This window comes from Mesorhizobium sp. WSM4841 (assembly GCF_055811515.1).
This window is the reverse complement of the sequence record NZ_JBVVQC010000005.1, coordinates 113,857-156,095: the sequence shown is the minus strand read 5'-3', so window position 1 is coordinate 156,095 and position 42,239 is coordinate 113,857. Positions and strand designations below refer to the sequence as shown.

Below are 42,239 nucleotides of genomic sequence, written 5' to 3'. Positions count from 1 at the left end.
GTCCAAGATGATTTGCCCGGCGAACCCAACCCACTGAACGCGTGTTTCCGGGGGCGGGCGCCGCGGCCCCGCGGGCCCCCCTTCGTGTATCGGAACCCAATGTTTCGGGGCAGCGCCTGCGCGGCGGCAGCCCGAGGCGCGTCGCACGCACGATAATGAGGATCAGATGACGGTGAAGCCCCTCTACCGACGTGTCTTGCTGAAAGCGTCGGGCGAAGCGTTGATGGGCGAGCAGCATTTCGGCATCGACGTGTCGGTAGTCGATCGCATCGCCGCCGACATCGCCGAGGCCCGCGCCCTGGGCATCGAAGTCGGCGTCGTCATCGGCGGCGGCAACATCTTTCGTGGCGTGGCGGTTGCTTCCAAGGGAGGTGACCGGGTCACCGGTGACCACATGGGCATGCTTGCCACCGTCATCAACTCGCTGGCGCTGCGTACTTCGTTGAACAAGATCGGCGTCGACGCGGTGGTGCTGTCGGCAATCGCCATGCCTGAGCTTTGTGAGAGCTTTTCGCAGCGCCAGGCGACCGCCTACATGAACCAGGGTAAGGTCGTCATCTTCGCCGGCGGCACCGGCAATCCGTTCTTCACCACCGATTCGGCGGCGGCGCTGCGCGCGGCGGAAATCGGCGCCGACGCGCTGTTCAAGGGCACTCAGGTCGACGGCGTCTATTCTGCCGATCCCAAGAAGGACCCGAATGCGACACGCTTCGAGCGCATCAGCCATGGCGAAGTCATAAAACGTGGTCTTTCGATCATGGATACGGCCGCGATTGCACTTGCGCGGGAAAACAACATTCCGATAATCGTCTATTCGATCCACGAGAAGGGTGGTTTCGGTGATATTCTGAGGGGCGGCGGCCGTTGCACGGTCGTCACAGACGACTGATCGGGAGCCCGATCCCGAACCGAAGGTTTCCCGTAGGCGAAAAGCGGGAACCGGTTTTCGGATTGAGGCTTGAATACGGGGTTACCCTGAACAGTGAACCCGGGCTAACGGGTCGAGGAGACGATGATGAGTGGCGAATACGATGATCTCAAACGGCGCATGGACGGGGCGATCGCTGCGTTCAAGCACGATCTGGCTTCGCTGCGGACCGGCCGCGCTTCGAGCAACCTGCTCGACGCGATCCAGGTGCAGGCCTATGGCACCACTATGCCGATCAACCAGGTGGCAAACGTGTCGGTGCCTGAGCCGCGCATGATTTCGGTTTCGGTCTGGGACAAGTCGATGGTCGGTGCGGTCGATCGCGCCATCCGTGAATCCAATCTCGGCTTCAATCCGATCGTCGACGGCACCAATCTCAGAATTCCGCTGCCCGAACTTAACGAACAGCGCCGCAAGGAGCTGGTTAAGATCTCGCATGGCTACGCCGAGAATGCGCGCATCGCCGTGCGCCACGTGCGCCGGGACGGCATGGAGTTTCTCAAAAAGGCGGAAAAGGACGGCGATATCAGCGAGGACGATCATCGCAAGCGGTCCGACCAGGTCCAAAAGCTCACAGACGAGATGATCGGCACCATCGACCATCTGCTTTCCGATAAGGAAGCAGAAATCATGCAGGTTTAAGGGTAGGTGACCGACCCGAAAGCGAGACTATGACAAGCCCCGCGCATGTCGCGATCATCATGGACGGAAACGGACGCTGGGCCAAGGCGCGCGGCCTGCCACGGCTTGCCGGCCATCGCGCCGGCGTCGAGGCGCTGCGCAACACGGTGCGCGCCGCTCCTGGCCTCGGCATCTCCTTCCTGACCGTCTACGCCTTCTCGTCGGAAAACTGGTCGCGGCCGAAGTCCGAAGTCAGCGACCTGATGGGCCTCTTGAAAATCTTCATCCGCCGCGATCTCGCCGAGCTTCACCAAAACGGCGTGCGGGTCAGGATCATCGGCGACCGGGCAGGGCTGCAACCTGATATCAGGACCCTGCTTGAAGAGGCCGAAACGCTCACCGCCCGCAACGACGCGCTGACCTTGGTCATCGCTTTCAACTATGGCGGACGCGACGAGATCGTGCGCACGGCGCGCAAGCTTGCCTCGGCGGTGGCGCGCGGCGAGCTCGACAGCGAGGCGATCACGGCCGAATCCTTTGCCGGCTCTCTCGACACCCAGGGTATTCCAGATCCGGAACTGGTCATCCGCACCAGCGGCGAGCTCAGGCTGTCGAATTTCCTTCTGTGGCAAGCGGCCTATAGCGAGCTTGTCTTCCTGCCTTGCTACTGGCCCGATTTCAGCCGCGAGCATCTGGCCGACGCATTGCGCGACTTTGCCAGTCGCGAGCGCCGTTTCGGCGGGCTTGGCGCTCAAGACGTCGCCGTGACGGCCAAGGGATGAGCAACCTCCAGCTTCGCGTCATTTCTGCCGTCGTGCTTGCGGTCGTCACACTCGGCCTGACCTGGCTTGGCGGACTGCCCTTCCGGTTGCTTTGCGCCGCCATGACGATCCTGATCTTCTACGAGTGGACGCAAATGTGCCGCCCGGTCGCCGCCACGGGTCTTGGTTTTCTGCCGGAGGCGCTGCTTCTGGTTTTCGTCGGCGGTTTGGTCGCCGGCCTGCCGGCGTCATGGCTGCTGCTACTTGTGGCAGTGATGGTCGTTGTCACCGCGGTCGTGGGTTCGATGCGCCAGACTTCGATGGGCCAGACTTCGATGCATCAAACGGGACAGTGGGACGCGTCCGGCCTTGCCTATGCCGGCATTTCCGGCCTGTCACTTGCCCTTTTGCGCAACGGCGACCATCCCGGCCTCGTCGCCATTCTGTTCCTGTTCGCGGTGGTTTGGGCGACCGACATATCAGCCTATTTCGTCGGCCGCGCTGTCGGCGGTCCGAAGCTGGCGCCATCGATCTCGCCCGGCAAGACCCAGAGCGGGGCGCTCGGCGGCGCTGTCGGCGGCGTGGTTGCCGGGCTGCTTTTGGCCGCGGCGGCCGGGGCCGGCAATCTTGCAGTGCTCGGCGTCGTTGCACTCGTGCTTTCGCTGGTCTCCCAGGCTGGCGACCTTTTCGAATCATGGGTGAAGCGCCGCCACAACCGCAAGGATTCGGGCACGCTGATACCGGGCCATGGCGGCGTCATGGACCGGGTCGACGGGCTTGTCGCGGCGGCATTCGCCCTGTACGTCATCGGCTGGATTTCGGCGACCGCCGACCATCCGGCACAGGGGCTGTTTCCAGCTTGATCGGCATTGTTTCCTGGCCTGGTATCTTGACCTGCGCAGGATGCGCCATGGATTCGCCTGGATTGATGCCACAGTCGCGGTACGACCGTGCTGCGGACGAATTTTGAGGACATGAGTTGAACGAGATTCTTCACGCGGTTTTCAGCACGGAAGGCTTTGTCCTTGGCACGCTGGTGCCGTTCCTGTTCGTGCTGACCGTAGTCGTGTTCGTCCACGAGATGGGGCATTATCTCGTCGGCCGCTGGTGCGGCATCGGCGTAAAGGTCTTTTCGATTGGCTTCGGCCCGGAACTCTTCGGCTTTAATGACAGCCATGGCACGCGCTGGAAACTCTGCGCCATTCCACTCGGCGGCTACGTCAAATTCGTCGGCGACATGAACGCCACCTCGAGCCAGCCCAGCTCGGAGGAGATCGAATTGCTGACCGATGCCGAGCGCAAGGTTGCGTTTCACACGCAGCCGGTCTGGAAGCGCGCGGCGACTGTGGTTGCCGGCCCGCTGTTCAATTTCCTGCTGACGATCGCCGTCTTCGCGGTGCTGTTTACCGCCTATGGCCGCCCCGTGATGGAGCCGATGGTGGCTGAAGTCACCGCCGACAGCCCAGCGGCGCAGGCCGGCATCCTGCCCGGGGACCGATTCGTCAGCGTCGACGGCAGCAAGGTCCAGACCTTCGCCGACGTCCAGCGCCGGGTCTCGGGCCGCGGCGGCGACGCCATCACCTTCGTCATGCTGCGCGGCGGCAAGGAGATCACCGTTACGGCGACGCCGCGATTGATGGAACAGGAAGACGCGCTGGGCAACAAGGTCAAGGTGGCCGTGATCGGCGTCGTCAACAACCAGGAGTTCGGCCAGCCCCGCCTGATCACCTACAGCCCGGCTGGCGCACTGGCTGCCGCGGTCGAGGAAACCGGCCACATCATCCAGGGTACCGGCCAGTTCCTGCAGCGTTTCGTCGTCGGTCGCGAGGATAAATGCCAGCTGGGCGGCCCAATCAAAATCGCAAAGATGTCGGGGCAGGCGGCAAAACTGGGCTTCGACTGGCTTGTGCAACTTGTTGCGCTGTTGTCGGTCGGGATCGGTATTCTCAACCTTTTGCCGATTCCTCCCCTCGACGGCGGCCATCTCCTGTTCTACGGCGTGGAGGCCGTCATTCGGCGACCGGTGTCGGAACGTATGATGGAGATGGGTTACAGGGCCGGCCTGCTTCTCGTCTTGGGCTTCATGGGGTTCGTTTTCTGGAACGACCTGTTTGGATGCTGAAATCATGAAGAAATTTGGCTTCGACACAGCCAATGTTGAGACGCCGTTTACCATGCATGGGGATATGCGTGACGCGAAAGCCACGCCACAGGGTTAAGTAAATACAAATTAACCAGGAGCCTTGCGTGTAGGGAAAATCCGGTTAATACGGTGGGGGAAATTACCGCACGTCCGGTTTTCTCGCCGTGGGGACTTCGAGAAAAGGTACAAAAGCCCGATGAAGGCAGCATCCAAGTTTCTGAGCGCCGCGTCCGCGGTGGCCCTGTCCGTCGCCCTGGTCGTACCAGGTGCGCTCGCAGTGCAGTTCGTTGCCACATCGGCGGCCGAGGCCGCTGTTGTTTCAAGAGTTGAAGTCAGCGGCAATCAGCGGGTCGATGCCGACACGATCCGCAACTACGTCACGATCAAGCCCGGTAAGCCCTTTTCCAGCTCCGATATCGACGATGCGGTCAAGGCGCTGTTCGGCACCGGGTTGTTCTCGGACGTCCAGATCAACCAGGTCGGTTCGTCGCTGGTCATCAAGGTTTCCGAATATCAGGTCGTGAACCAGGTGCTGTTCCAGGGCAACAAGAAGCTCAAGGACAACGCCCTTGCGGCCGCGGTCCAGTTGAAGCCGCGTGGAACGTTCTCGCAGCAGGCGCTCGATGCCGACATCGAGGCGGTCAAGGCCGCCTACAGGCGTATCGGCCGTGACGACGCCGCCGTGACCACCCAGATCATGGATCTCGGCGACAACCGCGTGAACGTGGTCTTCAATATCAACGAAGGCGGCCGCACGCAGATTGCCGCGATCAATTTCGTCGGCAACAGCGCCTATTCGAGCCGTCGCCTGTCCGACGTCATCTCCACCAAGCGCTCGTCCATCCTTTCGTTCGTGCTGCGCGACGATGTCTATGACGAAGACAAGCTGCGCGCCGACGAAGAGCTGCTGCGCCGTTTCTATTACAACCACGGCTATGCCGACTTCCAGGTGATTTCCGCGGTCGGCGAACTCGACGAGACCACCAACAAATATACGGTGACCATCACCGTGCAGGAGGGCGATCGCTACACCTTCGGCGACGTCAGCGTCGAGAGCACGATTCCCGAGGTCGACGCTGCATCGCTGCAGTCGGTGGTCGAGACCCGCAAGGGCGAGGTCTACAACGCCGAGGATGTCGAAGACACCATCATCGCATTGACCGAGAGGGTCGCCGGTTCCGGCTATCCCTTCGCCCAGGTGACGCCGCGCGGCGACCGCAATTTCGAGAACCGCACCATTTCGGTGGTCTATACGATCGACCAGGGCACGAAGGCCTATGTCGAACGCATCGAGATTCGCGGCAACGACCGGACACGCGACTATGTCATTCGCCGCGAATTCGACGTGAGTGAGGGCGATGCCTTCAACCAGGTTCTCATTCAGCGCGCGAAGAAACGGCTGGAAGCGCTCGATTATTTTGAGAAAGTCGAGGTTTCCACCGTGCCCGGCTCTGAGCCGGACCAGGTGGTGCTGGTGGTCGACGTGGTCGAGAAATCGACCGGCGAGTTCTCGGTCGGCGCCGGCTATTCGACCGGCGGCGACACGTCAGGCCCATCCATCGAAGGAGCGATCACCGAACGCAACTTCCTCGGACGCGGCCAGTTCATCAAGCTATCGGCGGGCGGCGGCAAGAATTCGCGCGACTACAGCTTCTCCTTCACCGAGCCCTATTTCCTCGGGCGGCGCATTGCCGCCGGTTTCGACATCTTCAACCGGACCAGGGAATACGACGACTATAAGAGCGAGACCCTAGGTGCGACAGTGCGCTTTGGCCTGCCGATCACTGACGACATCTCGACGCAGCTGGCGTATAATATCTCGCAGGAGAAGTACAAGCTCGACGATGGTTGCGATCCACTGGCTGGCTGCGACGTCTCTACGGCTATCCTAAACGGCATTGAGGAAAGCCCGTGGCTCAAGTCGTCGGTCAGCCTCGGTCTGGTCTACAACACCATCGACGACATGAAGAACCCGCATGAAGGCATCTTCGCCAATGTCACCACGGAATTCGCCGGCCTCGGCGGCGACGCCAAATTCGTCAAGGTGACGGCGCGTGGCAGCGTCTACCAGACGTTGTCAGAGCAGCTTGATCTGGTTGGTTTGATTTCGGGCGGGGCTGGCCATATCCAGGGCTACGGCAGCGACGAAGACCTTCGCATCTTCGATCATTTCCAGAGCAGCGACCGCATTATCCGCGGCTTCGCCTATGGCGGCATCGGTCCTGTCGACGACCAGGGCTTTGACGACCATCTCGGCGGTACCACCTATTTCAACGCCTCGGCGGAAGCCCAGTTTCCGATGCCGGTCATTCCGGAGAGCTTCGGCCTGCGCGGCGCGGTCTTTGCTGATGCGGCGACACTTTATGGCAATGATGTGGCGGGTGTCGATCCATCGACAACCGACATGGAGTGGCGCGCCTCGGTCGGTCTCGGCATGATGTGGGCGTCGCCCTTTGGCCCGATCCGCATCGACTATGCGATACCGGTCCTCAAGGAGGACACCGACGACGTGCAGGAATTCAACTTCGGCATATCGACCCGCTTCTGATTGGCGGGAGACGATGCTTCCGGGCCGTAGGGGTCCGGAATAGAGTGATCCGACACTACAGCGCCGCGCGTCCTCTTGGACGCGCAAAGGACGCTGTAGAACTTTGATTTTGCGCATGATCCTCCGAAAATCGATTCCGATTTTCGGGGTCATGCGCTAGCTGGATATAGCTTCTGGAATGACCGATCCGGTGTTCTTCGCGCCATCACGCCGGTATACGGCTGGCGAAGTCGCGAATCTGACCGGCTCGGTGCTTGTCGAGTCCGGCCTCTCGGAAATATCGATCGAAGCCTTGGCGCCGGCAAGCGAAGGCGGCGAGCACGCTCTTGTCTTCGTCGATGGCAGACGCAACTTCGCGCTGATGCAATCGCTGCGGGCAGCGGCGGTTCTCTGTCCCGCCGAATTTGCCGGCAAAGCGCCGGCGGGTATCGCGGTTCTGGTCCATCCGCGCCCGCAACAGGCTTTCGCGATGGTCGGACGCCTTCTTTTCCCGGCGGCTGCGACACCGGCGCCGATGACCGGCGAAACCGGTATTTCGCCGCATGCCCATATCGATCCATCGGCGCATGTCGAGGCCGGCGCGATCGTCGAGGCCGGCGCGATCATCGGCCCCCGCGCTTCTATCGGCAGCGGAACCGTCATTGCTCCTCATGCCGTTATCGGTCCCTCCTGCCAGTTCGGCCGCGACGGCTATGTCGGTCCAGGCGCCAGCATCCAGTACGCGCTGATCGGCAATCGTGTCATCATCCATGGCGGCGCCCGCATCGGCCAGGACGGTTTTGGCTTCGTGGCCGGGGCCAAGGGCCCGGAGCGCGTCCCGCAAATCGGCCGGGTCGTTATCCAGGACGACGTCGAGATCGGCTCGAACACAACGGTCGATCGTGGCGCCATGTCAGACACGATCATCGGTCAAGGCACCAAGATCGACAATCTGGTGCAGATCGCTCATAACGTCCGCATAGGCCGCAATTGCATAATCGCCGGCCTTTCGGGTATTTCCGGTTCCGTAACGGTGGGCGACAATGTCACCATGGGTGGCGGTGTCGGTCTTGCGGATCACCTGACCATTGGGTCTGGGGCCAAGCTTGCTGCAAGAAGCGGGTTCATGAGCAACGTCCCCGCGGGCGAGATTTGGGGAGGGTACCCGGCGCAGCCGATGGCGGAGGCGATGCGGGAGATCGCGGCTCTGCGAAGACTGGCCAGGGCGCGGAAATCCGGCGACGGGGGGAAGAGCTGAGATGGTGGCGGCGACGACGCTCGAGGCGGTCGACATATTGGGGCTGATGAAGCTCCTGCCGCATCGTTATCCGTTCCTGATGATCGATCGCATCATCGACATCGATGGCGACGAGTCGGCTATCGGCATCAAGAACGTGACCATAAACGAGCCGCATTTCCAGGGTCATTTCCCGGATCAGCCGGTCATGCCCGGCGTGCTGATCGTCGAGGCGATGGCGCAGACGGCCGGCGCCATCTGCATCCGCAGCCTGGGCACCGAAAAACCGTCGCTGGTCTATTTCCTGACCATCGACAATGCCAAATTCCGTAAACCGGTCGTTCCCGGCGACCAGTTGAAGATCCATGTGAAGAAAATCAAGAAACGCGGCAACCTTCTCAAATTCGCCTGCGAGGCTCTCGTCGACGGCGTCAAGGCCGCGGAAGCCGAGATCTCGGCGATGATGGTCGCGAGCGACTGACGATCGAATGCTTATGAAAATCCAGACAGTCATCCATCCATCGTCGTTCATCGAGGCAGGCGCAAAAATCGGCGAAGGCGTCCGCATCGGGCCATTCTGCCACATCAGCGCCGACGCGGTGCTCGGCGACCGCGTCGAACTGGTCAGCCACATCTCGGTGATGGGCGCGACCACCATCGGTGCGTCGACCAAGGTCTATCCGATGGCGACACTGGGCGCGCCGCCGCAGAATACCAAGCACAAGGGCGGCCGCACCACGCTGGTCGTCGGTGAGAACTGCACGATCCGCGAAGGCGTGACCATGCACCTCGGCACCGATTCCAGCCGCGGCGAGACGACGATCGGTGACAACGGCAACTTCCTTGCCTACGCCCACATCGCCCATGATTGCATTGTCGGCAAGAACGCCACCTTCGCCAATCAGGCGACGTTGGGCGGCCATTGCGAGATCGGCGACAACGTTTATATCGGTGGTCTCAGCGCCGTTCATCAGTTTGTCCGCGTCGGCGACAACGCCTTTCTCGGCGGTTGCTCGGCATTCGTCGGCGATGTCATTCCCTACGCCATCGCCGTCGGCAATCGCGCCAGCCTTCGCGGTCTCAACATCATCGGCCTGAAGCGCGCCGGCCTGCCGCGCTCCGAGATCCACACGCTGCGCAAGGCCTACAGGACGATCTTCGATCGCTCCCGAACCGTCGGCGAAAACATCGAATTCGCCAAGGCGGAATTCGCCTCGTCACCGACCGCCATGAAAATCATCGATTTCATCGCCAGTCGCGGCAAGCGGCACTATGCCGTCCCGTCGCTCAAGGCTGGCGACGGCGACGATGCAGATGACGAAGATTGAGGCCACTCGGACGGGCCTTGATCTCGCGCCAGACGCCAAGGTCGGCATCATTGCCGGCGGCGGCAGTTTGCCGGTCGAAGTCGCCAAGGCGCTTGCTGGGCAAGACAAGTCTCCCTTCGTGGTAATAGTGGCGGGCGAGGTCGACCGCATATCCGACTTCGACGCCTACGAGCAGGCGACGTTGAGGCTGGAGGATGTCGGCTCACTGCTGCCGACGCTCAAGAACCATCATGTTACCCATTTGGTGACAGCGGGCCATATCACACGCCGCCCCAGGCTGAGCGCCATGCGCCTCAATCTCGGCCTGCTCGCCTGGGTGCCCAGCCTTCTTGTCGGTGTAACCCAAGGCGACGACACCGTGCTGAAACTGTTCGTGCGAAGGGTCGAGCGCAGCGGCATCAAGGTTGTCGGCGCCCATGAGATCGTGCCGGAACTGATCGCGGCCGAAGGGACGCTGACCAAGGCTGCGCCGCGGAAATCCGACTGGCGCGACATCGAAGCGGCGCATACGGCGGCAAAGGCCATCGGCGCGCTGGATATCGGCCAAGCGGCTGTTGCGATCGGCGGCCGCGCCATCGCGCTGGAAGGCGTCGAGGGCACTGACGGATTGCTCGATCGAACAAAGCAGTTGCGCGGCCATGGCAGGCTGGCCGGCAGAACGCGCGGCGTTCTGGTCAAATGCGCCAAGCCCGGCCAGGAGTTGCGCGCCGACCTGCCCTCCATCGGCCCGCAGACGGTCGAGGCGGCGCATGCCGCCGGACTTGCCGGCATTGCCGTCGAGGCCGGTCGCTCGCTGGTTCTGGAAGGCCCCACCGTCGTCGCCCGTGCCAATGCGCTCGGCCTGTTCGTGATCGGCCTGCCTGCTGCGGAGCCGGTGCATGGCGACTGAGAAACCGCTGAAGATCGCGATCGTCGCCGGCGAAGAATCCGGCGATCTGCTTGGCGCCGACATTATAGAGGCGCTCAAACGCGCGACCGGCCGCGAGGTCCGGCTCGTCGGCATCGGCGGCCGGCATCTGCAGGCGCTCGGCCTCACGCCGCTCTTCGACGGCGGCGAGATCGCGCTGATGGGCCTGAGCGCCATCCTGCGCGACCTGCCGCGCCTGATGCGGCGGATCAGCCAGACGGGCAATGCGGTCGCCGGTGAAAAGCCCGACTGTCTCATCACCATCGACAGCCCGGATTTTTCGCTGCGCGTGGCTAAGAAGGTTCGTGCCGCCGATCCGGCAATCCCGATCGTCCACTATGTCTGCCCGAGCGTCTGGGCCTGGCGACCCGGCAGGGCGGTGGCGATGAAACCGTATGTCGATCATATCCTCTGCATCTTGCCCTTCGAGGTGAAGGAGCTCGCCCGCCTCGGTGGTCCGCCCGGCACCTATGTCGGCCATCGCCTTACGCACGATCCGGGCGTGATCGGCGCTGCCAAGGCGCAAAGCCTGCCGCGCGACCTGTCCGACGATCGTGTGAAGACACTGCTTGTGCTGCCCGGCTCGCGTCGCGGCGAGGTGCTACGGCTAGTCGGCCCGTTCGGTAAGACGATCTCGATCCTGCGCGCACGCGGACACCGCTTGCGCCTGCTGTTGCCGACGGTGCCGCATGTCGCCGACCTGGTCAGGGCTTCGGTGGCAAGCTGGGACGAGAAGCCGGAAATCATCCTTGATCCCGAACGCAAATGGCAGGCCTTCGGCAAGGCCGATGCAGCGCTGATCTCATCGGGAACGGTGTCGCTGGAATTGGCGCTGTCGGGTGTGCCGATGATCTCCTGCTACCGGCTCGATCCGGTCATGCGGATGGCCCAGCGCCTGATCACCGTATGGAGCGCCGCCTTGCCCAATCTCATCGCCGATCGCCCGATCGTGCCGGAAAGCTACAACGAATATGTGCGGCCGCACTATGTTGCGCGGCAGTTGGAGGCGCTTTTTTCCGACACCCCCTATCGCGCATGGCAGAAGGACGGTTTTGCCGAGGTGGCCAGACGCATGGCTGTCGACGGACCTTCCGGCGATATCGCTGCGGGGGTCGTGATGAGGTGCATCAAGGGAGCGAGTAGGGGTAGTGAGTAGTGAGTAGTGAGTAGTGAGTAGTGAGTAGATTGCAAAGAACCGCTCAGCGTCTAGAATTCTTATTTACTACTCACTACTCACTACTCACTTCTTCTCTTCATCGCTTTGCAATCGGCACGTAGTCGCGTTCCGGCGCACCTGTATAGAGCTGGCGCGGGCGACCGATCTTCTGGTGCGGATCCTCGATCATCTCTTTCCACTGCGCGATCCAGCCGACGGTACGAGCGACCGCGAACAGCACGGTGAACATGGTGGTGGGGAAGCCCAGCGCCTTCAGCGTGATGCCGGAATAGAAATCGACGTTCGGATAAAGCTTCTTCTCGATGAAATAGGAGTCGGTCAGCGCGATCTTTTCCAGTTCCATGGCGATGTCGAGCAGCGGGTCGTCCTTGATGCCCAGTTCACCCAAAACCTCATGTGCGGTCTTCTGCATGATCTTGGCGCGCGGGTCGTAGTTCTTGTAGACGCGGTGGCCAAAGCCCATCAACCGGAACGGATCGTTCTTGTCCTTGGCGCGGGCGATGAATTCCGGGATGTGGTCGACATGGCCGATCTCGCCCAGCATGTTCAAGGCCGCCTCGTTGGCGCCGCCATGGGCCGGTCCCCATAGGCAGGCAATGCCGGCGGCGATGCAGGCAAACGGGTTGGCGCCTGACGAGCCGGCGAGGCGGACGGTCGAGGTCGAGGCGTTCTGCTCGTGATCGGCATGCAGAATGAAGATGCGCTCCATCGCACGCGCCAGCACCGGGTTGATCTTGTATTCCTCGCACGGCACGGCAAAGCACATATGCAGGAAGTTGGCCGCGAAATTCAGCTCGTTCTTCGGGTAAATGAAGGGCTGACCGATGTGGTATTTATAGGCCATTGCCGCGATCGTCGGCATTTTGGCGATCAGCCGCATCGACGCGACCATGCGCTGATACGGGTCCGAGATGTCGGTGGAATCGTGATAGAAGGCTGACAGAGCGCCGACCACGCCGCACATCACCGCCATCGGATGCGCGTCGCGGCGAAAGCCGGTGAAGAAGCGCGACATCTGCTCGTGCACCATGGTGTGGCGCGTCACCCGGTAGTCGAAATCGTCCTTCTGCGCCTTGGTCGGCAATTCACCATAGAGCAAGAGATAGCAGACTTCGAGGAAGTCGCCGTGCTCGGCCAGCTGGTCGATCGGATAACCGCGATGCAAAAGGATGCCGGCATCGCCATCGATAAAGGTGATTTCCGACTCGCAGCTTGCCGTCGACGTGAAGCCGGGATCGTAGGTGAACGCCCCGGTGGTGCTGTAAAGCGAGCCGATGTCGATGACATCAGGTCCGACCGAGCCGCTTCGCACCTTGAGCTCGTGAGTTTTGCCGCCGAATTCAAGTTTAGCAGTCGACGCGTGGGTTTTGCCGCCAAATTCCATCTTTGTCGCAGCTTCGGACATTGCAAACTCCTTTTGGTTTTCTCATGCCGGCAAAGGCGAAATATCTGCAACGCAACACGTCGAAAGCATCGGAGTTCGCGCGTTTGCGCCCGCAATTGGATTTGCGTGCCAAATTGGGCCAAGACCTAATGTTGCACTGCGAAACCCACCTTTCAATGCCAATCTTCTTGGGCCAGTTTTGCTAATCGATTTGATCCGCGACGCGCGCCAGGCTTTCCTCACGGCCAAGCACGGCAAACACGTCGAACACGCCGGGCGAGGTGCTTTTGCCGGTGAGCGCGGCGCGCAAAGGTTGGGCCACAGCGCCGAGCTTATGGCCGCCGGCCACCGCATATTCCCTGATCGCGGCTTCCGCCGCTTCGGCCGTCCAGTCGCCTGAAATCGCCTTCAGCGCCGCGTGGGCGCCCCGCAGGATCTCGCGCGCTTCACCGCCGAGCAATGCAGCCGCCTTCTCGTCGATCGGCAGCGGCCGCTCGGCAAACAGGAAGGCGGCACCGTCGGCCAGTTCGACCAGCGTCTTGGCGCGCTCCTTTAGGCCTGGCAGCGCGGCGAGCATCTGTGCCTTGCGCGTGTCGTCGAGGCGCGCTGCGATCGCCGGGCCGCCTTCGAGATAGGGCAAGGTGTTGATGAAGATATCGAGCAATTCGGCGTCGTTCATGCGGCGCATATGCACGCCGTTCAGCGCCTCGAGCTTGGCGAAGTCGAAGCGGGCGGCCCCCTTGTTGACGTCGCCGATGTCGAACCAGGCAATCATGTCGGCGATCGACATGACCTCGTCGTCGCCGTGGCTCCAGCCGAGCCGCGCCAGGTAGTTGAGCAGTGCCTCAGGCAGGTACCCCATGGCACGATAGGCTTCGACGCCGAGGGCGCCGTGCCGCTTCGACAGCTTGGCGCCGTCGGCGCCATGGATCAGTGGGATATGCGACATCGACGGCACGTCCCAGCCCATGGCTCGATAGATCACCATCTGGCGGGCGGCATTGGTCAGATGATCGTCGCCGCGGATGATGTGGGTGATGCCCATGTCGTGGTCGTCGACGACGACGGCATGCATATAGGTCGGATTGCCGTCCGAGCGCAGGATGATGAAATCGTCGAGATCCTTGTTGGAGAAGCGGACTTCGCCCTGCACGAGATCATGCACCACCGTCTCGCCGTCGGCCGGCGCCTTGATTCGGATCGCGCCCTTGGCGCCGGCTGGCGCCTCGGACGGGTCGCGGTCGCGCCAGCGGCCGTCATAGCGGGGAGGCAAGCCCTTGGCCCGCGCGCTCTCACGCATCGCTTCCAGTTCAGCCGGCGTAGCGTAGCAGTAATAGGCCTTGCCCATGCGCACCAGTTCCTCGGCGACCACGCGGTGGCGCGGCGCGCGCTCGAACTGCGATACCGGCTCGCCGTCCCAGGTGAGGCCGAGCCAGGAGAGTCCGTCGAGGATGGCGGCGGTTGCCGCATCGGTCGAACGCTCACGATCGGTGTCCTCGATGCGCAGCAGCATCGTGCCGCCGGTGTGTTTCGCATACAGCCAGTTGAACAGCGCCGTGCGCGCGCCGCCAATATGCAGGAAGCCGGTGGGCGAGGGGGCGAAACGGGTGACGACCTTGTCGGACATGGAACTCTCAGGCAAGCGCAGGAAGCGGATGTGATTGCGCGGACTTTCGCGCGTCGCGCGTTCATGTAGCATAGGAGGTCAAGGGCGCAAGGGGCAGACCCGATGGCTGGACCAGGCCGCGGCGCGGACAAGAGCGAGGGCACGACCACAAGCGTCAGCGAACGATCGCTGTTTGCCGACGTTCCCCACGCCGAGCCGCTACCCGTTTCGCTGCCTGCGTCGCACCCGGGCATTCAGCCCCTTTCGCCGGACCGCGCCGCGCCAACACCGGCTCCAACACCCGGGCCTGTCATTCGTTTCCGCCGACAGCTTAGCCATCTTTCACCATCCGGTATCCGCAACAGCGTGGCCTCGGCAGCCGGCCTGGAACTAGACCGCGGCGTCGCCTTTCTGCTGGTGCCGGTTTTTCTGGCATGCGGGGTGATCGTCTATTTTTCGCTTGCCGTCGAACCGGACTTTCCGCAGCCTATTGCCGTCGTGGTCCTCACGGCATTGTGTGCGGCAGTGACACGCTCATGGCGCAAAACGCATCTGTGCTTCATGGCAGCGTTGCTGTGCGCACTCGGGCTACTCGCCGCCAAGGTTGAAACCTGGCGCGTGGGAACGCAGATGCTCGGCTCGGAAATCCAGACCCAGCTCACCGGCCGTGTCGTTAGGCTCGATCAGATGGCGAACGGCCGGATCAGGCTGACCATCGACGTGATGTCGACCGCCCGGCCGACACTGCGTTATGCGCCGGAACGTGTCAGGGTTTCGGCACGCAAAATTCCCGCTGAGATGACCGCAGGCTCGGTGGCAACCGGCTATGTGAGGCTTCTGCCTCCGACTGGCCCGGTTAGGCCGGACAGTTATGACTTCTCCTTCGACAGCTATTTCGCCGGTATCGGTGCCAGTGGCTTTTTCCTCGGCAATCCGAAGATCGTCGTTTCCGAAGATGCACCGTTCGCCGCGCGCATTTCTTCCTCGATCGAAAAGGCGCGTGAAACCATCGCCGACCATATCAGGGACAGCATCGGTGGCGCCGAGGGGGAGATTGCCGCCGCGCTGATCGTCGGCGTGCGTGCCGGCATTCCCGAAGAGATAAACGAATCGATGCGGCGCACCGGCATCTACCACATCATCTCGATTTCCGGCCTGCACATGGCGCTTGTCGCCGGCACCATCATGGGATTGCTGCGCGGCGCCTTTGCGCTGGTTCCCGATTTTTCGTCGCGCCGGCCGGTCAAAAAATATGCGGCTGCTGCCGCACTCGTTTCCATCGCTGCCTATCTGATTTTTTCCGGTATCGTGGTCGCGGCTGAACGCAGCTTTATCATGCTGGCGGTAATGCTTGTCGCCGTGCTGTTCGACCGGGCGGCACTCACCATGCGCAATCTGGCGATTTCGGCCATCGCCGTCATCGTCGTGTCGCCGCACGAGGTGGTCGGCCCAAGCTTCCAGATGTCCTTCGCCGCGACCGCTGCTCTCGTGGGCGCCTATGCCGGCTGGTCCGACTATCGTGCCGACAAGGCCACCGCGCCGCCACAGCGACGGTCAACGATCGCTTTCGTCACGCGAAAACTTGCCGCTGGGACAGGTACCATCGCAATGACCTCCATCATTGCCGGCAGCGCCACCGCACTCTTCGCCATCTGGCACTTCCAGCGCGTCTCGCCGCTCAGCCTGTTCGCCAATCTGGCCGTCATGCCGATCGTCACGGTCGTGATGTTCCTGGCCGTCGTCAGCGCCTTGGCAATGCCGTTCGGCTTCGACGGCCCTTTCCTATACATGATGGGCAAGGGGCTGACGGCCATGATTGCAATATCGGGATGGATCTCCGAGCGGTCGCCGGTCGATGCCGTCGGGCTGATCTCGTTGCAGTCGGTTCTGCTGGTGACGGCCGCCCTGGTCATCGCCACGATGGCAACGACATGGTTGCGGCTTGCGGCACTTCCCTTTGCGCTCGCCGGCCTGCTGACGATTTCCGAGACGCGCACCCCCGACGTGCTGATTTCGGAAGATGCGCATCTGGTGGCGCTGCCGATCGGCGGCGGCGAACTTGCCGTCAACCGGGTGCACTCGAACGAATTCACCACCGACAACTGGAAACATGCGCTGGTTTCAGCGACCATTGTCGAGCCGGAGACATTCGAAAAAGGAGACGTGCGGTTCGACATCGTCGACCCGGCCGACCTGCCGCCGGGAGCGCCCTTCTACTGCACTGCCGGCCTGTGCCTCGCCCGGCACCAGTCCGGCGCGATCATCGCGCTCGCCGACGACCGCAAAACCGCACGGCCAGCCTGTGCCTTTGCGGATTTGATCGTCATCGATGATGCCACAGCCTATTATAATCCCTGCCGCAATCCGCTGGTTCTCGTCGTCACCAAACGGCAGCTCGCTCGCATGGGCAGTGCCGCCGTCTTTTTCGATCCGCTATCTGCGACGACGCGCGCAGAAATCCGTTTTGCCGTCAGACAGCCCTATAGGCCTTGGCATGAGCAGCGGAGATTTTCGCGCGAGGCGAGGGGCCTGCCGCCATACCGCAGGGCCGAGAAACCCAAAAAGCCTGCCGTTCAGTAACGCCGGATCAGTCCGACGAGCTTGCCTTGCACCTTGACCCTGTCCGGCCCGAAGATGCGCGTCTCATAGGCCGGATTGGCGGCTTCCAGTGCGATCGAGGCACCTTTGCGGCGGAACCGCTTCAGCGTCGCTTCCTCGTCGTCGACCAAGGCGACGATGATCTCGCCAGGCTGGGCGGTGTCGGCGTTGCGGATGATGACCGTGTCGCCGTCGAAAATGCCGGCCTCGATCATCGAGTCACCCTTGACCTCCAGCGCGTAGTGCGTGCCGCCGGTGATCATGTCCGGTGGTACCGAAATCGAATGCGTCTGGTGCTGGATGGCGTCGATCGGCACACCGGCAGCGATGCGGCCCATCACCGGTATGGAGATGGTGGCAACGACGTCGTCGTCATTGCCGGCTGCGGGCATGCGCGAAGGCGCCGGCTTGATCTGTCGTCCGAGGCTGCCCTGCCCAAGGCTGCCCTGAATGACGCTTGGCGAGAATTTGCGCGCCGCATTGAGGCCGGGCGCGATCGAATCGGGCAGGCGCAGCACCTCCAGCGCGCGGGCGCGGTTGGGCAGGCGGCGAATGAAACCGCGCTCCTCCAGTGCAGTGATCAGCCGATGGATCCCCGACTTCGAGGCGAGGTCGAGCGCTTCCTTCATCTCGTCGAACGAGGGCGGAATGCCGCTTTCCTTCAGCCGCTCGTGGATGAACATCAGCAGTTCATGTTGTTTGCGTGTCAGCATCGCGACCCCCAACAGAATCAGAAAAACAAACCCAGAACAAACACTATCTGTTCCAGTTGTGTTCCGCAACCGTTTAAAATTTAATGAATGTGTTGACGTTTTGTTCAGCGTAGCATCAGCACGCTGCACGCGGCGCCCGTCGCGGCTGGGGGAGCGAACGGCTCGCGCACGATCAGCCCGTTGGCGTCGGCCAGCATTTTGAGCATCGAGGAATCCTGGATGCCGAACGGGGTCGCCAGCAGCGTGCCGGCTTCTTCGCTAACCACGGCGCGTACATAGTCCTGCCTGAGATCGTTGGCCGGCATGGCGGCGCCGAGCCGCGCCTGACGCATGTCCTGCCGGAAGGCGCGGCCGCCGAGCCGCGCAAGCAGCGGCGTCAGAAAGAGCTGCGTGCAGACCAGGCTCGCCACCGGATTGCCAGGCAGGCCGATGCAGCGGATGTCACCCAGCCGCCCGAACATCAGCGGCTTGCCGGGCCGCATGGCGATTTTCCAGAAATCGAGCGTCATGCCTTCACCGGTCAGCACGTCATGGACCAGGTCATGGTCGCCGACCGAGGCGCCGCCCAGCGTGACGATGACGTCGGCGCCTGCGTCGACCGCTTGTTTCACCAGCGTGGCGATCGCCTCCTTGCGGTCGGGGGCGATGCCGAGATCGAGCGCGCTGGCGCCGACCGAGCGGGCCGCGGCGGCGACGCCATAGGCATTGGACGAGATGATCTGGTCGGGGCCAAGGTCGCTGCCCGGCGGCAGCAATTCGTCGCCGGTGGCGATGATGGCGACCAACGGCCGTTTCACCACGCTGACCTGCGGGTGGTTGGCCGACGCCGCCAGCGACAATGCCGCCGGATCAAGCGGGCGGCCTTTCTCCAGCAGGACGTCGCCCTTCGAGAAATCGAGCCCGAGGCGGCGGATGTTGCGGCCTTCAACCGTCGACGCGGTCACTTCGATGCTGCCGCCGCCGAGGTCGCGGACATTCTCCTGGATGACGATGGTGTCCGCGCCTGCAGGAAGCGGCGCGCCGGTGAAGATGCGCACGGCCTGCGCCGGGCCGACTGTTCCGGCAAAGCCGCGTCCGGCCGGCGCCATGCCGATCACCGAAAGTCTTGCGGGCACGGATGCGACATCCTCGGCCCGCACGGCATAGCCGTCCATGGCGGACGCGTTGAACGGCGGCTGGGTGCGGAGCGCCAGGAGCGGCTCCGCCAGCACGCGGTCGGCGGCGTCCATCAGGGCGACGCTTTCAGCCTGCAAGGGCGCAGCATCCTCAAGCAGGCGCTCGAGCGCCTCGGCGACCGGAAGCAGTGCCATTATTAGCCTGCCCCCTTGGCATCCGCCTTGTAGTCGCCGGATTTGCCGCCGGTCTTTTCCGCCAGCCTGATGCCCGAGATCACCATGGCGCGGTCGACCGCCTTGGCCATGTCATAGATGGTCAGGCAGGCGACCGAGACGGCGGTCAGCGCTTCCATCTCGACGCCGGTCTTACCGGTGACGCGGGCCAGCGCCGTGACCTTCAGGCCTGGCAGCGTCGCGTCCGGTTCGATGTCAATGGATACCTTGGTCAACAGCAGCGGATGGCAGAGCGGGATCAGCTCATGCGTCCTCTTGGCCGCCATGATGCCGGCGATGCGCGCCGTGCCCAGCACGTCGCCCTTCTTGGCATCGCCGTCGAGAATCATCTTCAGCGTTTCGGGCCGCATCGAGACAAGACCTTCGGCGATTGCCGTGCGCGTCGTCTCCGCCTTGTCGCCGACATCGACCATATTGGCTTCGCCTTTCGCGCCAAGATGGGTGAGGGCGGCCGTCATCGTCAGGTCACCTTAGCGCGACGTGCGTCCGTCTGGACGCGCAAAGCACGCTCTAACACTTTGAATCTATGCATCGTGCTCTCCGAAAATCGATTCCGATTTTCGGGCCGATGCAATGGCGGGCGCATTGCCCGTCAAAAGCAGGCGCGTCGCAGTGGCCACGTCCTGTTGCCGCATCAGGCTCTCGCCGACGAGGAACGTACCGATGTCGCTCCGTTGCAGCCTGCGGCAGTCTTCGTGCGAGAAAATACCGCTCTCGCTGACCAGCAGGCGGTCTGCCGGCATCATCGTCGCGAGCCGCTCCGAGGTCTCGATGCTGGTTTCGAACGTCCGGAGATTGCGGTTGTTGATGCCGATCAGCCGCGATGACAGTTTCAGCGCGCGTTCCGTCTCAGCCTCGTCATGCACTTCGACCAGCGCGTCCATGCCGAGTTCGAACGCCGTCGTTTCGAGTTCCCTGGCCACGGCGTCATCGACGCTCGCCATGATGATCAGGATGGCGTCAGCGCCCCACGCACGGGCTTCGAATACCTGATAAGGCTCGAACAGAAAATCCTTGCGCAAAGCGGGCAATGTCACGGCGTTGCGCGCATCGGTGAGGAATTCAGGCGCACCCTGGAAGGACGGCGCGTCGGTCAGCACCGAAAGGCAGGCGGCGCCACCTTTCGCATAGGCCCTGGCCAGTGCCGGCGGATCGAAATCGGCACGGATCAGGCCCTTGGACGGGCTGGCCTTCTTGATCTCGGCGATCAGCGCGAAGCTGCCGGATTTGCGCCTGGCTTCAAGAGCCGAGAGAAAGCCGCGCGCTGCGTCGGTGTCCTTCGCCCGCGCCTTGACCTCGGCAAGCGGCACGCGCGCCTTCGCCGCGGCGATCTCGTCGCGCTTGTAGGCTTCGATCTTGCGCAGGATATCAGACACGGCTCTATCCGTTCGAAATCTCGACCAGCCGATCGAGCACTTTCAGCGCCCGGCCACTGTCGATGGCTTGCGCCGCCGTCGCCATGCCGTCGGCAAGCGTCGTCGCCTTGCCCGCCACCACCAGCCCCGCGCCGGCGTTCATCAGCACCGTATCACGAAAGGCGCCGGCAGCGCCGCCCAGCATGTCGCGCAGCGCCTGGGCGTTGTAGGCGGCATCGCCGCCGCGCAACTCGTCCTTGGTGTGCCGCTTCAGCCCAACCGCTTCCGGTGTCAGCGTAAAGGTTCGGATCTCGCCGCCGACCAGTTCGGCCACTTGGGTTTCACCGGTGGTGGTGATCTCGTCATAACCGTCGCCATGGGCGACCCAGGCGTGGTCGGCGCCCAGTGCCTTCAGCGTCTCGGCCACCGGCATGATCCATTCCGGCAAGAAGACGCCGACCATCTGCCGGCTCACACTGGCCGGATTAGAGAGCGGGCCAAGCAGGTTGAAGATGGTGCGGGTGCCGAGCTCGACGCGGATCGGACCGACATGCTTCATCGCCGGATGATGCGCCGGCGCGAACATGAAGCCGACGCCTGCATCGTGGATGCAGTGGCCGATCGTTTCCGGCGGGATATCGATCTTGACGCCGAGCGCGGTCAGCACGTCGGCGGCGCCGGTCTGCGAGGACAGTCCGCGATTGCCGTGCTTGGCCACCGGCACGCCGCAGGCGGCGATGACGAAGGCGGATGCGGTCGAGATGTTGACGCTGTGCGAATTGTCGCCGCCGGTGCCGACGATGTCGATCGCGCCAGCGGGCGCGTCGACGCGCAGCATCTTGGCGCGCATGGTGGCGACGGCGCCGGAAATCTCGCTCACCGTCTCGCCGCGCACGCGCAGCGCCATCAGGAAGCCGCCGATCTGGCCGGGCGTAGCGTCGCCCGACATGATGATGTCGAAGGCCTCGCGCGCTTCCTCGAAGGAAAGAGAATTGCCTGCGGCGACCTTGGCGATATGGGTCTTGAGCGCGCTCATCTGGTCAGGGCTTGGGCAACGGCGGTCTGGTCGATGCGAATGTCATATTGCGTCTGCAGCTGCGCCACCAGCTGGTCGAGCAGGTCATCGGACATGCCGGCGGTGAACGATTTCTGCGCCTCATCCGGCACCGAGCTGGCGTCGGCTCCGGCAGGCTCGAAGACTTCGGCGATCTTGAACAGGATCTGTCCGTCGCCGGTGGGCGAGGGGATCAATCCGGTCCCGCCTTGGCCTTCGCTGAACATCGCAGCCGCCCCTTCCTTGCCGAAATCGACGTCGTCCGCCTCGCGCTTGACGCCGCGCTTGGTCTGCTTCTCGAGCTTGAGCTCGCTCGCGATCACATCGAGCGTAGCGCCGGCATCGAGACGCTTTTCGAGTTCGCCCGCTTTTGCGGTGAGCCGCTTGGTCGTTTCCGCCGCCGTCCAGTCGGCCACCACCTTCTGGCGGACTTCATCCAGCGTGCGGTCGCGGGCCGGCGTGATCGACTCCACCTCGTAGAACACGAAGCCGTTGTCGGCGGTGGTGAGGTCGGGATTCTCGGTGCCGGGTTCGGCGTCGAACACCGCCTTAATGAGTTCCGGCGATTCCGGCAGGTCCTTGACGATGGTGCCGTCCGGCCTCAGGCCGGTGCGATCGATCGTGTCGATGGTGACGACCTTCAGCTTCAGTTTTTCAGCCGCTTCCTTGAGCGTGCTGCCCGAAGCGCGGATATCTTCGTAATTGTCATGCACGTCCAACAGAATGCGGCTTGCCTCGCCCAGCGCCAGATCCCTGCGGATATCGGCGGACACTTCGGCCAGCGGCTTCACCACTTCGGGCTTGATGTCGGTGACGCGCAGCAGCACCGGACCGAAGGCGCCCTGAACGACCGGACTGACTTCGTTGACATTGAGCGCAAACGCCGCATCCGCCACCGCCTTGTCGGCGATCTTGTCCTTGGACAGCGTGCCGAGCAGCGTGTCGGCTTGCGTCTTGCCCTCGGCGGCGACGATCTTGTCGAAGGTCGCGCCGGTCTTGAGTGAATCGAGCGCGGCCTTCGCGGCATCAGGCGTTTTGAACACGAGCTGTTCGATGGTGCGCGTTTCCGGCGTGGTGTAGCGCCCCTTGTTCTTGTTGTAGTCGTCGCTGACCTGTTGGTCGGTCACGGCGCTCAGATCCATGATGTCTTGCGGCTCGAGCCTGACATAGGAGAATTTGCGGTATTCGGGCGCCGCATAGGTCTTTTTGTTTTCCTCGAAATAAGCTGAAAGCGCAGTGTCGGATGGCGCTTCAATCGGCTCGACCAGCGATTTCGGCAAGGTCAGATAGTCAATGGTGCGGTCTTCGCCACGATAAAGCGCGACTGCCTTCAAGAAAGTATCCGGAGCCTTGAGGCCGTCCGAAACCGCCTCGACGATCTGCTGGCGCACAGCCACCTGGGCGCGATTCCTCAGATAGTCTTCCGGCCGCATGCCGACCTGTTGCAGTATGTATTCGAAAGTCCTTCTGTCGAAGGTGCCGCCGGGACCCTTGAAGGCCGGGTCTTCATGCGTGAGTTGGGCCAGCCGGTCCTTGGACAGCCCTAGTCCGAGCTTGCGGGCCTGCTCATCGAGAACGGCGCCCGACACGAGTTGCGCCAGCACCTGGTTGTCGAGGCCGAGCGCCGTCGCCTGCTCGCGGCTGATGCGCTGGCCGAATTGCTGCGACATCACGCTGATCTGGCGATCATAGGCGAGGCGATACTCGTTGATCGACACTTTGGTGCCTCCGGCCGTGACAACTGCATCGTGGCCTGCAAAACCACCGACCAGCTGCCCGGAAATGCCCCAGACGGCGAAGCTCAACACCAACAATATCAGCAGTGCCTTCGCGACCCAGGTCCCCGCCGCGCTTCTCAAGATACTAAGCATGGTCACTTCCGATTTTTGCGCATTTTCGCATGCGCCGAGTCTGAAACAAGCGCAATAGCGTCCTTCCGGCCCACTGTCGATTGCTTTGTGGGCTGAGTTTGGTAGTGAGGACGCAGCCGAATATCGCCCGGAGGAACAAATCCCATGACGCCAGGAATCCGCCCGCTGGTCGCAGGCAACTGGAAAATGAACGGCACCAGGGCCTCGCTCAACGAACTCAGGATGATCGGCAACGGCTTTATGAGCGGGCTCGACGCGGAAACCGAAGCGCTGGTCTGCGTTCCGGCGACGCTGCTGGCGCATGCCGCAGAGATTTTGTCGCGCACGCCGGTCCGGGCCGGGGGCGAGGATTGCCACACCAAGGAGAGCGGCGCCCATACCGGCTGTATTTCGGCCGAGATGCTGAAAGACGCGGGCGCCAGCCACGTCATCGTCGGCCATTCCGAACGCCGCGCCGATCACAATGAGGACGACGCCATTGTACAGGCCAAGGCGTCCGCCGCGTGGCGAGCCGGACTGGTAGCCATCATCTGCATCGGTGAGACGAGAGCCGAACGCGAGGCAGGCGCGACGCTCGACGTGCTGTCGCGCCAGGTCGCCGGCTCGGTGCCGCCCGACGCCACGGCGTCGAATACCGTCATCGCCTACGAGCCGGTATGGGCGATCGGCACGGGACTGACGCCGACCGCCGCCGACGTTGCTGAGGCGCATGTGCATATTCGCGAAAAACTGTCGGAAAAGCTTGGCAGCGCGGCGGCGAAGATGCGCATCCTCTATGGCGGCTCGGTCAAGCCGTCGAACGCGGTCGAACTGCTCGGCGTGAAAAATGTCGATGGCGCGCTGGTCGGCGGCGCCAGTCTGAAGGCGGCGGACTTTCTCGGCATCGCCGAAGCCTATCGAAATATCTCGTAGCATCGAAAGGCTGTCGGACGCTTCGGATAGGCTGTGCCGCAGCGGAAATCGTTGCAAAGGGCGCATCGCTTCCCATATTCCGGCCACGGGCTTGGAAATGCCGTCAAAGCATTGTATTGAGCCGCCTCCAAATCACCGGCCGTATCCGCGGCCGCGCAAGGCTTTGCCAGGGTAAACTATGGAAACCGTACTGATCGTCGTCCACCTCATGGTCGTGCTCGCTCTTGTCGGCGTGGTGCTGCTGCAGCGCTCCGAAGGCGGCGGCCTCGGCATCGGCGGCGGATCGGGCTTCATGACCGCGCGCGGCGCGGCCAACGCGCTGACGCGGGCGACGGCGATCCTGGCGGCGGCTTTCTTCGCCACCTCGCTGACATTGTCGATCGTCGCCCGTTACGGCGAAAAGCCGATCGACATTCTCGATCGTGTGCCTGCGACTAACGGTGCGGGCGGCGTGCTCAACCAGTTGCCTGGCACCACGGCGCCGACACCACCTTCCGGCAATACGGCGCCAACGCCGCCTACCGGCAATACGGCGCCAACGCCGCCTTCCGGAAGTGATGCCGCAGCCCCGGCGCCGGCTGCGCCGCCTGCGGCGGGTTCGACCACGCCGCCGGCCACAAACGGCGTCACCCTGCCAGTAACGCCGCAGGTTCCAAACCAGTAATCAGCAGACGTTCGGCGCCGCGATCTGTTGTTGTTTGAACACAGTCGCGGCAAATGCCGCACGATCGCGAGGATTCGACCGGGCACGGCACGACAGGGCGCTTGAGGCGTCTCCGATTAATCGACTATAGATTGCGCGCGGCACTTTCGGGGTCCTTGGGGGACGCCGGGCGACGCCGTGGGCAACAAGCATTGAACGATCGGATCTTCGCCATGCAGCTTCGCAGCTTCATTTTAGCCGGCCTTTGTGCCGTGCTCACCCTTGGTGCGCCCGCTTACGCGGCCATGCCGGCGGGTAATTCGGCTCCTAAAGCCGCAGTAACAACTGACGTTGTCAACGTCGCTGCCAAAAGCGATACGGCGCAGCTTAGGCTGCTCAAGAAGAAGAAAAACCCGACCGCGGACGATCTTGCCCAAATCAGCAAGATCGAAGCCAAGATCGCGGCCGACAAGGAGGCCGCTCGAGCCAAGGCGCTCGAGGCCACGAAGCTGGCGATGCGCGAGGCGGCCAAAGCCAAGGCCGACGCGGAACGGCAAGCGTTTCTTGCCAAGAAGGGGCTTGCCAAGAAGGATACGTCCGCTGCCCGGCTGGCTAAGAAGACGACCATCAAGTTCATCGAACCGGTTCAACCCATCGCACCGATCCAGTCGGCCGAGCCAGTTTCCGCCGAGGCCATGAATGTCGCATTGACCGGCAACAACGGGGAATTGCGCAGCGAGCCGGTTGGACAGAAGCCGCAGAGCGTCGGGCTGTTCGCAGGCCTGTTCGGCGGCACGTCCTCGTCGATGTCGCTGCTCCCCGAGACCCGCGCTCTCGATGCCGCACTCGCCAGGAAGGAAGCCAAGAAGCAGTTCAAGGTGAAGCCGGAGTTCGTTCCGCAAGAGGTCGAGTTCACCGGCTACAGCCCCGGTACCATCGTCATCGATACCAGCGCGCGTCGCCTCTACCTCGTCGAATCTTCATGGACCGCCCGCCGTTATGCGATTGCGGTCGGTCGCGACGGCCTGCAGTTCAAGGGCACGGTCGCCGTCGGCGACAAGCAGGAGTGGCCGCGCTGGATCCCGACGCTCGAGATGCAGAAGCGCGAGCCGAAGAATTACGGCCGGTACAAGGACGGCATGCCCGGCGGCGGCGAAAATCCGCTCGGCGCGCGCGCCATCTATCTCTACGAGGGCAAGAAGGACACACATCTGCGCATTCACGGCACCATCGCGCCGCAGTCGATCGGAACGAGCGCCTCCAACGGCTGCTTCCGCATGATCAACGAGCACGTGATGGACCTCTACCGCCGGGTGAAAGTAGGCACCAAGGTCGTCATCATCTGACGCCTTAACGGGTCATCCCAAAAGGGCCGGGTCTCGCCGGCCCTTTTGTTTTGGTTCACGCACCACCAGAGCGCCTTCTTGGGAAAAAGCCTTCGCGGTGGTTTTTTCTCTGGCGGAATCAATTCGGCCGCGTTAAGCGATGACTCCCATGGCGCGATATGTATTCATCACAGGCGGCGTGGTTTCCTCACTTGGAAAAGGCATCGCTGCAGCGGCCCTAGGGGCTCTCTTGCAGGCGCGAGGCTATCGCGCACGCATCAAAAAGCTCGATCCCTATCTCAACGTCGATCCCGGCACGATGTCGCCATACCAGCATGGCGAGGTCTTCGTGACCGACGACGGCGCCGAGACCGATCTCGACCTTGGCCACTATGAGCGGTTCACCGGCCGCTCGGCCAACCAGCAGGACAATATCACCACAGGCCGCATCTACAAGAACATCATCGAGCGGGAGCGGCGCGGCGACTATCTTGGCGCCACCGTGCAAGTGATTCCGCACGTCACCGACGAGATCAAGAATTTCATTCTCAACGGCAACGACGACTATGACTTCGTCCTGTGCGAGATCGGCGGCACCGTCGGCGACATCGAGGCGATGCCGTTCCTGGAGGCGATCCGCCAGCTCGGCAACGACCTGCCGCGCAACAACGCCGTCTACGTGCACCTGACGCTTATGCCCTACATTCCAACGGCGGGCGAATTGAAGACCAAGCCGACCCAGCATTCGGTCAAGGAATTGCGCGGCATCGGCATCGCACCCGATATTCTGCTGGTCCGCGCCGACCGCCCCATCCCCAGGGAAGAGCGCCGCAAACTGTCGCTGTTCTGCAATGTCCGCGAGAGCGCGGTCATCCAGGCGCTCGACGTGCCGCACATCTACGACGTGCCGATGGCCTATCACAATGAAGGGCTGGATTCGGAAGTGCTGGCCGCCTTCGGCATCGATCCGGCGCCGAAGCCGCGCATGGAGCCCTGGCAAGCGGTGTCCAACCGCATTCACAATCCGGAAGGCGAGGTGACCATCGCCGTCGTCGGCAAGTATACCGGCCTCAAGGACGCGTACAAATCGCTGATCGAGGCGCTGTCGCATGGCGGCCTCGCCAACCACGTCAAGGTCAAGCTCGACTGGATCGAGAGCGAGATATTCGAGAAGGAAGATCCGGCGCCGTGGCTGGAAAAGGTCCACGGCATTCTGGTCCCCGGCGGTTTTGGCGAGCGCGGAGCGGAAGGCAAGATCCTGGCAGCGAAGTTCGCCCGCGAGCGAAAAGTGCCGTATTTCGGCATCTGCTTCGGCATGCAGATGGCCTGCATCGAGGCCGCGCGTTCGCTGGCCGGCGTCGAGAATGCCTCGTCGACCGAGTTCGGCCCGACCGAGGAACCGGTCGTCGGCCTGATGACCGAATGGCTGAAAGGCAACATGCTGGAGAAGCGCAGGGAAACCGGCGACCTCGGCGGCACGATGCGGCTCGGTGCCTATCAGGCGGACCTCGCCAAGGGCTCGAAAATCGCCGACATCTACGGTGACACGCAGATTTCCGAGCGCCACCGCCACCGCTATGAGGTCAATGTCGACTACAAGGAGCGGCTCGAGGATTGCGGCCTGGTCTTTGCCGGCATGTCGCCGGACGGCGTGCTGCCGGAAACGGTCGAATACCCCGACCATCCCTGGTTCATCGGCGTGCAGTATCATCCCGAACTGAAAAGCCGGCCGCTCGACCCGCACCCGCTGTTTGCCAGCTTCATCGAAGCGGCGGTGGAGCAGAGCCGCTTGGTCTAAGCCGATAGGTTACCATGCAAACCTACGTCGCTCTGCTTTACAGCATCGTCCTGGGCGAGGGGGGGCGTGTCGTCATGTCCGATCTCAGGGCCATGACGGAAGGCCTGGGGCTGAACAACCCGCGCACGCTGGTGGCGACCGGCAATCTGGTCTTCGAGACGAAAGAGACAGAAATTGCCGCGCTGGAGCGCCGATTGGAGACGGCGTTCCAAAAGACCTGCGGCCGCCATGTCGACATCATCGTGCGCCGCGCGGATGACTGGTTGAGGCTTGCGGCCGGCAATCCGTTTCCCGCCGAATCGGCTGCCGCCGCGGATCAGGTAGCGGTGCGTGTGATGCGCAAGCCCGTTCCCGCTGAGGCCGTCGCGGCGCTGGAGGCCTATGTCGGCAAGGATGAGCGGATGCAGGCGGTCGGCGGCGACATCTGGATCGCATTTTCCCGCGAGACGCCAAGTTCGCGGTTGCTTGCAGCGGCAAGCCATAAACGGCTCGGGGTCGGCACCTCGCGCAACTGGAATACAGTGCGCAGGCTGGCCGAGATGGTCGGTGAATAGGGCCACAAGCAAGGGGAGAAGGGGGAAATTATGTCATGCCTTCGCCGCTCCGGCTCCGGCGGAACGCGCCATTTTCCCTGTAAAGAGCCTCGACGCGAGGGAACCGGCAACCGATTGATTTGCCGGCTTAGGCCTTATAGGCATTCGATGAAATTCGCGCTTATCGGCGGTCAACGGTTCGCCACATGGTTGTCACGTTTGGTGATTCGATTTCGGCCGAGTGATGTGAAAGACTTCGTTTTAGCCGGGCCCCTTTTTTAGCCTCGGGCTCTGTTTGCCGGAAACCAAATGGCCAGCCGTAAGTTTAAAGGTTCGATCAAGCACATAGCGATCGACCGGGAGGAAACGATGGATCGCCTGCAATTCTTTACGCCTGTGCGGATTTCGCGCGGGCAGGAAAGCCCTGCCGAAGAAATTTATAGCGTAGCGGAAGCGATGGGGTTCTTGCGTAAATGGCCGACAGGCCGACGTGGGCCAGTCTACCAGTGCGCAGTGAATTGCTGCTCCGCTGCTTTGGCGGGCCGGATGTCGGCAGAGGAAGCAAGGAAGGCTTTTGCCGGCTTCGCCCGCATCACGCGCCTGCTCGACGACGACATGGCACTGCCGATGGGCGGCGAAAATACTGATAACGTGCATGCGCTGAGGCGATGAACGTTTATTTTTGCGCCCTGCCGCGTGGGTCCGATCTACCAAAGGCGCGGTGAATTGCTGCTTCGCGGCATGGCGGGCTCGGCGGCTCACGGGCCTGCTTCGAGGAAAGCCCGGGCAAACCCGGGTTGCGCTGCTTCTATCGTTCCATCGGGCAGCTTTAAAAGCCGGTCGATTGCGATGCCATAGAGCCGCAGCCGGTCGTCGAGCAGCCGCGCCGCTTCGTCGATATTTCCCTGCTCGGCTTTCAGTAAGGCGCGGTGCATCACATCCCGAAAGATCAGCCGCAGCTGCATAAACATTTCGGCAAAAGCTTCCGGGTCGGGCACGTCAAAGATGCCTTCCTCGCTTCCTTTCCTGAGCAGATCGGTGATTATCGGCATGGCCAATTCCCTGGCCGCCTGGTCGACCCGATGGAAGAGGGCAAGATTCTCGGGCCGGAACAGGACGAAAAATGTCTTGCGCAATTGCGGGGCAAGCTCGACGTTCAGCCGCCGCGAGCCGGCAAAGAGCGCATTGAGCCGGCCAAGCCCATCGAGTGACGGATCGTTGAGCACGGGCTGCAACTCGGTGAAGCTGTCGCGGGCGAGACGTGTGGCGAGCGCCTCCAGCAGGGCCTCTTTTGATGCGAAATAGTGGTAGAACGCGCCCTTCGACAGGCCGGCCTCGCGGATGATGTCGTTCACAGTCGTGTTGTCGTAGCCATGCTCGAAGAAAAGCCGCTGGGCGCAGTCGAGGAGCTCGGCGGATCGTATCTCCGGCGGCTTTATCACTCGGGGCAAAATCGATCCTCACAAAGTGCAGGTGGAGCAAGAGGAGCACGAACCGGTTCTTAATGCAACTTTTATAGACCGACGGTCGGTCTGGTGCTATATCTGTCCACTGCTCGACGTTCGGATTCGATCATGGAGGGAGAGTTTCTTGCGACGGATACGCTCGACTGTCGGCATTGTTCTTGTCGCGACTGCGGCTGCTTTCGGGGCTTGGTATCTGTGGCAACCGGCCAAGGTTTCGGTCGTGACGCCACAACGCGGCGACGCGGCGGAAATCGTTTACGCGAGCGGCTCCGTCGAGCCGCGAACCTGGGCCAAGGTGACTCCCGTGGTCCGCGAGAGGATCGTTGAGCAATGTAATTGCGAGGGGTCGAGGGTTGCACAAGGCGACGTGCTCGCCAAGCTCGACGACAGCGAGGCCCGGGCCGTGCTTGGCGAGCTCGAAGCGCGTCAAGCGCTTGCCCAGGAAGAGCTCCGGCGGCTGACGGTGCTTGCCGAAAGGCGTGCTGCGAGCCAGCAGGCGCTCGATCGTGCGCAGAGCGAGCTCGGCCAGATCGAGGCGCTGGTTGCCGGACAGAAAGCGCGACTCGACACCTACGTCTTACGAGCGCCGAGCGCCGGTGTCGTGCTCAGGCAGGACGGCGAGGTGGGTGAGGTCGCCGAGCTCGGCACGGTGTTATTCTGGGTCGGCGAGCCGAAGCCGCTCCTGGTGGTCGCCGAGGTCAACGAGGAGGATATCCCCCGGGTCGAGGTCGGCCAGCGCGCGCTGCTTAAATCGGATGCGTTCCTTAGGCAGAACCTGGAAGCGGTGGTCGACAGCATCACGCCCAAGGGCGATCCGGTGACGAAGACCTATCGCGTCCGTTTCCGCCTGCCGGACGATACGCCGCTTGGTATAGGCATGTCGACCGACGTGAACATCGTCATCCGCGTTTCGAAAAATGCGCTGTTGATCCCGCCCGCTGCGATGGATGGGAACAAGCTGTTCATAGTCGAAGGCGACAAGGCCCGGCGCCGTGAAATCCGAACCGGCATTCGCGGCACCAATGGCATCGAGGTTCTGTCAGGTGTCGACGAGAAGGCTCGCGTCATCTCGCCCTACCCCGCCGACCTGGCCGACGGGGGGCGCGTAAGCATCACCGCCGCCCAGGAGAGATAAAGCAACGATGCCTCTCATCTTCGACATCGCCATCACGCATATTGCCGGCCGCGGTCGCCAGACGCTGGTTGCCGTGATCGGCGTTGCGGTCGGTGTCGGATTCTCCATCGCCATGGCGGCGCTGATGCAGGGCGGGCAGGACGATTTCGTCAGGCAGCTCGTCGATACGATGCCGCATGTCGACATCACCGACGAGCAGCGCACCGCCCGCCGTCAGCCAGCCGAAAATGCCTTCGCGACAGTCGCGATCTCCGGGCTCAGGCCGCGCGACGATCGCCGCGGCATCATCAATCCGACCGCCGCGACCTCCTGGCTCGAGAGCTGGATTCCCGGCCGGTTCGCGGCAAGCCTCAAAACGCAGGGGGTGATCCGCTATTCCAGCCGCGAAGTGGGCGCGGCGATCATTGGGATCGAACCGGAGCGCGAGTCCGGCGTGTCGCCGATCGTCGGAGACTTCGTCGAAGGCAGCTTTTCGGCACTTGCCGCGGGCGGCAACAACGTGCTCATCGGCGACACGATGGCGAGCCGGCTCGGCGCCGGGTTCGGCGACTCGATAACGGCGGTCTCCTCCGAGGGGCTGACGCGCAACTTCAAGATCGCTGGCCTGTTCCACACCGGCACCACCGCGCGCGACGAAGGTGAGGCCTATGTACTGCTGAAGAACGCGCAGATCCTCTCCGCGCGTCCAAACGCAATCAACGAGATCCGCATCAAGCTCGACGATCCCAACCGCGCTCCGGCGGTGGCGCAGCGTGCCGAGGCCGAACTGGGCTACAAGGCCGTAGCGTGGCAGGAGGCGAATGAATCGATCCTCGAAGCGCTCGTCGTGCGCAACGTCATCATGTACACCGTCGTCGGCGCGATCATGCTGGTCGCTGGCTTCGGCATCTACAACATCATCTCGACCATCACGCACGAGAAGGCGCGCGACATCGCCATCATGAAGTCGCTTGGCTTTCCGGAGTCCGACATGCGCCGGCTCTTTCTGCTGGAAGGCGTGGCGATCGGCGCGGCCGGGTCCGTGCTCGGCGGGCTGTTCGGCGTTTCCATGACCTATGCACTGTCGCTTGTGCGTTTCGAGATCGCCGCGACCGGCCAGGAGATGACCCGGCTGCCGATCGCCTGGAGCTTGATGCACTACGTCATTGCGTCGGCTTTCGCGCTAGGCTCGGCGGCAGTGGCCGGCTACCTGCCGGCGCGCCGCGCGGCGCGCCTGAACCCCGTCGAGATCATCAGAGGCGCGTCATGAGCGCACTCATCGAGACCGAGAAACTGACGCGCGTGCTGCCCGAGACCGTTCCCGTCACGCTGGTCAAGGACATCACGCTCGCGATCAACGAGAGAGAATTCGTCGCCGTCACCGGTCCCTCCGGGTCCGGCAAATCCTCATTGCTCTATCTGCTCGGGCTGCTGGACCGGCCGACTGCCGGGAGGTTGAGAATAGGCGGCCGCGACACCGAGCCGATGAATGAAAGGGAGCGCGCGCGGACCAGGCTTTCGATGCTGGGCTTCGTGTTCCAGTTTCATTTTCTGCTGCCGGAGTTCACGGCGCGCGAAAATGTCGAAATCCCAATGCGCAAATTGGGCCGCCTGGCGCGGCCTCAGATGCGCGAACGGGCCGGGGAGCTGCTTTCATCCCTGGGGCTCGGCGAACATCTCGAGAAGCGGCCCGACCAGCTCTCGGGCGGCCAGCGTCAGCGCGTCGCGGTGGCGCGCTCGCTCGCCAATGACCCGCCGCTTATCCTCGCCGATGAGCCGACGGGGAGCCTCGACAGCAAGAGCTCCGAGCAGGTCTTCGCAATCCTGGAGAATCTTGTGCGCGAGCGCGGCAAGACCGTCGTGGCGGTTACGCATGATCTCGACATAGCTGCGCGCATGGATCGCCGCATTCACATCGTGGACGGGAAGATCGGCTGATCAGCTTCTCCAGTGGGCCGAGGCGATGGGCAGGGCGCGTTAATCCGATCGAGGTCACCTTGGCGCCTTCCTTATGGGGTTTCTCAAGCACGTCTGGCGCTTGCAGTCGATATACGAACCGTTAACTTAACTCAGAACGTCGAACTGGCGCAGTATTCAGGAGAACTGGTACATGACGCAGCGGCAGCGAATGCTCGTCACGACACTGCTTTTCTTGCCCGCTCGAACATGGGAATCACATTGTTGTTCGATGGCCGCTCGCCGTTGCCCGTCACCCGGTCGAGGTCGCCGCGCTTGCGAAGGCGGGCCGCGTCCAGAAGCATGCTGCCGGCCCATCGATAGACGTTGTTGTCGCGGACCATCTCGCGCATGGGCCGCATACGCTCGCGCTGTTCCTCCGGCGTCATGGTCAGCGCCTGCAGCAGCGCTTCGCTCGTCATGGCCGTATCGTAGGGATTGACGATCAATGCCTCCAGAAGTTCGCGCGAAGCGCCGGCAAAGGTGCTGAGCAACAACACGCCCTGTTCGTCGTCGCGCGCCGCGACGAATTCCTTGGCCACCAAGTTCATGCCGTCATGCAGGCTGGTGACCATGCATATGTCGGCGGCGCGATAGAATTCGTAGACCTGTTCCTGCGGGTGATGTTTGTCTACCATTAGGACAGGACTGTAATCCTCGCTGCCGTAGCGCTGGTTGAGCTCTTCGACGTAGCGGCGGCATTCATCGTGGAGTTGCCTGTAAGCCGGGAGTGTGCCGCGGCTGGGTGCTGCGATCTGTAGGAGAACCAGTTTCCCGACCCATTCGGGATGTCCCGTGAACAATTCTTCCAGCGCCCGGAAACGGTCGAGAATGCCCTTCGTGTAGTCGAGACGCTCGACGCCGACGCACAGTTTGACATCCTCTTTCAGTCCGAACCTCTCGCGCAGGCGGGCGCGGCATTCGTCGACATCAGGCAGTTTCGCCAAAAGTTCGGCCGGCCACTCTATGGAGATGGGATAGGCGTGCACCAGCGTCGTCTGTCCGCCGTAGGAGATCGCCGCATCGGCCCGCTCTATACGGCTTTCCAGAAAGCGATCGACGCTTTCGGCGAAATTGTTGGCATGGAACTGGGTATGGAAGCCGATGATGGAGCTGCCAAGCAAGCCCTCCAGGATCCGTTCACGCCATGGACAGATGCTGTACACTTCCGAGTTGGGCCATGGGATATGCCAGAAAGTGATGACGATCGCCTCGGGCAGGCGCTCTCGGATCATGCGCGGCAAGAGCGCGAAGTGATAGTCCTGGACCAGCACAATCGGCCGCTCGTTGCGCGCTTCGGCAACCACAGTATCGGCGAACTTCCGGTTGACGGCCTCATAGGCCTCCCAATCCGACGCACGGAAAATCGGGCGGGTGAAGGCGATATGGCAAAGCGGCCACAGACCTTCATTGGCGAAGCCCAGATAATAGCCCTGGTATTCTTCCTCCGTCAGCCAGACCCTGCGCAGCGCGTAGGACGGATTGCCAGGCGGCACCTCAATCCGGTCGTTCTTGTCGACCGTGAGGCGGTCCGCTGTTCCGCCGCCATAGGCGATCCAGGTGCCGGCACAGGCGCGGGTGATCGGCTCGAGCGCCGAAACCAGCCCGCTGGCCGGTACCAAGAGCTCGACGCTATCATCCTTGATGTTGTGGATATAGGGCTCGCGGTTGGATACCACGATCACCTGCGTCTCCGGCAGATCGTCCGCCAGGATCTTGCGCAAGGTGTCGGGCGACCATGTGATCAGTGCGGCATCGGCCGACTGGCCGTTCTTTTCAAACTCCCGCAGCACTTTGCGAGCCGCTTCCGAAGCCACGTCCTCGCCTGCGGCGTATGCGACCGCTGGTGTGTGGCTGTGGCGCCGTTGGAATACCGAGAACACCACGGCAACAGCGGAAAGGCCGAGGCTTGCAAGGATCAGAATCCAGAGTACCTCTATGCCATAGTCTGACATCGGAACAACGATTTTCCTCCGGTTGGTGGCCGTTTTTCTTTTTTCAAAGCCGGCCACTGGTGACAGGCCGCTGTGCGCCGGCATGATTTTGCAACGCACGGATGGGGCCATCGGTTCCGGTAGTTTAAGCGCGGCGGTCAATTCGATGCGTAAAGCCAAACTAGGTCCGCACGATGAGCGGCACTAACCCCTCATGTCGGTCGGCGAGAAAGGCGACGACCCTGTCGCCGACGCGCTGAAATGTCAGATCCACCGCCCTTGCGCCAACGCCCAGATGCCTCAGCGTGAGCATGTCGATACCAATCGGCAGCCTGGGCCGGGTCACGTGGATTTCGCCCTCCCAGCCGTGGATCTCCAAGCCGAGGCAGGCCTGCATCAGCATGAAGGCAGACCCGGCCGACCACGCCTGCGGCAAGCAGGCGACGGGGTAGGCGATCGGCGCTTCGCCCGGCGCGCGGGTAAAACCGCAGAACAGTTCGGGCAACCGCATGTTGAAATGGACCGCCGATTCGAAGGTACTGCTCATCAGCCGGACCACGCTTTCACGCTCGCCAAAGCGTGCCAGACCGGCGCCGCACATGGCGGTGTCATGCGGCCAGATCGATCCGTTGTGGTATGACATCGGGTTGAAGAACACAGCATCGTCGGCGACCGTCCTCAGCCCCCAGCCCGAATGGAAGGACGCCGAAAGCAGCTGGTCGGCGACCATCTGCGCCCGCGTCGGCTCGGGGAGCCCGACATAGAGAAGATGCCCGACATTAGACGTCCGCACCTTGCAGGGCTCGCTGGCGCCATCAATCGCCAAGGCATAGAAGCCGAGATCGTCCAGCCAGAAATGGCGTTCCACAGCGGCGCGCATGGCCTCGGCTTGGCTGTCCCAATGATCGGCCCTGTCGTCCTCGCCGCGGCGACGGGCGAGCGCCGCCAGCCCCCGGAACGCGGCAAAGACATAGCCTTGCACCTCCACCAGGGCGATCGGTCCCTTGGGGATTCGGCCATCTGCATGGAAGACCGAATCGATACTGTCCTTCCATCCCTGGTTGGTGAGGCCGGACTCGGCAGCACGCTGATAGGTGACGAAGCCGGTCGGCCGGCTTGCCTCCTCGGTCCATTCAGCCGCGGCGCAGAGCGACGGCCACAGGCTGTCGACGAACGCCATGTCACCGGTACGGTCCGCATAGGCGCAGGCGAGATGGATGTAGAGCGGCGTCGTGTCGACACCGCCATAGTAGCGGCCGAAGGGGAGCTCCCGCAGCGCCGCCATTTCGCCTTTGCGGGTCTCGTGCATGATCTTACCCGGCTGCGAATCGCTGAACGGCGATGTCTCTGTCGCCTGGTGCTGGGCAAGGAAGGCCAGCACGCCTCGCGCCAAGCCCGGGTTGAGCCACAGCATCTGCAACGCGGAGATCACGCCGTCGCGGCCGAATGCCGTCGAAAACCAGGGGATGCCCGCATAGGGGTAGGGTCCGGTCGTAAGCTCGGTGGTCAGCAGCGCCACATCCGCGCGAGCGCGCGCGACCCAATCGTTGAAGACGCGCCCGGAACTGTGCACCGTGGCACCATGGCGGCGCTTAATCCGCATGCCGAAGCGAGCCCGGGCCGCGGCGGCGCGGAAGCGATCGCGGTTCGGCGTTTCCGCGACCTCGGGACCGACCTCGACATACAGCGCCTTGCTGCTGCGCCTCGTCACGGCAATCAGGAAATCCGCACGGTCGGCCGTCAGATGGTCCGGCGCCTGCGAGAACGATATCGCCGACATCCGCGCCAGCCCGTCCAACCCGTCGTAGCGAAGCAGGACGGAGGTCGCATCGGTCTCGGCAGCATGGGCCATACCGCGCTTCAGCCTTGTCGAGCCGCGCACTTCGAACATGTCGCGGAAGTCGGCTGCAAAATGCAGCGAAACGCGGATGGTGGAGTGTTCCTGACTGTAATTGGAAAGGGTGATGCGTTCAAACAGCCGGTCCTGCCAAAGCAGCCTGACGCGTTCGATATGGATCGCGCCCTGCGGAATGTCCCGGCAGCGGACGCTCTGCATCGGCAGATTGGTCAGGTTGGAGGTGAAGAGCACATTGTCCTGGCTGAGCGACGCACCGAGCAGCGATGTCTGCCGGCCGCCGACGGTCAGCCGGAATTCGGAAAGCACTCGCGTGTCGTCACGGAAGAAACCATCGCCGGCGCCGCGGATATCGCCGTAGGCGTCGGCCACGGCGAAGCAATCGCCTTGCTTGAGGGCGAACAGCCGATGCGGCTCTCGAGGTGCGGTGGCGTCCAGGGACGCAAGTGCTACGGCGGGATCAAGCTTGCGCTCGTCGAGTTGGGCCATTCGCTACATATCTCTCTCGTTTCGCCCCCCGAGGTAATGCCGCTCACGACCGCTCTTGCTTCGGCCGACGCACCAATCAGGCGCGCGTAGGCGGAAACGTAGTCGCGGGTCATTCTTTTGGCGGAAAACCGCCTCTCGAAGACAGCTCGAACCTTCCGCCTGTCGAGCCGCAGTATGCCCGGCACCGATGCGACCGCGCCCTCCATGGAATTCACGATAAAACCGGTTATGCCTTGATCGACGATTTCCGGCATGGCGCCGGAATTCCAGGCGATCACCGGCGTGCCGCAGGCCATCGCTTCTACGACGGCAAGACCGAACGGCTCGGGCCAGTCGATCGGGAATACGAGGCCGGCCGCCTTGCCGAGGAATTCCGCCTTCTTGTCCTCCTCGATCTCGCCGACATAGTCGACACGGTCACCGTCGACCAGCGGCTCGATCATCTCTCGGAAATAGGCGCGGTCGTCGTCGCCGATCTTTGCCGCAAGCTTCAGTTTCAGCCCCGAGCGCAGCGCGATCTCGATGGCACGATCCGGACGCTTATCGCGCGACATCCGGCCAAGGAAGGCGAGGTAGGGCTCCCCTGGGCTCGGCTCGAAAACCGGTTTGTAGAGTTCGATAGGCAGCCCGTGGTGGATCGTCGTCAGCCAGTTGGCGTTGGCGAGCCCCGTTCTTTGGCTACGGGAAACGGAGATCATCGGAAAGCGCGGAAAACGCTCATAGGCCGGCGCCAGATCGACATAGTCGAGCCTGCCATGCGGCGTCGTCACCGTCCGCTCGGGCATGTGCTCGAAAAAAGAAAAATGCAGGAAATGGCTGAGGTGAAAATGAATGATATCAAATTCTTGAGATCGTTTCCTCACCTCGGAAAGCATCGAAAGGTGCGCGGCTGTCTCGGATTTCAGCGGGCGTGGGTCAAGACGCAGCGCACGCTCGCGACACGGCACCAATTTTACCGACGTTTTTGTATCGCCACTGGCGAACAAGGTTACGTCATGGCCAAGCTCGACCAATCCTTCGGTCAGATAGGAGACAATGCGCTCCGTACCTCCATAGAGCCGAGGCGGTACGGATTCATGGAGCGGCGCCACATGGGCTATTCTCATAGTCTGGCATTTCCCTCAAAGATCATCGCTGAAGTCGAAATGCATCACCCCCCCGAACGTTCCCGCCACGGCAAGAAGTCGGGCGATGACTGGCGATTCACTCAGCCGACCCGTTGCCATTTAGCAAGGGTGGGCGTTTTTTGCCGGGAACCAATTGGCTGGCCGTGAATTTAGCTAGGTTCGATCGAACGCATCGCGATCGACCGGGAGGAAACGATGAATCGCCTGCAGTTCTTTACGCCGGTGCGAATTTCGTGCGGGCAGGGGAAACCTGTCGAAGAAATCGACAGTGTCAACGAAGCGATGACGTTTTTGCGCCATTGGCCGAAAGGGCGGCGCGGCCCGGTGTATCAATGCGCGCTGAACTGCTGCGCTGCGGCTCTGGCGGGCCAGATGTCTGCCGAGGAAGCAAGAAAGGCTTTTACGGGCTTTGCCCGGATCACCCGGCTGCTGGATGACGACATGGCGCTGCCGATGGGCGGCGAAAAGATGGACAGCGTATACGCGCCGAGGCGATAGACGTCGCGACTGCCGAGGTTGGCCTCGGCTTGTCGGAGCCAGGCTTAGCTGAGCAAGCCGGTGCCCCGAACCGTGCAACGCGACGCGCAATCTGCAGGGCCGATGCCCGGGCGCCTGGATCCAAGCCGGCCCTTATGGCAAGACCGAAATGCGCCCGAGAAGAGCCACCAGTTCCGCCTGACGTCTCGTTTCGGTCTTGGCGAACAGCGAGGCAAGCTGGGAGCGGATCGTGGTGCGGCTGAGGCGCCAACTGCGGGCTATCTCCAACGGCGCATCGCCCTGAGCCAAGCGCAGCGCAAGGTGCGTTTCCGCGCTCGTCAAGCCAAACATCCTTTGCAGTGTCTGAGGATTTGGCCCCGACCTGTTCTCACGGTCCAGCAATGCCACAATGCTCGTTCCGTCAGGAGCGATAAGGCCGTTCTCTTTCAGTACCACCGGCCTGTCGCCTCTGCTGCGGATCACCACCCAAGACAGGGAGCCCGGCAGGAAATGGGCCGGAACATTCGCGATCAGCCGTTTTAGGGCTACCGAAAGCTCGCTGGCTGTATCAGCCGGCTCCCCCTGGCGCTCCAGCGTGGTTTGAGCGGCGGCATTCCATTCGATGACTTTTCTTTCGCGGTTCAGTACGAGATAGCCACAGCCGATGCGATCAAGCATCCCCGTGACGGATTCCAGGCTGCGTCTCCGCGGTTCGTCGGCCCCTGCGTCCGGTCGGTCAGATGCACCAATCGAATGATAAGCATATGACGGCCGCATCATCTGGGCGCCAGGGTTATACTTGGCTCCTATTGTAACGTTCCGTTTTCCCGCAACCGCATCACTGTGTCTCTCGATCATAGCCATTTTTAACCTCCCCAAAGGTTCGTCAGCCCGTAGTAAATCGTTCGTGATTTACGAACAGTCTTCTTGCGTGGGGCTCGTGAAAAAACGGGCCCTACTACCTTGAAATTCGATATATTCTGAGGAGTTATGACCAAGTCATGCTCCCCCCACGAGATAAAATGCGCGCTGTGATAGTGGTATGGCAATCCGGCAGTCGTACTAGGTTGTACGTTTTTTGCTCTAGTCTCGACGGCCTAGTCAAAAGGTTGTAGTCTATGCCCATGAACTCGCAGTCGCGCAGGTCGGATTCGAACCCATCAGTCAGACTGCTAACTCACATTGCCTCCGTATTGGTGCTGGCTGCTACACTGATATTTGAAACAAAAGCGTCAGCATATATTGGGGAGGGATCGAGTTTTCTGGAGTTCATACCAGCTATTATTATCATTTCCTACCTTGAAGACCGTGGGCCTGCGCTTGCGGCGACAATCCTGATGGTGGCTGCCGGCCTATGGGCACGAAGCACCCTGCATGGTCAGATATCCAGCGAAGATTGGGCGCGCGCCATTTTGCTTGTGGTTTCGGGCGGCGTGATTGCCGTGACGTTTCATCGGCTGCGGCAGGACTTGCGTGAGCTGCTGGAAGTAGCAGAAGCCAGACTCGCCGCCGTCGAAGCAACTGAAAGCCGCTACCGTTGGGCTTTCGAACGCGCCGCCATGGGATTCGCAAACACCAACGAGAAAGGTGAGCTGCTGCAATCCAACAGGCGCCTCAGTGAGATGACTGGCTACGAGGAGGAGGAGCTTGCCCAATTGCGGCTCGAGACACTCGTTCATCCGGACGACCGTGATGCCTTGGAGCAGTTGCTGGCGGGCCTGGGTAACGACTCTGCTTCGTTCGCTTCGGAGGTTCGTCTGTTAAGAAAAAACGGTTCGGCATTCTGGGCGCGGCTAACCCTGTCTTCGTCTGTGCCCGCCGGGGTTCTCTCAGAGAGCATCTTCGTAGTGGTCGACGATATCTCGGAACGACGAGCCGTACACGAAGCGCTTCGGGCTCAGAAGGAATGGCTGGATCTCGCTTTGTCTGCCGGACGTTTGGCCACGTGGCGGATCGACCTTAAAGACGGGATCGTCACCGGCTCGGGCACGTTCTGGGACATTCTCGGCCTGCCCACGGCCGCTAGCCGCCGTTTGGAGGAACTGTCAGCCGTCGTCCATCCGGCGGACTGGCCAAAGCTGGTAGCATCGAGAAAGCTCGCATCAGTCACGAACTACGACGTCGAGATTCGCGTCCGACGACCGGACGGACATATCCGCTGGGTTGCCCTGCGCGGAAGGGAAGAGAAATACGATGATCGTCTACAGCGGCTCGGCGTGGCCGCCGACCTGACTGAGCGACGACAAACCACGCTGCTGCGCGCCGCGGCAAAGAAGCGGGAGCGCATTATGCTCGAACAACGCCACAGGTTCAGCAACCTATTTCCTGTGATCACGGCGCTCGTGAAAATGGTCAATGTTCCGGAGAACAATGTCGCCAGGTACAAGGAGACGCTCATCGACCGGATTCGTTCGCTTGAGGCAACGCATCTGCTCCTTTCAGGCAACAGTAGCGCGTCGGGAATGCTCCACGATCTCGTTGTTCAGGAGTTGCAACCGTACATGGGGACACGCGACATATCAGTCAGCGGTCCCTCCGTTGCGATGTCAGGCGGCGCCGCCGAGAGCTTTGCGATGATTGTTCACGAGCTTGCGACCAATTCCCTGAAACATGGAGCGCTTGGCGATTCAAAAGGCCGGATCGAGGTAAATTGGACATTCGCGTCTGAAGATGCACGCAGTGACATCGTGTTCGAGTGGTTGGAATCGGGGCGGCGGCGGACTTCAAAAGTTGTCCGTCATGGATTCGGTTCCATGATAATCGGAGTGGATGGGGCGCCGCTTGTCGGTTACTCGCCTAAGTTGGAAATGTCGGATCACGGGCTGCGATATTCGCTGCGGCTGTCGCGCAAGGAAATCGGCCCTTAACGCTTTGACGCAAAAATCGGGCTCGTTTCTAAAGCGCATCGCATTTGACCGGCCTCACGCGACGCGCTTTAGGTTGTTGTTTATGCATGTCGTTATCGCAAAACCGTTGCACACTTTTGCGCGACATGCATTAGAAGGCATAACGCGCAGGTTCAAAGCTTTAGAGCGTCCCTTGCGCGTCCAG

At 62.2% G+C, this 42,239-nt stretch carries 35 protein-coding genes and 1 pseudogene; 23 read left to right on the top strand and 13 right to left on the bottom strand.

All coding sequences use genetic code 11. The features are described from left to right. The first annotated feature begins 166 nt into the window (after positions 1 to 166). From pyrH to lpxB, 11 genes and pseudogenes are all read left to right on the top strand, one after another. A complete protein-coding gene (pyrH, locus tag AC0L14_RS08105; RefSeq protein ID WP_095492866.1) occupies positions 167 to 889 on the top strand; it encodes a UMP kinase in 723 nt (240 codons plus the stop codon). Between the two features lie 126 nt (positions 890 to 1,015). Further along, positions 1,016 to 1,570, top strand: a complete 555-nt coding sequence (frr, locus tag AC0L14_RS08100; RefSeq protein WP_077384157.1) for a ribosome recycling factor — start codon at positions 1,016 to 1,018, stop codon at positions 1,568 to 1,570. 17 nt (positions 1,571 to 1,587) lie between these two features. Further along, positions 1,588 to 2,331, top strand: a pseudogene (locus AC0L14_RS08095) (isoprenyl transferase); the annotation flags it as partial. Then, entirely contained in the window at positions 2,328 to 3,173 is an 846-nt protein-coding gene (locus tag AC0L14_RS08090) for a phosphatidate cytidylyltransferase (protein ID WP_473749128.1), read from the top strand. The pseudogene AC0L14_RS08095 and the gene AC0L14_RS08090, both read left to right, overlap by 4 nt. A gap of 116 nt (positions 3,174 to 3,289) precedes the next feature. Beyond that, the gene (gene rseP, locus AC0L14_RS08085; protein ID WP_473487011.1) at positions 3,290 to 4,432 is read left to right on the top strand and encodes an RIP metalloprotease RseP; all 1,143 of its coding nucleotides are present in this window, start codon (positions 3,290 to 3,292) and stop codon (positions 4,430 to 4,432) included. A 217-nt stretch (positions 4,433 to 4,649) separates the two neighbouring features. Next, positions 4,650 to 7,001: an outer membrane protein assembly factor BamA gene (gene bamA / locus AC0L14_RS08080; protein WP_473749127.1), complete on the top strand. Its 2,352-nt coding sequence runs from the start codon at positions 4,650 to 4,652 to the stop codon at positions 6,999 to 7,001. A 178-nt stretch (positions 7,002 to 7,179) separates the two neighbouring features. Beyond that, a complete protein-coding gene (gene lpxD, locus AC0L14_RS08075; RefSeq protein ID WP_473487009.1) occupies positions 7,180 to 8,238 on the top strand; it encodes a UDP-3-O-(3-hydroxymyristoyl)glucosamine N-acyltransferase in 1,059 nt (352 codons plus the stop codon). 1 nt (position 8,239) lies between these two features. Beyond that, a complete protein-coding gene (fabZ, locus tag AC0L14_RS08070; RefSeq protein WP_123145852.1) occupies positions 8,240 to 8,698 on the top strand; it encodes a 3-hydroxyacyl-ACP dehydratase FabZ in 459 nt (152 codons plus the stop codon). A 13-nt stretch (positions 8,699 to 8,711) separates the two neighbouring features. Further along, a complete protein-coding gene (gene lpxA, locus AC0L14_RS08065) occupies positions 8,712 to 9,545 on the top strand; it encodes an acyl-ACP--UDP-N-acetylglucosamine O-acyltransferase (protein WP_473526774.1) in 834 nt (277 codons plus the stop codon). Beyond that, complete coding sequence (locus AC0L14_RS08060; RefSeq protein ID WP_473487007.1) at positions 9,532 to 10,434, top strand: LpxI family protein; 903 nt, start codon at positions 9,532 to 9,534, stop codon at positions 10,432 to 10,434. The genes lpxA and AC0L14_RS08060 overlap by 14 nt, the downstream gene beginning before the upstream one ends. Continuing rightward, a complete protein-coding gene (gene lpxB / locus AC0L14_RS08055; protein ID WP_473487006.1) occupies positions 10,424 to 11,608 on the top strand; it encodes a lipid-A-disaccharide synthase in 1,185 nt (394 codons plus the stop codon). Before AC0L14_RS08060 ends, lpxB begins: the two co-directional genes overlap by 11 nt. Before the next feature lie 97 nt (positions 11,609 to 11,705). Here the strand turns inward: lpxB and gltA are convergent, their stop codons facing one another. Both gltA and gltX read right to left on the bottom strand, forming a co-directional pair. Further along, complete coding sequence (gene gltA / locus AC0L14_RS08050) at positions 11,706 to 13,034, bottom strand: citrate synthase (protein ID WP_065009590.1); 1,329 nt, start codon at positions 13,032 to 13,034, stop codon at positions 11,706 to 11,708. A 181-nt stretch (positions 13,035 to 13,215) separates the two neighbouring features. Then, positions 13,216 to 14,640, bottom strand: coding sequence for a glutamate--tRNA ligase (gene gltX, locus AC0L14_RS08045; protein ID WP_473749125.1), 1,425 nt, complete (start codon positions 14,638 to 14,640; stop codon positions 13,216 to 13,218). Between the two features lie 102 nt (positions 14,641 to 14,742). On the opposite strand from gltX, the gene AC0L14_RS08040 reads away from it, so the two are divergent. Beyond that, entirely contained in the window at positions 14,743 to 17,199 is a 2,457-nt protein-coding gene (locus AC0L14_RS08040; RefSeq protein WP_473526771.1) for a ComEC/Rec2 family competence protein, read from the top strand. Here the strand turns inward: AC0L14_RS08040 and lexA are convergent. The 6 genes from lexA to AC0L14_RS08010 form a co-directional block, all read right to left on the bottom strand. After that, positions 17,193 to 17,930, bottom strand: a complete 738-nt coding sequence (lexA, locus tag AC0L14_RS08035) for a transcriptional repressor LexA (protein ID WP_095492879.1) — start codon at positions 17,928 to 17,930, stop codon at positions 17,193 to 17,195. The genes AC0L14_RS08040 and lexA overlap by 7 nt on opposite strands. A 104-nt stretch (positions 17,931 to 18,034) precedes the next feature. Then, positions 18,035 to 19,240 (bottom strand): molybdopterin molybdotransferase MoeA, encoded by a 1,206-nt coding sequence (locus tag AC0L14_RS08030; RefSeq protein ID WP_473487003.1) that lies wholly within the window; start codon positions 19,238 to 19,240, stop codon positions 18,035 to 18,037. Between the two features lie 2 nt (positions 19,241 to 19,242). Beyond that, positions 19,243 to 19,737, bottom strand: a complete 495-nt coding sequence (moaC, locus tag AC0L14_RS08025) for a cyclic pyranopterin monophosphate synthase MoaC (RefSeq protein ID WP_473487002.1) — start codon at positions 19,735 to 19,737, stop codon at positions 19,243 to 19,245. A 66-nt stretch (positions 19,738 to 19,803) separates the two neighbouring features. Then, positions 19,804 to 20,655 (bottom strand): indole-3-glycerol phosphate synthase TrpC, encoded by an 852-nt coding sequence (gene trpC / locus AC0L14_RS08020; RefSeq protein ID WP_473526770.1) that lies wholly within the window; start codon positions 20,653 to 20,655, stop codon positions 19,804 to 19,806. A 4-nt stretch (positions 20,656 to 20,659) separates the two neighbouring features. Then, a complete protein-coding gene (trpD, locus tag AC0L14_RS08015) occupies positions 20,660 to 21,670 on the bottom strand; it encodes an anthranilate phosphoribosyltransferase (protein ID WP_473487000.1) in 1,011 nt (336 codons plus the stop codon). After that, the gene (locus AC0L14_RS08010; RefSeq protein ID WP_473749124.1) at positions 21,667 to 23,559 is read right to left on the bottom strand and encodes a SurA N-terminal domain-containing protein; all 1,893 of its coding nucleotides are present in this window, start codon (positions 23,557 to 23,559) and stop codon (positions 21,667 to 21,669) included. The genes trpD and AC0L14_RS08010 overlap by 4 nt, the downstream gene beginning before the upstream one ends. Before the next feature lie 144 nt (positions 23,560 to 23,703). Between AC0L14_RS08010 and tpiA the strand changes: the two genes are divergently transcribed. From tpiA to AC0L14_RS07980, 6 genes are all read left to right on the top strand, one after another. Then, on the top strand, positions 23,704 to 24,471 hold the full coding sequence (tpiA, locus tag AC0L14_RS08005; protein ID WP_473749123.1) for a triose-phosphate isomerase: 768 nt from the start codon (positions 23,704 to 23,706) through the stop codon (positions 24,469 to 24,471). Positions 24,472 to 24,649: 178 nt separating this feature from the next. Further along, positions 24,650 to 25,135 (top strand): preprotein translocase subunit SecG, encoded by a 486-nt coding sequence (gene secG, locus AC0L14_RS08000; protein ID WP_473486997.1) that lies wholly within the window; start codon positions 24,650 to 24,652, stop codon positions 25,133 to 25,135. A 212-nt stretch (positions 25,136 to 25,347) separates the two neighbouring features. Then, entirely contained in the window at positions 25,348 to 26,460 is a 1,113-nt protein-coding gene (locus tag AC0L14_RS07995) for a L,D-transpeptidase (RefSeq protein WP_473749214.1), read from the top strand. 139 nt (positions 26,461 to 26,599) lie between these two features. Next, the gene (locus tag AC0L14_RS07990; RefSeq protein WP_473526768.1) at positions 26,600 to 28,237 is read left to right on the top strand and encodes a CTP synthase; all 1,638 of its coding nucleotides are present in this window, start codon (positions 26,600 to 26,602) and stop codon (positions 28,235 to 28,237) included. Between the two features lie 14 nt (positions 28,238 to 28,251). Continuing rightward, entirely contained in the window at positions 28,252 to 28,791 is a 540-nt protein-coding gene (locus AC0L14_RS07985) for a DUF1697 domain-containing protein (RefSeq protein ID WP_473526767.1), read from the top strand. A gap of 348 nt (positions 28,792 to 29,139) precedes the next feature. Beyond that, positions 29,140 to 29,442, top strand: a complete 303-nt coding sequence (locus AC0L14_RS07980; RefSeq protein ID WP_473487096.1) for a DUF982 domain-containing protein — start codon at positions 29,140 to 29,142, stop codon at positions 29,440 to 29,442. A gap of 86 nt (positions 29,443 to 29,528) precedes the next feature. On the opposite strand, the gene AC0L14_RS07975 is transcribed toward AC0L14_RS07980, so the two are convergent. Further along, positions 29,529 to 30,221 (bottom strand): TetR/AcrR family transcriptional regulator, encoded by a 693-nt coding sequence (locus AC0L14_RS07975; protein WP_473488372.1) that lies wholly within the window; start codon positions 30,219 to 30,221, stop codon positions 29,529 to 29,531. A 139-nt stretch (positions 30,222 to 30,360) separates the two neighbouring features. Between AC0L14_RS07975 and AC0L14_RS07970 the strand changes: the two genes are divergently transcribed. The 3 genes from AC0L14_RS07970 to AC0L14_RS07960 are packed head-to-tail and all read left to right on the top strand — an operon-like array spanning position 30,361 to position 33,288. Continuing rightward, entirely contained in the window at positions 30,361 to 31,371 is a 1,011-nt protein-coding gene (locus AC0L14_RS07970; protein WP_473526766.1) for an efflux RND transporter periplasmic adaptor subunit, read from the top strand. Between the two features lie 7 nt (positions 31,372 to 31,378). Next, complete coding sequence (locus AC0L14_RS07965; RefSeq protein WP_473526765.1) at positions 31,379 to 32,620, top strand: ABC transporter permease; 1,242 nt, start codon at positions 31,379 to 31,381, stop codon at positions 32,618 to 32,620. Next, entirely contained in the window at positions 32,617 to 33,288 is a 672-nt protein-coding gene (locus AC0L14_RS07960) for an ABC transporter ATP-binding protein (protein WP_473637615.1), read from the top strand. Before AC0L14_RS07965 ends, AC0L14_RS07960 begins: the two co-directional genes overlap by 4 nt. A gap of 197 nt (positions 33,289 to 33,485) precedes the next feature. On the opposite strand, the gene AC0L14_RS07955 is transcribed toward AC0L14_RS07960, so the two are convergent. The 3 genes from AC0L14_RS07955 to AC0L14_RS07945 all read right to left on the bottom strand — a co-directional run bounded on the left by AC0L14_RS07955 (position 33,486) and on the right by AC0L14_RS07945 (position 38,690). Continuing rightward, positions 33,486 to 35,261 (bottom strand): alpha,alpha-trehalose-phosphate synthase (UDP-forming), encoded by a 1,776-nt coding sequence (locus tag AC0L14_RS07955; protein ID WP_473749122.1) that lies wholly within the window; start codon positions 35,259 to 35,261, stop codon positions 33,486 to 33,488. Positions 35,262 to 35,421: 160 nt separating this feature from the next. Further along, positions 35,422 to 37,584: an amylo-alpha-1,6-glucosidase gene (locus tag AC0L14_RS07950; protein ID WP_473637614.1), complete on the bottom strand. Its 2,163-nt coding sequence runs from the start codon at positions 37,582 to 37,584 to the stop codon at positions 35,422 to 35,424. Then, positions 37,545 to 38,690 (bottom strand): glycosyltransferase family 4 protein, encoded by a 1,146-nt coding sequence (locus AC0L14_RS07945; RefSeq protein WP_473749121.1) that lies wholly within the window; start codon positions 38,688 to 38,690, stop codon positions 37,545 to 37,547. The genes AC0L14_RS07950 and AC0L14_RS07945 overlap by 40 nt, the downstream gene beginning before the upstream one ends. A 216-nt stretch (positions 38,691 to 38,906) precedes the next feature. On the opposite strand from AC0L14_RS07945, the gene AC0L14_RS07940 reads away from it, so the two are divergent. Next, positions 38,907 to 39,209 (top strand): DUF982 domain-containing protein, encoded by a 303-nt coding sequence (locus AC0L14_RS07940; RefSeq protein ID WP_095492896.1) that lies wholly within the window; start codon positions 38,907 to 38,909, stop codon positions 39,207 to 39,209. A 132-nt stretch (positions 39,210 to 39,341) separates the two neighbouring features. Here the strand turns inward: AC0L14_RS07940 and AC0L14_RS07935 are convergent, their stop codons facing one another. Beyond that, entirely contained in the window at positions 39,342 to 39,866 is a 525-nt protein-coding gene (locus AC0L14_RS07935) for a helix-turn-helix transcriptional regulator (RefSeq protein ID WP_246805124.1), read from the bottom strand. Positions 39,867 to 40,312: 446 nt separating this feature from the next. Here AC0L14_RS07935 and AC0L14_RS07930 point away from each other — a divergent pair, with 446 nt between their 5' ends. After that, positions 40,313 to 42,055 carry a PAS domain S-box protein gene (locus AC0L14_RS07930; RefSeq protein WP_473526762.1) on the top strand — a complete coding sequence of 581 codons (1,743 nt, stop codon included), beginning with the start codon at positions 40,313 to 40,315 and terminating at the stop codon, positions 42,053 to 42,055. Positions 42,056 to 42,239: the final 184 nt, after the last annotated feature.

What these genes read in the sequence shown, in the direction of transcription:
- moaC (WP_473487002.1), bottom strand. Translation starts at nt 19,737, where the DNA reads ATGACGGCCGCCCTCACCCATCTTGGCGCGAAAGGCGAAGCCAATATG.
- gltX (WP_473749125.1), bottom strand. Translation starts at nt 14,640, where the DNA reads ATGTCCGACAAGGTCGTCACCCGTTTCGCCCCCTCGCCCACCGGCTTC.
- lpxB (WP_473487006.1), top strand. Translation starts at nt 10,424, where the DNA reads ATGGCGACTGAGAAACCGCTGAAGATCGCGATCGTCGCCGGCGAAGAA.
- AC0L14_RS08040 (WP_473526771.1), top strand. Translation starts at nt 14,743, where the DNA reads ATGGCTGGACCAGGCCGCGGCGCGGACAAGAGCGAGGGCACGACCACA.
- AC0L14_RS07935 (WP_246805124.1), bottom strand. Translation starts at nt 39,866, where the DNA reads ATGCTTGATCGCATCGGCTGTGGCTATCTCGTACTGAACCGCGAAAGA.
- AC0L14_RS07950 (WP_473637614.1), bottom strand. Translation starts at nt 37,584, where the DNA reads ATGGCCCAACTCGACGAGCGCAAGCTTGATCCCGCCGTAGCACTTGCG.
- AC0L14_RS07930 (WP_473526762.1), top strand. Translation starts at nt 40,313, where the DNA reads ATGAACTCGCAGTCGCGCAGGTCGGATTCGAACCCATCAGTCAGACTG.
- AC0L14_RS07960 (WP_473637615.1), top strand. Translation starts at nt 32,617, where the DNA reads ATGAGCGCACTCATCGAGACCGAGAAACTGACGCGCGTGCTGCCCGAG.
- AC0L14_RS07940 (WP_095492896.1), top strand. Translation starts at nt 38,907, where the DNA reads ATGAATCGCCTGCAGTTCTTTACGCCGGTGCGAATTTCGTGCGGGCAG.
- AC0L14_RS07965 (WP_473526765.1), top strand. Translation starts at nt 31,379, where the DNA reads ATGCCTCTCATCTTCGACATCGCCATCACGCATATTGCCGGCCGCGGT.
- AC0L14_RS08060 (WP_473487007.1), top strand. Translation starts at nt 9,532, where the DNA reads ATGACGAAGATTGAGGCCACTCGGACGGGCCTTGATCTCGCGCCAGAC.
- frr (WP_077384157.1), top strand. Translation starts at nt 1,016, where the DNA reads ATGAGTGGCGAATACGATGATCTCAAACGGCGCATGGACGGGGCGATC.
- tpiA (WP_473749123.1), top strand. Translation starts at nt 23,704, where the DNA reads ATGACGCCAGGAATCCGCCCGCTGGTCGCAGGCAACTGGAAAATGAAC.
- AC0L14_RS08090 (WP_473749128.1), top strand. Translation starts at nt 2,328, where the DNA reads ATGAGCAACCTCCAGCTTCGCGTCATTTCTGCCGTCGTGCTTGCGGTC.
- AC0L14_RS08030 (WP_473487003.1), bottom strand. Translation starts at nt 19,240, where the DNA reads ATGGCACTGCTTCCGGTCGCCGAGGCGCTCGAGCGCCTGCTTGAGGAT.
- gltA (WP_065009590.1), bottom strand. Translation starts at nt 13,034, where the DNA reads ATGTCCGAAGCTGCGACAAAGATGGAATTTGGCGGCAAAACCCACGCG.
- AC0L14_RS07945 (WP_473749121.1), bottom strand. Translation starts at nt 38,690, where the DNA reads ATGAGAATAGCCCATGTGGCGCCGCTCCATGAATCCGTACCGCCTCGG.
- lpxA (WP_473526774.1), top strand. Translation starts at nt 8,712, where the DNA reads ATGAAAATCCAGACAGTCATCCATCCATCGTCGTTCATCGAGGCAGGC.
- secG (WP_473486997.1), top strand. Translation starts at nt 24,650, where the DNA reads ATGGAAACCGTACTGATCGTCGTCCACCTCATGGTCGTGCTCGCTCTT.
- lpxD (WP_473487009.1), top strand. Translation starts at nt 7,180, where the DNA reads ATGACCGATCCGGTGTTCTTCGCGCCATCACGCCGGTATACGGCTGGC.
- pyrH (WP_095492866.1), top strand. Translation starts at nt 167, where the DNA reads ATGACGGTGAAGCCCCTCTACCGACGTGTCTTGCTGAAAGCGTCGGGC.
- AC0L14_RS07985 (WP_473526767.1), top strand. Translation starts at nt 28,252, where the DNA reads ATGCAAACCTACGTCGCTCTGCTTTACAGCATCGTCCTGGGCGAGGGG.
- AC0L14_RS08010 (WP_473749124.1), bottom strand. Translation starts at nt 23,559, where the DNA reads ATGCTTAGTATCTTGAGAAGCGCGGCGGGGACCTGGGTCGCGAAGGCA.
- AC0L14_RS07955 (WP_473749122.1), bottom strand. Translation starts at nt 35,261, where the DNA reads ATGTCAGACTATGGCATAGAGGTACTCTGGATTCTGATCCTTGCAAGC.
- lexA (WP_095492879.1), bottom strand. Translation starts at nt 17,930, where the DNA reads ATGCTGACACGCAAACAACATGAACTGCTGATGTTCATCCACGAGCGG.
- AC0L14_RS07980 (WP_473487096.1), top strand. Translation starts at nt 29,140, where the DNA reads ATGGATCGCCTGCAATTCTTTACGCCTGTGCGGATTTCGCGCGGGCAG.
- AC0L14_RS07990 (WP_473526768.1), top strand. Translation starts at nt 26,600, where the DNA reads ATGACTCCCATGGCGCGATATGTATTCATCACAGGCGGCGTGGTTTCC.
- trpD (WP_473487000.1), bottom strand. Translation starts at nt 21,670, where the DNA reads ATGAGCGCGCTCAAGACCCATATCGCCAAGGTCGCCGCAGGCAATTCT.
- fabZ (WP_123145852.1), top strand. Translation starts at nt 8,240, where the DNA reads ATGGTGGCGGCGACGACGCTCGAGGCGGTCGACATATTGGGGCTGATG.
- AC0L14_RS07995 (WP_473749214.1), top strand. Translation starts at nt 25,348, where the DNA reads ATGCAGCTTCGCAGCTTCATTTTAGCCGGCCTTTGTGCCGTGCTCACC.
- bamA (WP_473749127.1), top strand. Translation starts at nt 4,650, where the DNA reads ATGAAGGCAGCATCCAAGTTTCTGAGCGCCGCGTCCGCGGTGGCCCTG.